Raw genomic sequence first — 55,797 nt, 5'->3', positions numbered from 1 at the left:
GCACGCCATGCACGGACAGGCCCTCACCATCGAACTCGACAGCCCCGACGACTGGCCCGGCTTTCGCGCAGCCTGCCGGGCGCTGCTGGCCCACGGCGCCGACCCCGCTGCGGTGCGCTGGCGGTGGCCCGACACGCGGGGTGCGCAGCCACTCGGCGCGGGGGTGGACCTGTTTTCCAGCGCGCCGCAGCAGGCCGTGCCCGCCTCGGCGCTTGCCGGGCTGGCCGGCCCCGGCGAGGCAGGGCTGTCCCTGTCGGACACCCAGATGTCCGCCCTGCGCCATGCCTGCATGCACCGCGCGGCAGGCCGCTTCGAGCTGTGCCACCGCTGGCTGGCGCGCATGCAGGCCCGGCCCGAACTGCGGCTGGATGCGCTGGATGCGGACTGGCGCGCCATCGAGGCCCTGGCCCGCCCCGTCTCGCGCGAGATCCACAAGATGCACGCCTTCGTGCGCTTTCGGACGACCCAGCGGCAGAACCTGCCCGAGCTGCACATCGCCTGGTTCGAGCCCGAGCACCACATCGTGCGCGCGGCGGCACCCTTCTTCTGCAAGCGCTTTGCCAACATGCACTGGGCCATCCTCACGCCGCAGTGCAGCGTGCACTGGGACGGCCATGCGCTGCGCCTGGCGCCCGGCGCGCGCCGCAGCGATGCCCCGCCAGCCGACGCGGGCGAGGCCCTGTGGCTGACCTACTACGCCAGCACCTTCAACCCCGCGCGCCTGAAGGAGCAGGCCATGCTGCGCGAGATGCCGCGCCGCTACTGGCACAACCTGCCCGAGACGGTGCTGATCTCCACCCTGGTCCAGCAGGCCCGCGCGCGCACGGGACAGATGCTGGAGCAGTAAGGACAGGCGCAAAAAAACAAAGGCCCCGAAGGGCCTTTGTCTGCTTTGCAGCGTCGCTCAGTGCATCAGCCCAGCCACTTGCGGGCGTTGCGCCACACGCGCATCCAGGGGCTGAATTCCGACTTGTCGCCGTTGGTCCAGCTCATCTGCACGTTGCGGAACACGCGCTCGGGGTGGGGCATCATGGCCGTGAAGCGGCCATCGGCCGTGGTCACTGCCGTCAGGCCGCCGGCCGATCCGTTGGGATTGAACGGGTACTGCTCAGTGGCCTTGCCGTGGTTGTCCACGTAGCGCATGGAGGCGATGGCCTTGTCCGCATTGCCGCGGAAGCGGAAGTTGGCAAAGCCTTCGCCGTGGGCCACGGCGATGGGCAGGCGGCTGCCGGCCATGCCCTGCAGGAACAGGCTGGGCGACTCCAGCACTTCCACCATGGACAGGCGCGCCTCGAAGCGGTTGCTCTGGTTCTGCGTGAAACGCGGCCAGTCCTGGGCGCCGGGAATGATATCGGCCAGTTCGGCAAACATCTGGCAGCCATTGCACACGCCCAGGCCGAAGGTGTCGCTGCGGCCGAAGAACTGCTGGAACTGCGCGGACAGGCTGTCGTTGAAGGTGATGGAGCGCGCCCAGCCGATGCCGGCGCCCAGCGTGTCGCCGTAGCTGAAGCCGCCGCAGGCCACCACGCCGGCGAAGTCCTGCAGCTGCGCGCGGCCGCTTTGCAGGTCGGTCATGTGCACGTCCACGGCGTCGAAGCCGGCCTCGGTGAAGGCGTAGGCCATTTCCACATGGGAGTTCACGCCCTGCTCGCGCAGCACAGCCACGCGGGGCCGCGCGCCCAGGTTCAAGAAGGGTGCGGCCGGGTTCTCGGCCGCGTCGAACGTCAGGTGCAGGTGCATGCCGGGGTCGGCAGGCTCGCCGGCTGCGGCGTGCTCGCTGTCGGCGCAGGCCGGGTTGTCGCGCTGCTGGGCAATCTTCCAGCTGACGGCATCCCAGACCTGGTGCAGGTCGCTGAGCGAGGCGCCGAAGACGGACTTGGCATCGCGCCAGACCTGCAGCTCGCCCTTGCCCGCATCGACCTTGGAGGAGGCAGGACGCGTCTTGCCGATGATGTGGCTGCAGGTGGACAGGCCATGCTCGCGCAGGGTCTGCAGCACGGCGGCGCGGTCGGCCGTGCGGATCTGCAGCACGGCGCCCAGTTCTTCGTTGAACAGCGCGCGCAGCGTCATGTCGTCGCGGCGGCCGCTGATCTGGGAGGCCCAGTTCTTGCCTTCGCCCGAGTCCATGCGGCTGTCGCTGATGCCGTCGCCTTCGGTGACCAGCATGTCCACGTTGATAGCCACGCCCACATGGCCGGCAAAGGCCATCTCGGCCACGGTGGCCAGCAGGCCGCCGTCGCCCTTGTCGTGGTAGGCCAGGATCTGGCCCTTGGCGCGCAGGTCGTTGACGGCATCGACCAGGGCAATCAGGTCCTTGGCGTCATCGAGGTCGGGCGTCTCGTTGCCGGTCTGGCCCAGCACCTGGCCCAGGATGGAGCCGCCCATGCGCATCTTGCCGCGGCCCAGGTCCACCAGCACCAGGGTGCTGTCGTCTTCCGAGGCGTCCAGCTGGGGCGTGAGCGTGCCGCGCACATCGTCGATGGAGGCAAAGCCCGTGATGATCAGGCTGACCGGCGAGGTCACCTTCTTGACCTGGCCGCCCTCGTTCCACTGGGTGCGCATGGACAGGCTGTCCTTGCCCACGGGAATCGAGATGTCCAGCTGCGGGCACAGCTCCATGCCCACGGCCTTGACGGTGGCGTAGAGCGCCGCGTCTTCGCCGGGCTCCCCGCAGGCCGCCATCCAGTTGGCCGACATCTTGACCCTGGACAGTTCGATGGGCGCGGCCAGCATGTTGGTGATGGCCTCGGCCACGGCCATACGGCCCGACGCCGGCGCGTTGATGGCCGCCAGCGGCGTGCGCTCGCCCATGGCCATGGCCTCGCCCTTGAAGCCCTGGAAATCGGCCAGCGTGACGGCCACGTCGGCCACGGGCACCTGCCAGGGGCCGACCATCTGGTCGCGGTGGGTCAGGCCGCCCACGGCGCGGTCGCCGATGGTGATCAGGAAGCGCTTGGAGGCCACGGTGGGGTGGGCCAGCACGTCGATCACGGCCTTTTCCAGGGGCACGCCGGTCAGGTCCATGGGGGGCAGCTCCCGCTGCACGGTGGCCACGTCGCGGTGCATCTTGGGCGGCTTGCCCAGCAGCACGTTCATGGGCATGTCCACGGGGAACTTCTGGTCGCCCGAGGCCACGGCCGTGTCCTCCAGCACCAGCTGGCGCTCCTCGGTGGCCGTGCCGATCACGGCAAACGGGCAGCGCTCGCGCTCGCAGAAGGCCGTGAATTCGGCCAGCGATTCGGGCGCGATGGCCAGTACATAGCGCTCCTGGCTTTCGTTGGACCAGATTTCCTTGGGCGCCAGGCCGGATTCCTCCAGGTTGACGGCGCGCAGATCGAAGCGCGCGCCACGGCCCGCATCGTTGGTCAGCTCGGGGAAGGCATTGGACAGGCCGCCGGCACCCACGTCGTGGATGGCCAGGATGGGGTTCTTGTCACCCTGGGCCCAGCAGTGGTTGATGACTTCCTGGGCGCGGCGCTCGATCTCGGGGTTGCCGCGCTGCACGGAGTCGAAGTCCAGCTCGGCCGCGTTCGTGCCGCTGGCCATGGAGCTGGCAGCGCCGCCGCCCATGCCGATGCGCATGCCGGGGCCGCCCAGCTGGATCAGCAGGGTGCCGGCGGGGAATTCGATCTTGCGCGTCAGCTCGGAGTCGATCACGCCCAGGCCGCCCGCGATCATGATGGGCTTGTGGTAGCCGCGCATCACGGCATCGGCACCCACGCCGACCTGCTGCTCGTACTCGCGGAAATAGCCGGTCAGGTTGGGACGGCCGAATTCGTTGTTGAAGGCCGCGCCACCGAGCGGGCCCTCGATCATGATCTGCAGCGGGCTGGCGATGTGCTCGGGCTTGCCCACTTCGCTGCCCCACAGCTTGGAGACCGTGAAGCCCGACAGGCCGGCCTTGGGCTTGGAGCCGCGGCCCGTGGCGCCCTCGTCGCGGATCTCGCCGCCCGCGCCGGTCGATGCGCCGGGGAAGGGAGAGATGGCCGTGGGGTGGTTGTGCGTCTCCACCTTCATGAGGACGTGGTTGACGGCCTGCTTCTTCTGGTAGCTGGGCGCCTTGATCTTGTCCAGGGCCGCCTCGAAGGTGGCGACGAAGCGCTCGACCTCATGGCCTTCCATGATGGAGGCGTTGTCCGAGTACGCGACCACCGTGTGCTGGGGCGAGACCTGGTGCGTGTTGCGGATCATGCCGAACAGGCTCTTGTCCTGGGCCACGCCGTCAATGGTGAACTGGGCGTTGAAGATCTTGTGGCGGCAGTGCTCGCTGTTGGCCTGCGCGAACATCATCAGCTCCACATCCGTGGGATTGCGCTGCAGGCCCTTGAAGGCGTCGACCAGGTAGTCGATCTCGTCGTCGGCCAGTGCCAGGCCCCATTGGCGGTTGGCAGTCTCCAGCGCCGCGCGGCCGCCGCCCAGCACATCGACGAACTCCATGGGAGCGGCTTCCAGGGCGGAGAACAGCTGCTCGGCCTCGGCGCGCGTGGCGAAGACCGATTCGGTCATGCGGTCGTGCAGCAGGGCCGCGATCTGCGCGGTCTGCTCGGCCGACAGCTCGGGCTTGCCACCGAGCAGGCCGCTCTTGAGGACCACGCAGTACTCGGTGATGCGCTCGACGCGGAAGACTTCAAGGCCGCAGTTGCGCGCGATATCGGTGGCCTTGGAGGCCCAGGGCGAGATCGTGCCCAGGCGCGGGGTGACCACCAGGGCGGTGCCATCGGCCGGGCCTTGCGGGCCTTCGTAGGGATCTCCATAGGTCAAGAGCGCCTGGAGGCGCTCTTGCAATGCGGGCGTGGGTGCGGCGTCCGTGGCCACCAGGTGCACGAAGCGCGCGGCAATGCCGGTGATTTTGGGATGGATGGCGACCAGGTCGGTCAGAAGCTGCTGGGCGCGGAACGAGCTGAGAGCGTTTCCACCCTCGAACTGTGTCAGATGCAAGGTCACGTGGCGGCCTGTTGGGTGAGGAGGCTTGTGAAAAGCGCCCTGCGGCCCCGCCCGGCTGGGGGCAGGCCGCAAGGCGCTGAATCGGTGAGGCCGCCATTTTACCGGGCTGCGCCGTCCCGGTGGCGACAGCCGCCCCTTACCCCTGCACGTCCAAAGGCGCAATGGGATAATTGCGGGCATGAGCATCACCATCAAGAGCGCCGAAGACATCGCAGCCATGCGCGTGGCATGCCGCCTGGCTTCGGAAGTGCTGGACTACATCACCCCCCACATCAAGCCCGGCATCACCACGGCCGAGATCGACCGGCTGGGCGCCGAATGCATGGCGCAGCAGGGCACGGTCTCCGCCACCATCGGCTACCAGCCGCCTGGCTACCCGCCCTATCCCGGGCACCTGTGCACCTCGGTCAACCATGTGGTCTGCCACGGCATCCCCAACGACAAGCCGCTCAAGAAGGGCGACATCGTCAATGTGGATGTCACGGTCATCACCAAGGACGGCTGGTACGGCGACAACAGCCGCATGTTCCTGATCGGCGAGTGTTCCATCGCGGCCAAGCGCCTGTCGGCGCTGACCTTCGACGCCATGTGGTTGGGCATCCAGCAGGTCAGGCCCGGCGCCACGCTGGGCGACATCGGCAACGCCATCCAGACCTTTGCCGAAGGCCACGGCCTGTCGGTGGTGCGCGAGTTCTGCGGCCACGGCATCGGCCAGAAGTTCCACGAAGAGCCGCAGATCCTGCACTATGGCCGCCCCGGCACGGGCACCGTTCTCGAAGAGGGCATGGTCTTCACCGTCGAGCCCATGCTCAACCTGGGCAGGCGCGAGATCAAGGAACTGGGCAAGGACGGCTGGACCATCGTGACCAAGGACCACAGCCTCTCGGCCCAGTGGGAACACACCCTGGTGGTGACCAAGACGGGCTACGAAGTCATGACCCTGTCGGCCGGCTCGCCCGCGCTCCCGCCCTTCGTGACCGCCACGAGCTGCTGAGGCTCGGCATGTTTCTTGCGTGATGCGCAGGCAAAATGGCACTGCGCCCGGGGCACCCGCTCCAGGCGCCTCCCCTGCCCTGGCCGCGCATGAAACAGATCACTGACCACACTCCTTCCAACTCTGCGCCCGCAGCCCCGGATTCGCTGGAGCAGTTGCGCGCGCAGTACGCCCTCGATCGCGGACGCTGGATAGGCTCGCTGCTGGCGCCCACCATGGGCCGGCGCGGCGTGCGCCTGGTGCTGCAGCACCTGAGCGATCTGGCCGACACGCTGCTGCGCGCGCTGTGGCACCGCGCCGGCATGCCTGCCGAGGCCTGCCTGGCCGCCGTGGGAGGCTATGGCCGCGCCCAGCTGTTTCCCTACTCCGACATCGACGTGCTGGTGCTGCTGCCGGCCACCGGCACGGCAGACCCGGAGCTGACCTCGCGCATAGAAAAGTTCATCGGCAGCTGCTGGGACGCGGGCCTGGAGATCGGCTCCAGCGTGCGCACGCTGGCCGAATGCCTGCAAGAGTCCGGGCGTGACCTCACCGTGCAGACCGCCTTGCTGGAGTCGCGCCGCATCTGCGGAAACGAGCCGCTGTTCGGCGAGTTCCAGCAGCGCTACCAGGCACAGATGAATGCGCGCGCCTTTCTGTCCGGCAAGCTGCTGGAAATGCGCCAGCGCCACAACAAGTACGAGAGCACGCCCTACTCGCTGGAGCCCAACTGCAAGGAATCGCCCGGCGGCCTGCGCGATCTGCACACCATGATCTGGCTGGCCCGCGCCGCAGGCCTGGGCCACAGCTGGCAGGCCCTGGCGGAAAAGGGGCTGATCACCGATTTCGAGCGCCAGCAGCTCGAAGACAACGAGGCCATGCTCAGCCTGATACGCGCACGCCTGCACGCCGTGGCGGGCCGGCACGAGGACCGCCTGGTCTTCGACCAGCAGACCGCCGTGGCCGAGGCCTTTGGCTACCGCTCCACCTCGGCCGAGGGCCGCAAGCTGGCCATGCGCGCCAGCGAGACGCTGATGCGCCACTACTACTGGGCAGCCAAGGCCGTGACCCAGCTGTGCCAGATCCTGCGCCTGAACATCGAGGAGCGCCTGAACCCACGCCCCACGCCGCGGATCCGGCTGAACTCGCGCTTCTACGAGAAGGCCGGCACCATCGAAGTGGCCAGCGACGATCTGTACGAGCGCGAGCCGCATGCCATCCTCGAAACCTTCCTGATGTACGAGACCCATGTGGGCCTCACCGACCTGTCGGCACGCACGCTGCGCGCGCTGTACGGCGCGCGGGACCTGATGGATGCGGCCTTCCGGCGCGACCCGGTCAACCGCGCCACGTTCATGAAGATCCTGCAGCAGCCCAGCGGCATCACGCATGCCATGCGGCTGATGAACCAGACCTCGGTGCTGGGGCGCTACCTGTGGCCCTTCCGGCGCATCGTGGGCCAGATGCAGCACGACCTGTTCCACGTCTACACGGTGGACCAGCACATTCTCATGGTGCTGCGCAATGTGCGGCGCTTTTTCATGGCCGAGCATGCGCATGAGTATCCGTTCTGCTCCCAGCTGGCCAGCGGCTGGGACAAGCCCTGGCTGCTGTACGTGGCCGCGCTGTTCCACGACATCGGCAAGGGCCGCGGCGGCGACCACTCCATCATCGGCGCCGTGGAGGCCAAGCGCTTTTGCCGCGCCCACGGCATTGCGCGCGCCGACGCCGAGCTGATCGAGTTCCTCGTGCGCGAGCACCTGACCATGAGCCAGGTCGCACAAAAGCAGGATCTGTCGGATCCCGAAGTGATCCAGGCCTTTGCCGAGCGCGTGGGCAACGAGCGCAACCTCACGGCCCTGTACCTGCTGACCGTGGCCGACATCCGTGGCACCAGCCCCAAGGTGTGGAGCGCCTGGAAGGGCAAGCTGCTGGAGGACACCTATCGCCTGACCCTGCGCGTGATGGGTGGCCGCGCGCCCGACGCGGCCGCCGAGATCGAGGCGCGCCGGCGCGAGGCGCTGGTGCAGCTGGCGCTGACGGCCCAGCCCTTCGAGTCCCACAAGAAGCTCTGGGACACGCTGGGCGTGGACTACTTCATGCGCCACGAGGCCGCCGACATCGCCTGGCACACACGCCACCTGTCGCGCCACGTGGGCACCACCCGCCCCGTGGTGCGTGCGCGCCGCTCACTGGCGGGCGAGGGACTGCAGGTGCTGGTCTACGCACCCGACCAGCCCGATCTGTTCGCGCGCATCTGCGGCTACTTCGACCGCGCAGCGTTTTCCATCCTGGATGCGCGCGTGCACACGGCCCACAACAGCTATGCGCTGGACACCTTCCAGGTGGTGGCGCCCGCCATGCAGGAGCAGTACCGCGAACTCATGCACATGGTCGAGAACGACCTGGTCGCCGCCCTGATGGAAGGCGGGCCGCTGCGCGAGCCCTCGCCCCGGCGCCTGTCGCGCCGCGTCAAGAGCTTCCCCTTCGCGCCGCGCGTCACACTGCGACCCGACGACAAGGCCCAGCACTGGCTGCTGTCCATCTCGGCCACGGACCGCGCCGGCCTGCTCTACACCGTGGCGCGCATCCTGGCCCAGCACCACCTGAGCGTGCAGTTGGCCAAGGTCAGCACGCTGGGCGAGCGAGTGGAGGACAGCTTCCTCATCGAGGGTGCGGAGCTGCAGAACAACCAGCGCCAGCTGCTCATAGAGACCGAGCTTTTGCAGGCCCTGGCAGTCTGAGCCGATTGCGCAAAAAAAGCCCGCCCTGTTGTGCAGGGCGGGCTCGTCGGGTTCATGCGCTGGCAGGCGGGGATGCAGCCATCAGTGCATGGCGGACGCAGGCGCCGACACCGTGGCCACTTGCTTGCCCTCGCGGTCATAGAGCTTGCCATCGACCACCCGGTCGCCATCGGCCAGGGCAGACAGCACGGCCTCGCTGAGCACGCGCTCCGATCCGGCGCCGAACACCGATGGCTCTTCGGGGTTGCCCTGCTTGAAGTGGTTGAAGACCAGGTTCAGCAGCAGCACGGTCACCGCAGTGGAGCTGATGCCCGAATGGAACATGGTGGCGAACCAGTCCGGGAAGTGGTGATAGAAGTCCGGCTTGACCATGGGCAGCACGCCCATGCCGATGGACGCCGCCACGATGATCAGGTTCATGTTGTTGTGATAGTCCACCTTGGCCAGCGTGCGGATGCCGCTGGCTGCCACCGTGCCAAAGAGCACCAGGCCCGCGCCTCCCAGCACCGAGGGCGGCACGCAGGCCACGATGCGCCCCATGATGGGCAGCAGTCCGAAGGCGATCAGGATCAGCCCGCTGAAGGCCACCACATAGCGGCTCTTGATACCCGTGACCGCGACCAGGCCCACGTTCTGGGCAAAGGCGCTCTGCGTGAACGAACCGAAGAACGGGGCCACCACGCTGGACAGCATGTCGGCACGCAGGCCGTCGGCCAGGCGGCGCGAATCCACGCGGGTGCCCACGATGTCGCCCACGGCCAGGATGTCGGCCGAGGTCTCCACCAAGGTCACCAGGATCACGATGGACATGGAAAGCGTCGCCGCCAGGCTGAAGGTCGGCCAGCCGAAGTGCAGCGGCATGGGCACGGCGAACCACGCACCGCTGCCCACCTCGGAAAAGTCGGACTTGCCAATCATGGCCGCCACCGCCGTGCCGATGACGATGGCCAGCAGGATGGACAGGCGCGAGATCATGGCGTTGCCCAGCTTGCTCAGCGCCAGCACGATGACCAGGGACAGCCCGGCCAGGCCGATGTTGCCCATGCTTCCGTAGTCGGCCGCCTGGGGATTGCCACCCATGGCCCAGTGGGCGGCCACCGGCATCAGCGACAGGCCGATGATGGTGATCACGCAGCCATTGACCAGCGGAGGAAAAAAGCGCGTGAGCTTGGAGAAGATGGGCGCAATGATCAGGCCGAACACCGAGGCAAAGAGCACGGCGCCCAGCACCCCCTGCATGCCGCCGCCCGTATGCAGGATGCTGACCATGGTGGCCACGCCCGAGAAGGACACGCCCTGCACCAGCGGCAGGCGCGAGCCGAAGAACGGAATGCCCAGCGTCTGCAGCAGCGTGGCCAGCCCGCCCATGAAAAGGCAGGCCGTGATCAGCAGGCCCGTGTCGGCCGCCGACATGCCCGCCGCATTGGCCATGACCAGGGGCACGGCCACGATGCCGCCGTACATGGTCAGCACATGCTGCAAACCATAGAGGGTGTTGGCCGTGAGGCCGAGTTGCTCGTCCTCCGGGCGGATGTCTGCGCCCAGGGCCGGCGCATTGCCAGAACTTTTTTCCATCGCTGTCTCCTTGTCCTCTTGTTCACAGAACGCCGGACAAGTACGCGGCAGCCGGCTGGCGGCAGGCACACCCCCGCGCACCCTTTGCCGCCGACCCGATAGGCCGCGCTCTCCTGCATCCTGCATCGCGAAGCCCGGTGGCTGCTTGGCAGCTCTTGGCGGGCGCACGCACACAATCCCCGCCTTCGCGGGAAGTGCCACTGTACGGCGCCAGCATGGAAAAATTGTCTACCGATTTGTATACAAAGACCTGACCGCAGATCCTGGAATTACAGCGGCAAGCAAGTCCGCTCAGTCATCCTCGGCAGCGCTGATGCCGGGGAACAGCACATCGGTGAAGCCGAACTGGCGGAAGTCGCGCATGCGCATGGGATAGAGCTTTCCCCAGAGGTGGTCGCACTCATGCTGGACCACCCGCGCATGAAAGCCATCCACCGTGCGATCGATCGCATCGCCAAAGACATCGAAGCCCGTGTAGCGGATACGGCTCCAGCGCGGCACCATGCCACGCATGCCGGGTACGGACAGGCAGCCTTCCCAGTCCATCTGTTCGTCTTCGCCGATGGGCGTGATGACCGGGTTGATGAGCACGGTGCGCGGCACCACCGGTGCATCGGGGTAGCGCGGATTGGGCAGGCCGGAGCCGAACACCACCATCTGCAGGTCCACGCCAATCTGCGGCGCGGCCAGCCCCGCGCCATTGGCGGCATGCATGGTGTCCAGCAGGTCGCTGAGCAGCAGGTGCAGTTCGTCGGTGTCGAATTCGGTCACGGGCTGGGCGACGCGCAGCAGGCGCGGATCACCCATTTTCAATATGGTGCGTACAGTCATGGCAGTGCACGGTGATGCAGGAAATGCGGGTCGCCAAGCATAGCGGGCGCACCGCGCACCTTGACCACACCCACCTGCTTCGCCCCCCTCGATCCCCCCCTCTCGGCCCCCTTGGCCGCCATGGCCACACCGCGCTGGCACAATCGCAGCATGCCCAGCACCGCCAGAGAGTCATCCGCCGCGTCCCCAGAGGACCGTGACACAGGCGCGCAGCAAACACCCGCGGCACAGGCCCGGCAGCCGGATGCCACTGCGCAGGCAGGCATGGCGCAGGCGCAGGCCTTCAATGATGATGATCCCCCTCCCCTGCACCGCATGCCGGCCGCGCCGTTGCGCTGGGCGCTGCAGCTGTTTGCCTGCCTGAGCCTGGCGACGGGCATTGCCGGCATCTTCATTCCAGGATTGCCCACCACGGTGTTCGTGCTCATGGCCGGATGGGCCGCGGCGCGCAGCTCGCAGCGCATGCACACCTGGCTGTGGCGCCATCGCCTGTTCGGGCCCATGCTGCGCAATTGGGCGCGGGGTGGCTGCGTGAGCCGGCGCGCCAAATGGAGCGCCAGCGCCATGATGAGCCTGTGCGCCGTCATCCTGCTGTGGACACGCCCGCCCGCCTGGGTACAGGCCGTGGCGCTGACGTCCATGGGCTGCGTGCTGGTGTGGCTGTGGTTCAGGCCAGAGCCCTGAGAATGAAGGCCTGCGGCAGGCCTGCTGAAAAAAATTCCCCGAGTTTTCTGTGACGTGTTTTTTACGTCATATAATCTAGGTCTTGTTCCTCAATAGCTCAGTTGGTAGAGCGCCGGACTGTTAATCCGTAGGTCCCTGGTTCGAGCCCAGGTTGAGGAGCCAAAGAATTTCAAGACCCTGCAATCGCACAGGATCTTTGTCGATAGACACGTATTCCTCAATAGCTCAGTTGGTAGAGCGCCGGACTGTTAATCCGTAGGTCCCTGGTTCGAGCCCAGGTTGAGGAGCCAAATTTCAGCGGCCTTGCAATCGCACAGGGCCCAGCACCAACATATTCCTCAATAGCTCAGTTGGTAGAGCGCCGGACTGTTAATCCGTAGGTCCCTGGTTCGAGCCCAGGTTGAGGAGCCAGATGAAAAGCCCGCATGCCAGCGCATGCGGGCTTTTTTGTTTGCTCAGGCTGCGCGCACCATGCCGACAGTCGGCGTGCTCGGCGCTGCGGCAGGGGCGGCCGACTCCACGGTGACAGGCTTGCCGTGCTTGGCATGTGCGCGACGCGCACCGTGCGCAGCGCGCGCTTGCTCCACGCCCTCTTCCCATGCACGCAGCTCTTCTTCCAGCCGCGCAGCCCGCTCCGCATACATGTCCGCAGAGGACTTGTAGTATTCGGCAGCAATGGTGTGCTCCAGCATCGCCATGCGTGCCTCCTGCAGGTAGGCCCGGGTGCGACGGATATAGCGCGGCTCGGCAAGGCTTGCGCCAAAGATTTTGCTGAAAAACATCGCTCATCCTCCTTCGATGTCTTCGCAGCGAAAGCCATGCATCCGCAAGAAGACAAGCCCAGGATAGCCAACCCGGCCTGGCGGCGCTGTCCCCCGGCGGGACAAGGCCGCGTAGGAGGTTCACTTACCCCGGCCAGGCGATGCTCTCGCATCCACGCAACCCTCTTCACCATGGTTTGTGCAAGACTGCGGCTGCAGAGAAGCACGAATCCATTATTTTTCAGCCCGCACCCGATCATGTCCCACCCCCTCCCATGGCTCATTCCCCACCAGGCCTTCCCTCCTGTGGAAACGGCATGGGGCCCCAACGACCCGATTCCGGGCCTGCTGGCCGCAGGCGGCACGCTGGATGCGGCGCACCTGCGCATCGCCTACAGCCAGGGCATTTTTCCCTGGTTCAGCGAAGGCCAGCCCACGCTATGGTGGTCGCCCGATCCACGCATGGTGCTGCAGACATCGCAGTTCCGGCTGCACCGCAGCCTGCGCAAGACATTGCAGCGCTTTCGCTCCACCGCCGGCTGCGAGATCCGCATCGACAGCGCTTTCGAGGCCGTGATGCAGCACTGCGCCCAAACGGTGCGCCGTGATCAGGATGGCACCTGGATCGTGCAGGAAATTCTCGACGCCTATACCGAACTGCACCGCCAGGGTGCAGCCCACAGCGTGGAAACCTGGATCGACGGGCGCCTGGTGGGCGGCCTGTACTGCGTGGCGCTGGGCCGCGCCGTATTCGGCGAGTCCATGTTCGCGCATGCCACAGACGCATCCAAGATCGCACTGTCGGCACTGGTGGCGCTGTGCCGGCACCAAGGCGCCGCGCAAATCGATTGCCAGCAGGCCACGCAGCACCTGGCTTCGCTGGGCGCGCGCGAGATGCCCCGCTCCCAGTTCCTGCGCACCGTGGCAGAGCAAAGCCAGCTGCCGCCCATGCACTGGCAATTCGAAAACGTATACTGGAACGAGTTGCTGCCGCCGTCCGGTGACGCCGGCAGCACATCACCGGCTGCCGCCAGCACACCATGACGCACCCGAACGATCTTCCGCTGCAGGCCCTGCAGTTCTACGCCACAGCCGCCTATCCCTGCAGCTACCTGGATGGCCGGCTGGCGCGTTCGCAAGTGGCCACGCCCAGCCACCTGATCCAGAACAGCGCCTATTCGGAGCTGGTCTCCCTGGGGTTTCGCCGCAGCGGAATGTTCACCTACCGGCCGTATTGCGATGGTTGCCGGGCCTGCGTGCCCATGCGCATCCTGGTCCACGATTTCCGCCCGGACCGCAGCCAGCGCCGTGCCGCCGTGCGCCACGCCGATCTCACGGCATCGATCCAGCGCCTGCATTACTCGAACGAGCATTACCAGCTGTACCTGCGCTACCAGCAAAGCCGTCACAGCGGCGGCGGCATGGACCACGACAGCGTGGACCAGTACACGCAGTTCCTGCTGCAAAGCCGCGTCAACTCACGGCTTGTGGAGTTCCGCGCACCGGCGGCCGACGGCGCAGTCGGCAGGCTGAAGATGGTCTCCATCCTCGATGTGCTGGAAGACGGGCTGTCCGCCGTCTACACCTTCTACGAGCCCGATGACCAGGCCAGCTACGGCACGTTCAACGTGCTGTGGCAGATCGATCAGGCACGCTCCATGAGCCTGCCCTATGTCTATCTGGGCTACTGGATCGCCGACAGCCAGAAGATGAATTACAAGGCGCGCTTTCTTCCCCATGAAGTGCGCGTGGACGAGCGCTGGCAGCGCGTGGATCAGCTCCCACGCTGATATGGCGCCACCGCGCCCTTTTCAGCGACATTTCTTATGCACATGGCCGCTGTTTGCAGGCGGCACATATGCCGCCAAGCCATGCCCGCCGCTAGAATGACCGAATCCCGAAATCCCCTTGCGCCTCATGAAAAAAGACGATAACGCGGCCTCGCCCAAGCCCAGCGTCCAGGTCCTGGAACGCATGTTCACGTTGATCGACGTGTTGGCCTCGCGTGAGGAAGCGGTATCGCTCAAGGAGATCAGCGAGCGCACCGGCCTGCACCCCTCCACCACGCACCGCATTCTCAACGACCTGGCCATCGGCCGCTTTGTCGACCGCCCCGAATCGGGCAGCTACCGGCTGGGCATGCGTTTCCTGGAGCTGGGCAACCTGGTCAAGGCCCGCCTGAGCGTGCGCGAAGCGGCCCTGATTCCCATGCGCCAGCTGCACAAGCAGATCCAGCAGCCGGTCAGCCTCAGCGTGCGCCAGGGCGATGAAATCGTCTATGTGGAACGCGCCTACAGCGAGCGCTCGGGCATGCAGGTGGTGCGCGCCATCGGCGGCCATGCGCCGCTGCACCTCACATCCAATGGCAAGCTGTTTCTGGCGGCCGATGATGCGCAGCAGGTGCGCGCCTACGCCACACGAACCGGCCTTCCCGGCAAGACGCACTTCAGCATCACGCGGCTTGCCGACATGGAAAACGAACTGGACAAGGTACGCCACCATGGCGTCGCCCGCGACAACGAGGAGCTGGAGCTGGGTGTGCGCTGCATGGCCGCCGGCATCTATGACGACCAGGGCAAGCTGGTGGCCGGCCTGTCCATCTCCGCTCCCGCCGACCGGCTGGACGAAAGCTGGTTGTCCAAGCTCCAGGCCACCGCGCAGGAGATCTCGGGCGCCCTGGGCTTCAATGCGGTCCGCCCTGCAGCCCCGCCCCCCAATCCCTACGCGCGCAGCAGCCACTGATCTGCAAGCAGCCATCCGCAAGCAGCAAGACCGGTCATCAAAAACAACAAAGGCGCCCAGGGCGCCTTTGTTGTTGAGGGGAAGAAACTCAGCCCTTGACCTTGTGGATCATGGAATCGCCGGCCACCTGCCCCATGGATTCCACCCAGTGGCGTACGCGCTCGGCATCGCCCAGGCGGCTGAACTTTCCGGCGGAGTCCAGGAAGACCATGATGATCTTGCGGCCAGCCACCTGCGCCTGCATGACCAGGCAACGACCCGCTTCGGAGATGTAGCCGGTCTTTTGCAGGCCGATATCCCAGGTCGGGCTCAGCACCAGGCGGTTGGTGTTGTTGTACTGCAGCGTGCGGCGGCCCACGGCCACTTCATAGCCGGGCGAAGTGGTGTACTCACGCACCAGCGGATCACTGTGCGCCACATTCACGAGCACAGCCAGATCACGGGCGCTGGACTGATTGCGGCTGGACAGCCCGGTGGGCTCCACGTAACGGGTATCGGTCATGCCCAGCAGGCGCGCCTTGGCATTCATCTGCTGGACGAAGGCATCCAGGCCACCTGGGAAGGTGCGACCCAGCGCATGGGCAGCACGGTTTTCGCTGGACATCAGGGCCAGGTGCAGCATTTCGGCACGGGTGAGCGTGGTGCCCACGGCCAGGCGCGAACTGCTGCCCTTTTCGGTATCCACATCATCCTGCGTGATGGTGATGGATTCATCCATGGGCAGATGGGCCTGGGAAATCAGCAGACCCGTCATCAGCTTGGTCAGCGAGGCGATGGGCAGCACGGCATGGTCGTTCTTGCTGAGCAGCACTTCGTGGGTGTCCTGGTCCATGACCAGGGCCACGCTGCTCTTGAGATCAAGAGGATCGGCCACTGCATGCAGCCCGGCCATCTGTCCGAACGACAGGCGTGGCTCGTAGGCAACGGCACGAATGGGGCTGGCAGCGCTGCGGGCGGCCACGCGGCTGGGCTGGCGCGCGCTCTTGGCAACGCGCTTGCCCTGGGGAGCCGCCGTGGCGCGCTCCTTCACGGCCTTCTTCTTGACAGGGGCCACGGCCACCTGTTTCTTGGCAACTTTCTTGGCCGGTGCGGCATGCGCGCCCGGGGCAGTGAGAGCACAACTCAGGGCCAGCAACGAGAGAACCTGAGCAAATCGACCGAGGCGGGCACGGCGTAGGGTGGGCATGAGAAATGCTCCAAGCAGCAAGAATTTGTGACTAGACCTTACATTAATCGAAAAAGTCGCACTGTGACAATAACTTGTGCGACTTTTCGATAATTTAAATGAAATTATAAGGCGAGTGCTTACCCCTGCGCAGCCACGACCTCTGCATTGCTGTGTAATTTGTTCAACGCGCTCAGATAGGCCTTGGCCGAGGCCACGACGATGTCCGGGTCCGCTCCCACGCCGTTGACCACGCGCCCGCTGCGCTGCAGGCGAACGGTCACTTCGCCCTGGCTTTCGGTGGAGCCGCTGATGGCGTTGACCGAGTACAGCAGCATCTCGGCACCGCTTTTCACCTCGGACTCGATGGCCTTGAACGAGGCATCGACCGGGCCATTGCCGTCGGACTGGGCCTTGATCTCTCGGCCGTCGCGGCTGAACACCACTGACGCGTGTGGGCGCTCACCTGTCTCGCTTTGCTGAGCCAGCGAGATGAACTGGAAGGGGTCGGCCTGCTGATGCGCGTCCTGCTCGGTCACCAGGGCCAGGATGTCCTCGTCGAAGATCTCGCTCTTGCGGTCGGCCAGCTCCTTGAAGGCGGCGAAGGCGGTATTGATCGCGGCTTCGCTGTCCAGCTCCACGCCCAGCTCGTGCAGGCGCTGCTTGAAGGCGTTGCGGCCGCTGAGCTTGCCCAGCACGATCTTGTTGGCGCTCCAGCCCACGTCCTCGGCGCGCATGATCTCGTAGGTGTCGCGCGCCTTGAGCACGCCGTCCTGGTGAATACCGGAGGCGTGGGCGAAGGCGTTGGCCCCCACCACGGCCTTGTTGGGCTGCACCACGAAGCCGGTGGTCTGGCTGACCATGCGGCTGGCGGCCACGATGTGCAGGGCGTCGATGTTGACGTCCAGGCCAAAGTAGTCCTTGCGCGTCTTGATGGCCATCACCACCTCTTCCAGCGAGCAGTTGCCGGCACGCTCACCCAGGCCATTGATGGTGCATTCGATCTGGCGGGCGCCGCCGAGCTTGACGCCGGCCAGCGAGTTGGCCACGGCCATGCCCAGGTCGTTGTGGCAGTGCACGCTCCAGACCGCCTTGTCGCTGTTGGGCACGCGCTCGCGCAGGTTCTTGATGAAGGCGCCGTAGAGCTCGGGAATAGCATAGCCCACGGTGTCGGGCACGTTGATCGTGGTTGCGCCCTCGGCGATCACGGTCTCGATGACGCGGCACAGGAAATCCGGGTCGCTGCGGTAGCCGTCCTCCGGGCTGAACTCAATGTCGGCAATCAGGTTGCGCGCAAAGCGCACGGATTGGCGCGCCTGCTCCAGCACCTGCTCGGGCGTCATGCGCAGCTTTTTCTCCATGTGCAGCGCGCTGGTCGCAATGAAGGTGTGGATGCGCGCGCGGTTGGCGTCCTTGAGGGCTTCGGCCGCACGGGCGATGTCACGATCATTGGCCCGCGCCAGCGAACAGATGGTGGAGTCCTTGATGGCGCGCGCAATGGCCTGCACCGACTCGAAGTCACCGTTGGAGCTCGCCGCAAAACCGGCCTCGATCACATCGACCTTCAGCCGTTCGAGCTGGCGCGCGATGCGCAGCTTCTCGTCGCGGGTCATGGAGGCACCGGGCGACTGCTCGCCGTCACGCAAGGTGGTGTCGAAAATGATCAATTGGTCGGTCATGGGGAGTCTCGTCTTTCTTGTGGATGCGAAGCCCCTGCCCACGGGCAGGCGATGAAAAAAGCCGGTGCGCTTGTGGCTGCACCGGCTCGGGAACGAAATTCAGGCGGCGACCGCCTCCTGCTCCACCGCATTCTCGGCGGAGGGAACACGCTGCAAGCCCGACATGATGGCCCGGAACGAGGCAGAGACGATATTCGCATCGACCCCGACGCCGTAGCACACGTGGGACTCGTCCACGCGCAGTTCCACATAGGCGATGGCCTTGGCGTTGGCACCTTCGCCAATGGCGTGCTCGGCATAGTCCAGAACGCGTACTGCGCGGCCGCTGTGCTCGCTCAGCGCCTGCACAAAGGCGTCGATCGGGCCCGTGCCCTCGGCCTCGACCGTGCGCTTGCCGCCCTCGACGGCCAGGTCGGCCGACAGGCTGACCACACCATCGTTCTCGCTCAGCCGGTAGTGCGGCGCCTGCACGGATTGCAGGCCGTATTCGCGCTGGAACAGATTCCACAGGTCGGCGGCAGCCAATTCCTTGCCGCTGGCATCCATCTCGCGCTGCACGACCTGGCTGAACTCGATCTGCAGGCGGCGCGGCAACTGGAGGCCATATTCGCTTTCAAGCAGATAGGCGATGCCGCCCTTGCCCGACTGGCTGTTGACGCGGATCACGGCCTCATAGCTGCGACCCAGGTCCTTGGGATCGATGGGCAGATAGGGCATGTCCCAGACGTCGCCTTCCTTGCGGTCGGCGAAGGCCTTCTTGATCGCATCCTGGTGCGAGCCAGAGAACGAGGTGTAGACCAGGTCGCCCACGTAGGGATGGCGCGGGTGCACGGGCAACTGGTTGCAATGCTCGACCGTGCTGCGGATGCCGTCGATATCGGAGAAATCCAGCCCGGGCGACACGCCCTGGATGTACATGTTCAGCGCCACGTTGACCACGTCGAGGTTGCCCGTGCGCTCGCCGTTGCCGAACAGGCAGCCTTCGAGGCGGTCGGCACCGGCCATCAGCGCGAGCTCGGCCGTGGCCGTGCCGGTGCCGCGATCGTTGTGGGGATGGACGGACAGCACGATGGAATCACGGCGCTGGATGTGGCGGTGCGTCCACTCCACCATGTCGGCAAACAGATTGGGCGTGGAATGCTCCACCGTGGTGGGCAGGTTGATGATGCACTTGCGCTCGGGCGTGGGCTGCCATACATCGGTGACGGCATCGATGACGCGCTTGGAAAACTCCAGTTCGGTGTCCGAATACATCTCGGGCGAATACTGGAAGGTCCATTGCGTCTGGGGGTAGCCGGCAGCGATCTCGTTGAACATGCGGGCATTGGTGGTGGCCAGCTCGACGATCTCGTCTTCACTCATGTTCAACACCACGCGGCGCATCACGGGCGCGGTGGCGTTGTACAGATGGACGATGGCACGGGGCACGCCTTCGAGCGCTTCGAAGGTACGGCGGATGAGGTGCTCGCGCGCCTGGGTCAGCACCTGGATGGTCACGTCATCGGGAATGCGGTTTTCCTCGATGAGCTTGCGCATGAAGTCGAACTCCACCTGCGAAGCGGAGGGAAAACCGACCTCGATCTCCTTGAAGCCGATCTTCACCAGTTGCTCGAACATGCGCATCTTGCGATCGATGTCCATGGGCTCGATCAACGCTTGGTTGCCATCGCGCAGATCCACGCTGCACCAGATCGGAGCCTTGGTAATCGTCGCGTCGGGCCAGCTGCGATTTTGCAGACGCACGGGAGCGAAAGCGAACGGACGGTACTTGGTCGAAGGATTTTGCAACATGGCTGAAGTGCTTTCTATCGTCTAGGTAAAAACAAGACCCACCTGCTCCAGCGACCCCACAAATGCAAAACGGCCCGTCGCTGGTGCAAACGGGCCGTGAAAGTAGGTATGTACGCGCGCGCTACTGTCTCTGCCCGTTGGACATCGGTAGTAGAGCTAGCGACAGGTATTGCATTCGGACGACTTTAGCACAGGTTCACAAAGGCTGTGAAGATGCTGCGCCGCATCACTTGTGCAGGCCGCGCTCCTCGGGCTCGTCGGTCGAGGTACTGATGACACTGGTGCGCTGACCCTTGGCCTTGCGCCAGGCGTAGACGCCATAGCCCGAGAAACCGTAGAGCAGGAACACGCCGAACAGCACGATGGGCGGATGGATATTGATGATGGCGATGCCCAGGGCGATCAGCACGATGGCCGCAAAGGGCACGCTCTTCTTGAAATGCACGTCCTTGAAGCTGTAGAAAGGCACGTTGGTGACCATGGTCAGGCCCGCGTACAGCGTCAGGAAGAACATGATCCAGGTGATCTGCGTCCAGCTCAGCCAGGCATCCTGGCCGCGCAGCAGGCCCGCCTCGTCCAGCAGCCAGATGAAGCCCGTGACCAGCGCCGCCGCCGCAGGCGAAGGCAGGCCCTGGAACCAGCGCTTGTCCACCGTCCCGGTATTCACGTTGAAACGCGCCAGCCGCAGGGCGGCGCAGGCGCAATAGACAAAGGCGGCAATCCAGCCCCAGCGACCAATGCCCTTGAGCGCCCACTCATAGGCGATCAAGGCGGGAGCGGCCCCGAAGGACACCATGTCCGACAGCGAGTCCATCTGTTCGCCAAAGGCGCTTTGCGTATTGGTCATGCGTGCCACGCGGCCGTCAAGGCTGTCGAGCACCATGGCGCAGAACACGCCTGCAGCAGCCAGTTCGAAGCGGCCGTTCATGGCCATCACGATGGCGTAGAAGCCACCGAACAGCGCAGCCAGCGTGAACAGGTTGGGCAGGATGTAGATACCCTTGCGGCGCTTGCGCACCACCACGCCTTCGATTTCGTTGGACTCATTGTGGTTTTGCATCAATCCGGCCTCCAGCACAGCGCACGCAAGCGTGAGCAGCTATTAAAACGATAGTATTCTAAGGGAGCGGACAGTGCCGCCCCGAAAGGGTCAGTGTACCTGCGCGCTGCCCCCCTTCTGTGCACGAAAAAGGCCACCCGTCGGGGTGGCCTTGTCCTGCACCTTGCGTAGGCCGCATGCGCGACCCATGCAAGATGGAATGCAGCAATCTCAGTTGCGGCTCTGGTCAACCAGCTTGTTCTTGGAGATCCAGGGCATCATGGCGCGCAGCTGGCCGCCCACCTTTTCGATGGCGTGTTCGGCGTTCATGCGGCGGCGGGCCGTCATGCTCGGGTAGTTGGTGCGGCCTTCCTGGATGAACATCTTGGCGTATTCGCCGGTCTGGATGCGCTTGAGGGCAGCACGCATGGCTTCGCGCGACTTGTCGTTGATGACTTCTGTACCCGTCACGTACTCGCCGTATTCGGCGTTGTTCGAGATCGAGTAGTTCATGTTGGCGATGCCGCCTTCGTACATCAGGTCCACGATGAGCTTGAGCTCATGCAGGCACTCGAAGTAGGCCATTTCGGGAGCGTAGCCGGCTTCGGTCAGGGTCTCGAAGCCCATCTTCACCAGTTCCACCGCGCCGCCGCACAGAACGGCCTGCTCGCCGAACAGGTCGGTCTCGGTTTCTTCCTTGAAGTTGGTTTCGATGATGCCGCCCTTGCCGCCACCGTTGGCCATGGCATAGGACAGGGCCAGGTCACGGGCCTTGCCGGACTTGTCCTGGTATACGGCGATCAGCGAAGGCACGCCGCCGCCCTTGAGGTATTCGGAGCGCACGGTGTGGCCAGGGCCCTTGGGGGCGACCATGATCACGTCCAGATCGGCGCGCGGCACAACCTGGTTGTAGTGGATGTTGAAGCCGTGGGCAAAGGCCAGCGTGGCGCCTTGCTTGATGTTGGGGGCCACGTTGTTGTTGTAGACCTCGGGGATGTTCTCATCCGGCAGCAGGATCATGACCAGATCGGCGGCCTTCACGGCGTCGTCGACTTCAGCGACGGTCAGGCCAGCCTTGGCGACCTTGTCCCAGGAAGCGCCGCCCTTGCGCAGGCCGACCACGACCTTCACGCCGCTTTCGTTCAGGTTTTGAGCGTGTGCGTGGCCCTGGCTGCCGTAGCCGATGATGGCAACGGTCTTGCCCTTGATCAGGCTCAGGTCACAGTCCTTGTCGTAGAAAACTTTCATGTTGGCTCCAGGCTTCGTGTGTGTGTAGGGGTTGAAAGGGGAAGGGGACAGGTTTCAGGTGCGTTGCAGCGCATCAAACGCGCAGAATGCGTTCGCCGCGGCCGATGCCGCAGGAGCCGGTACGCACGGTTTCCAGAATGGCCGTGCGGTCCAGCGCCTGCAGGAAGGCGTCGTTCTTGGATTGGTCGCCGGTCAGCTCGACCGTGTAGCTCTTTTCGGTCACGTCGATGATGCGGCCGCGGAAGATGTCGGCCATGCGCTTCATCTCCTCGCGTTCCTTGCCCACGGCGCGGACCTTGACCATCATGAGCTCGCGCTCGGTATAGGAGCCTTCCGTCAGGTCCACGACCTTGACGACCTCGATCAGGCGGTTCAGGTGCTTGGTGATCTGCTCGATCACGTCTTCGGAGCCATTCGTCTGAATGGTCATGCGCGACAGCGATGCGTCTTCCGTGGGAGCCACGGTCAGCGATTCGATGTTGTAGCCGCGGGCCGAGAACAGGCCCACCACGCGCGACAAGGCTCCCGGCTCGTTTTCGAGCAGCACGGCAATGATGTGTTTCATGAAAGAAAGATTCCTCTTTTTGCTGCCCTCCCCCGGCGCCGGTAAACGTCGGGCTTGGCAGGCAATAGATTCGTCAAGGGGTTGCCGCCTTGAGGGCGGCCACTGAAGAAGATGCGGCAGGAGCAGGCCCTGGCGAACCCGGCCAAGGGTTCGCTCAGAGGTCGTCAGCTCCCAGCAGCATCTCGGTGATCCCACGGCCGGCCTGCACCATGGGGAACACATTCTCGGTGGGATCGGTGCGGAAGTCCATGAACACCGTCCGATCCTTGAGCTTGCGGGCCTCGCGCAGGGCGGGCTCCACGTCCTCGGGGCGCTCGATCAGCATGCCCACGTGGCCATAGGCCTCGGCCAGCTTCACGAAGTTGGGCAGCGAGTCCATGTAGCTGCTGCTATAGCGGCCCGAGTACTCGATCTCCTGCCACTGGCGCACCATGCCCAGGTAGCGGTTGTTCAGCGACACCACCTTGACCGGCGTGTTGTACTGCAGGCAGGTGGCCAGCTCCTGGATGTTCATCTGGATGGAGCCTTCGCCCGTGATACAGAACACCTCGGATTCAGGCTTGGCCAGCTTGATGCCCATGGCGTAGGGCAGGCCCACGCCCATGGTGCCCAGGCCGCCGGAGTTGATCCAGCGGCGCGGCTCGTCGAAGCGGTAGTACTGCGCAGCCCACATCTGGTGCTGGCCCACGTCGGACGTGATGTAGGCATCTGCGTCGCGGGTCATGTTCCACAGCGTCTCCACCACGTACTGGGGCTTGATGACCGAGCCGTCGCCACGGCTGTACTGCAGGCAGTCGCGGCTGCGCCAGCCTTCGATGGTCTCCCACCACTGGCCCAGGGCCGCAGCGTCGGGACGGGCGCTGGCCTCGCGGATCATGGAGATCAGCTCGGTCAGCACTTCCTTGACGTCGCCGACGATGGGCACGTCCACCTTCACGCGCTTGGAGATGGAGGAGGGATCGATGTCGATATGGATGATCTTGCGCTCCACCGACATGAAATGCTTGGGGTTGCCGATCACCCGGTCGTCAAAGCGCGCACCCACGGCCAGCAGCACATCGCAGTTCTGCATGGCGTTGTTGGCTTCGATGGTGCCGTGCATGCCCAGCATGCCGAGGAACTTGCGGTCGCTGGCCGGATAGGCACCCAGGCCCAGCAGCGTATGCGTGACCGGGTAGCCCAGCATGTCGACCAGGGTGCGCAGCTCGTTGCAGGCATTGCCCAGCAGCACGCCGCCACCCGTGTAGATATAGGGACGCTTGGCAGCCAGCAGCAACTGCAGCGCCTTGCGGATCTGGCCGGCATGGCCCTTGCGCACCGGGTTGTAGGAGCGCATCTCCACCTTTTCGGGGTAACCGGTGTAGAGAGCCTTCTTGAAGGACACATCCTTGGGGATGTCCACCACCACGGGGCCGGGACGGCCGGTGCGCGCGATGTGGAAGGCCTTCTTCATCGTGTCCGCCAGCTCGCGCACATCCTTCACCAGGAAGTTGTGCTTGACGATGGGGCGGGTGATGCCGACGGTGTCGCATTCCTGGAACGCATCGGTGCCGATGTAGGCCGTCGAGGTCTGGCCGCTGATCACGACCAGGGGAATGGAATCGGTATAGGCGGTGGCAATGCCGGTCACGGCGTTGGTCAGGCCGGGACCCGATGTCACCAGGGCCACGCCGACTTCACCCGTTGCACGGGCAAAACCGTCTGCCGCATGCACGGCCGCCTGCTCGTGGCGCACCAGCACATGCTGAATGGAATCTTGTTTGTAGAGGGCGTCGTAGATGTACAGAACCGCACCGCCCGGATAGCCCCAAAGCTGCTTGACACCTTCGGCCTGCAGGGACTTGACGAGGATCTCGGAGCCCATCAGCTCCTGGGATGCATGGGACTGCGACGCCGCTGCTGCCGCGCTGGAGTACTCGGCTTTGGAAATTTCCATGATCAACCTTTGTGAATTTCTCTAACGAAAAACCTTGGGTGCCCCTTGCCTGAAGCCCTTGTGAGGCCGGTGCGGGACTTAGGACCAACAGACATGGGCGAGTGAGTAAACGCCGGACCGTGACCCGTTTGCCTTTTTGAATTGCAGCAGACATTATCGCACTGCAACAAGCCTGCGCACAATCCTGCGAAAAAAATTGACAGTGCGGTGCGATAATCAGGCCCCGCACCCGTTCAGCCCCTCATCAACGAGCCCCTCATCCGGGCCTGCGTTCCTTTTGGCAACCGAGCAAGAACTATCCGACTTCCTCAAAAGCGTAGAAAAGCGAGCCTTCAAGCGCAGCTTTTTTCACGTCCGGGATGAGGAGGCGGCGCTGGACATCGTGCAGGACAGCATGCTCAAACTGGCGCAGCACTATGGCGACAAGCCTATCAACGAGCTGCCCATGCTGTTCCAGCGCATCCTGTCCAACAGCACGCTGGACTGGTTTCGCAGGCAAAAAACGCAGAACGCCCTCTTCACCCGCATGAGCGATCTGGAGGCCTCGGCCGGCGACGATGCGGACTTCGACTGGCTCGAAACCTATGCCGACTCCGGCCAGAACGGCGAAACCGCCCGCAGCGCCGAAGATCTGACCGAGCGGGCCCAGATTTTGCAAAGCATTGAAAAAGAGATACAGGAGCTTCCAGCACGTCAACGCGAAGCTTTCCTGATGCGTTATTGGGAAGAGATGGACGTCGCGGAGACCGCTGCCGCGATGGGGTGTTCCGAAGGAAGTGTAAAAACACATTGTTTCCGCGCCATCCAGACATTGAGCAAGGCACTGAAGGCCAAAGGAATCGAGCTATGAAGACTGCGCCCACTCTCACTCTCCACAGCGAAATGGCGGCCGACCGCATCGCACGCCGGATCACCGCGCGCCTGGGTGACGGCGAGGCGTTGCTGCCATACGACATCACTGAGCGGCTGCGCGCTGGGCGCGAGCGCGCCCTGTCCGTTCGCCGGCGCGAACTGCGCGCTGCGCCCGTGCAGGCTGCCAGCGCAACCCAGGCTCAGGGTGCCACCATGACGCTGGGCTCTGGCGACGAAGGCGGCACCTGGTGGCGCGCGCTGATCTCGGCCGTGCCGGTGCTGGCCCTCATCATTGGCCTGGTGGTCGTCAACGTGCAGACCGATCAGATTGGCCTGACCGAGGTTGCCGAGGTCGATACGGCCCTGCTGACCGATGACCTGCCCCCTGCCGCCTATGCCGACCCCGGTTTCATCCAGTACCTGAAGACTTCGGCCACCAACACGGAACGCTGATACCCGCCTTGCCTGCCTGCATGCCCACTGATTCACGCGCTGCGTTCCACCGATCACCCGCCGCCATCCTGGCGGCGGTGCTGTTGATGGCGCTGGCCTGGACCGGCTGGCGCGTCGTGCAACAGGTGCGGCTGGCGCCCAGCACGGTGTCGCCGGCCACCATTGCGGCCTCCAAGACCCTGCATGGCGACGCAGCCACGCGCCAGCGCGCCACGGCCCTGGCCTCCGGCCCACGCTGGGCCGAGCTGACGCCTGCGCAAAGCAGGGTGCTCGAGCCCCTTTCCGAGCGCTGGTCCATGATGGACGCGCTGCAAAAGCGCCGCTGGATGGCATTGGCCGAAGGCTGGGACAAGCTCAGCGAAAAGGAGCAGGAAAAGCTGCGCGACCGCATGCAGACCTGGTCCAGCCTCAGCGCCCAGCAGCGCAGCCAGGCCCGCCTGAATTTCGCCCTGACCAACCGCCTTGCCACGGACAAGCGAGCCCAGTGGGAGGCCTACCAGGCGCTCAGCGACGAAGAAAAACGCCTTCTGGCTGCACGCGCCGCGCCCAAGGTCAAGGGCGCCGCCAACGCCATACAGCCCGTGGCGCCCAAGCGTCTGGCGCGGATTCCTGCGGCCTCGGTGGCACCGGCCACCATTCCGAATCCCCCCAAGATTCCACCAGCCACCATCTACAATCCGCCGCCTCCGGTTCCACCGGTCGCGCCGCCTTCGGCCGTGGAAACCCATCCCGTGCGCCCGCCTGCGCTGGTGGAGACAGCCCCGGTGGAAGTGCCTTCGGCCACACCCATGCCCTTGCCGCCCATGGAACTGCATGACGGCGCCGAGGCCACCCCACAGCCCTCGCACGGCGAAGCAGCCCCTTCGCATTGATGCAGCGCCCCGACACGCCCGCATGACGAACGCCACCTCCCCCGCCTCCACGGCAGCCGGCTCCGCCGCCGATCCACGGATGGCCCCGCGCCTGGCCCGGCGCATGGCCTGCTGGCTATATGAGGGCATGCTGCTGTTCGGCGTGGTCTTCATCGCCGGATATCTGTTTGGCACCTTGTCTCAGACGCGCAACGCCATGGACAACCGCCATGCGCTGCAGGCCTTCATGTTCGTGGTGCTGGGCATCTATTTCGTCTGGTTCTGGTCCAAGGGGCAGACATTGGCCATGAAGACCTGGCACATCCGCCTGGTGGATGCTGCAGGCCAGCCCGTCAGCCAGCTGCGCGCACTGCGGCGCTATGTGCTGAGCTGGATCTGGCTGCTGCCACCGCTGGCGGCCTACTCCACCGGCGTGCCGGCCTTGACCACCTTGGTGCTGCTGGTGCTGTGGGTGGCACTCTGGGCCCTGCTCAGTCGCCTTCATCCGCGCCGCCAGTTCTGGCATGACGCCTGGGCCGGCACACAGCTGATCCACCAGGCCCCGCCGCCCAGGAAAAAACGCTGAGCGGCAAAGGCAGCATCGCATCTCCTACACTCCCCAGCATGCCCGCCGCTTCACCCAAGTCCAACGACAGCACGCCTGTCAATCCCCAGAAAAGCCGCACGGGCCTGAACCGTGTCTGGCACGCTGCGGGTTATTCGCTGTCCGGCCTTCGTGCCGGATGGAATGAGAAAGCCTTCCGCCAGGAAGCGCTGGCCGCCATCGTGCTGATCCCTGCCGCCTTCTGGCTGGGACGCAGCTGGATCGAGGTCTCGCTGCTGGCGGGCACGGTCTTGCTGGTGCTGATCGTGGAATTGCTCAACAGCGGCATCGAGGCCGTGGTCGATCGCATAGGCCCCGAATGGCACGCCCTGTCCAAGCAAGCCAAGGACATGGGCAGCGCCGCCGTGCTGCTGGCGCTGCTGCTGTGCACGGGTGTCTGGCTGGCGGCTCTCTATCAACGGTTCATTGCATGACAAATCCCACGTTTTCCATTTGTGTGTATTGCGGCTCGCGCCCCGGCGACCAGCCCGGATTCATCGAGGCCGCCCGCGCCACCGGCCGCTGGATTGGCGAGCACGGCGGCCAGTTGGTCTACGGCGGCGGGCGCAGCGGCCTGATGGGCGAGGTGGCCGAGGCCACGCGGCAGGCCGGTGGCCGCGTCGTGGGAGTGATCCCGCAGGCGCTGGTGGACAAGGAGCTGGCCAACCATGCCTGCGACGAACTGCACATCGTCCAGACCATGCACGAGCGCAAGGCCATGATGGCCGAGCGCAGCGATGCCTTCGTCGCCCTGCCCGGCGGCATAGGCACCTTCGAGGAATTGTTCGAGGTCTGGACCTGGCGCCAGCTGCGCTACCACGACAAGCCCATCGGCCTGCTCAATGTGGACGGCTACTACGACAGCATGCTGCAGTTCCTGCAGACCTGCGTGGGCCATGGCTTCATGGGCGAGTGGCAGATGGGACTGATCGAAAGCGGCAGCGACATCCCCACGCTGCTGCAATCCCTGGTGCAGAACGCCGGCACGGGCCTGGAGACTGCGCCCTTGCGCGCCGTGATCTGAACAGCAGCGGAAACGGAAACGGCCACCCTTGAGAGGATGGCCGCCAGCGTCGAGATATCAGGAATGCAGGGCGCCGAATGCGCCCTGCCCTGCTCTCGGACTCAAATGGCTCCGTCGTCGAGCTCGCCGGTACGGATGCGCACCACGCGCTCCACGGCCGTGACGAAGATCTTGCCGTCACCGATCTTGCCCGTGCGCGCCACGTTGACGATGGCATCCACGCAGCGGTCCACGTCCTCGGTGCGGACCACGACCTCGATCTTCACCTTGGGCAGGAAGTCCACCACGTACTCAGCACCGCGGTAAAGCTCGGTATGGCCCTTCTGGCGACCAAAGCCCTTGACCTCGGTGACGGTCAGGCCGTTGACGCCGCAGTCGGCCAGTGCCTCGCGGACCTCTTCCAGCTTGAACGGCTTGATGATGGCGGTGATCATTTTCATGGGGTGAACTCCTCAGTGCATGCAATACGGGGCAAGACGGCCGGCCAGGAAACCCCGCCGCCTCAGGTGCTTCAAGCGCGAAAGCGGTTGGTGATCGGGTAGCGCCAGTCCTTGCCGAAGCTGCGGCGCGTCAGCCGCGGCCCCACGGGCGCCTGGCGGCGTTTGTATTCGTTGATCTGGATGAGGCGCGTCACTCGCTCCACATCGGCGCCGGCATATCCGTCGGCCACGATGGAGGCGATGCTTTCGTTATTTTCCATGTATCGGCGCACGATGGCGTCGAGCACCTCATAAGCGGGCAGGCTGTCCTGGTCTTTCTGGTCCGGGCGCAGTTCGGCGCTGGGCGGGCGCGTGATGATGCGATCCGGGATGGGGTCCAGCCCCGTGCCGAACGGATCGTTGGCATTGCGCCAGCGCGCCAGCGCAAAAACCTCGGTCTTGAGCACGTCCTTGATCACGGCAAAGCCGCCGGCCATGTCGCCATAGAGCGTGCAGTAGCCGGTGGACATCTCGCTCTTGTTGCCGGTGGTCAGCACCACGGAGCCGAACTTGTTGGACAGGCCCATCAGCAAGGTGCCGCGGATGCGGGCCTGCAGGTTCTCTTCGGTCGTGTCCTCGGCGCGGCCCGCGAAGGCCGGAGCCAGGGCGGCCTTGAAGGCCTCGAACTGGGGCGCGATGGAGATTTCGTCATAGCGCACGCCCACACGCTCGGCCATGTCGCGCGCATCGATCCAGCTGATGTCCGCCGTATAGGGCGAAGGCATCATCACCGTGTGCACCTTGTCCGCGCCCAGCGCATCGACCGCAATCGCCAGCACCAGCGCAGAGTCGATCCCGCCCGACAGGCCCAGCAGCGCGCCGGGGAAACGGTTCTTGCCCACGTAGTCGCGCACGGCCAGCACCAGGGCGGACCACAGCGCCGGCAGGTGCTCCACCGGTGGCTGCACATCGGCGGCCAGCGTCAATTCCTGCGCGCCGGCACGCACTTCCACCAACGGCAGCGCCTCGGCAAAGGCCGCCGCGCGTGCGGCAATGCTGCCGTCGGCGTGTACGGCAAAGGAGCTGCCATCGAAGACAATTTCATCCTGGCCACCGACCAGATGTGCGTAGACCAGGGGCAGGCCGGTCTCACGCGCACGTGCAGCCAGCGTGGCTTCACGTTCGGCCTGCTTGCCCTCATGAAAGGGTGAAGCATTGATCACGGCCAGCAATTGCGCACCCGCCGCGGCAGCCGCGCTTGCCGGCCCGGGATGCCAGGCGTCCTCGCAGATCAGCAAGCCCACGCGAACTGCCTGGACCTCGACCACGCAAGGCGACTGGCCGGCCACAAAGTAGCGCTGCTCGTCGAACACGCCGTAGTTGGGCAGGCATTGCTTGGCGTAGCTGCATTCCACGCGCCCGTCGCGCAGCACGCTGGCTGCATTGCGCAACGCGCCACCAGCGCCGGGGTCGCGCCAGGGATGGCCCAGCACCAGCGCCAGGCCCGGCCATTGCGCGGTCTCCAGCGCCAGCTGCTGCACGGCCTGATCGCAGGCGTCCAGAAAGGCGGGACGCAGATAGAGGTCTTCGGCCGCATAGCCGCACAGGGCAAGCTCGGGAGTCAGCAGCAAGCGCGCTCCCGTGGCATAAGCTTCACGGGCTGCGGCAATGATTTTCTGGACATTGCCGGGCAGATCGCCCACGACAAAGTTGAGCTGGGCAGTGCAGATGGAGAGCGTCATGGAATGCAATGGAGCCAACAGGGCCGACAAGGCCACCCCACAGCGCAAGGCGGCAGCGCGCGTCACACGGGCCTGCAAGGAATGGCATGGCTGAAACCGCAATTATCACCCGCGTGCTGGACAGCGTGCAGCAGCTCGATGCCCAGGCCTGGAATGCGCTGCTGGCATCGCAGGCTGCGCCCACCCCCTTCATGCGCCACGAGTACCTGAGCGCGCTGGAATCCAGCGGCAGCGCCGTGCCGCAAACCGGCTGGGCCGCCCGCGTGGTCACGCTCTGGCAGGGCGGCGAGCTGGTCGCCGCCTGCCCGGTCTACGCCAAGGCGCATTCCTATGGCGAGTACGTGTTCGACTTTGCCTGGGCGCGCGCCTACGCCCAGCATGGGCTGGATTACTACCCCAAGGGCGTGCTCGCCGTGCCTTTCACGCCTGTGCCGGGCAGCCGGCTGCTGGCACGCACGCCGCTGCTGCGTGCGGCCCTGGTGCGCGCCGTGCGCGAATGGGCCCAGGCGCAGCAGCTGTCTTCCCTGCATTTGCTGTTCAGCGATGCCGAGGATCTGGCAGCCTGCGACGCCGACGGCTGGATGCAGCGCAGCACCGTGCAGTTCCACTGGAGCAACCAGAACGCCGGGGGCGCGGGCCACCGGGACTTCGACCACTTTCTGTCCACGCTGAACCAGGAAAAGCGCAAGAAGATTCGCCAGGAACGGCGCAAGGTGCACGAGGCCGGCGTGCGCTTTCGAGCAGTGCACGGCCCCGACATGAGCGCCCAGGACTGGGCCTTCTTCTATCGCTGCCACGAACGCACCTATCTGGAACACGGCAACGCCCCGTACCTCCAGCCGGCCTTCTTCGAGGCCATGGCGCACCAGATGCCCGAGAACTGGCTGATGTTCGTCGCCGAGCGCGACGGCCAACCCATGGCCTGCAGCCTGATCGCACTCGATGCGGCAGCCGCACGGCTTTCGGCCGGCAGCTGCGACCGCGACACGCCGCAGATCCCGCAGGGCACGGCCTACGGCCGCTACTGGGGCGCGCTGGAGCGCGTGGACTGCCTGCATTTCGAGGCCTGCTACTACCAGCCTATCGCCTGGTGCATAGAACGCGGGATTGCGCACTTCGAGGGAGGCGCCCAGGGCGAACACAAGATGGCGCGGGCGCTGCTGCCCGTGGTGACGCCCAGCGCCCACTGGATTGCCCACCCGTCCTTCGCCGACGCCATCTCGCGCTTTCTGGACCGCGAAGGCGAAGGCATGGCCGGCTACCTGCAGGAGCTGCAGGCGCACAGCCCGCTGCGCCAGGACTGAGGCTCAGAAGGTTTCCCAGTCGTCATCGCCCTGACCGGGCTGGCGCGGAGCCGGCTTGCCTGTTGCTGCGGGCCCAGGGCGTGGCTGGATGGGAGGCGTGGCATCGCGCTCAAGCCGGCGGGCCAGTGTCTCGCCACCCGCTGCAGCACCGCCGCCCCCCAAGGCCGCAGGCCGTGCGGGGCTGGCCGGCGGGTTCGGCCGGACAGGCTGCGCTGCGGCGCGTGGCGCAGCGCCGGCCTGCGCCACCACCCTGTTGGGCACATGCGCATGGCTGTCCATGGCACCGCGCGGCAGCTGGAACACGGCCACGGCCTCGACCAGGTCCTGCGCCTGCTTGCGCAGCGAGGCAGCGGCGGCCGCGCTTTCCTCGACCAGGGCAGCGTTTTGCTGCGTGGTCTGGTCCATTTGCGTGACGGCTTCGCTGACCTGGGCGACGCCGGAGCTCTGCTCGGTACTGGCCGCGCTGATCTCGCCCATGATGTCGGTGACCTGGCCGATGGCAGCCACCACTTCGGTCATGGTCGTGCCTGCGCGGTCCACCAGTTGCGAGCCCTGCTCCACACGCTCCACGCTGGCCGTGATCAGCGCCTTGATTTCCTTGGCCGCCTCGGCGCTGCGCTGCGCCAGCGAGCGCACCTCGCCCGCGACCACGGCAAAGCCCCGGCCCTGCTCACCGGCACGCGCAGCCTCCACCGCGGCATTGAGCGCGAGGATGTTGGTCTGAAAGGCAATGCCGTCGATCACGCCGATGATGTCGCCGATGCGCCGGCTGCTGTCATTGATGCCCTTCATGGTTTCCACGGCCTCGGCCACCACGTCGCCGCCGCGGCGCGCAACGCTCGATGCATTGAGCGCCAGCTGATTGGCCTGGCGTGCGTTGTCGGCGTTCTGGCGCACGGTGGAGCCCAGCTCTTCCATGGATGCCGCCGTCTGCTCCAGCGCGCTGGCCTGCTCCTCCGTGCGGCTGGACAGGTCGGCATTGCCGGAGGCAATCTGCGCACTGGCCGAGGCCACGCCTTCGGCGTTCTGGCGCACGCTGCGCACGGTCTGCACCAGGCTCGATTGCATGCGCTGCAGCGCGCCCAGCAGCAGGCCGGTTTCGTCATGGCGGTCGATGCGGATGGTCCCGCCCAGATCGCCATTGGCCACGCGGTCTGCGGCATCGACCGCATGGGCCAGCGGCGTGCGGATGGAGCGCGTCAGCCACAGCCCGGCCAGCACGGCCAGCAGCACGGCGGCCAGCGCCGCCACGCTGAGGACGACGACCGAGCGCCCATAGACAGCCTCGGCATTGCGGCTTTCCTGCACGGCCGCATCGCTGTTGAGCTTGACCAGCAGATCCAGCGTGTTCGACGAATCGTTGTAGAGCTTCAGCGACTCGCCGCCCAGCACGGCCTGGGCCTTTTCCTTTTCGCCCTGGCGTGACAGCGCCAGCACCTGCTGGCTCAGTTGCTGGTAGCGCTCGCGTTCCTGGAGCAGTTGGGCGTAGAGCCTTCGCTCTTCGTCGGAAGACAGCAGCGGCTCGTAGGCCTTCTTGCGCTCGGCCAGGCGGCGCTGCAGTTGCTCCAGCTGCTTTTCCGAATCGGTCTTGTAGGCGACATCATCATTGTTGACGTGGCGCACCTCCAGCAAGCGGGTACGCACGACATCGGTGCCTATCTGGTTGATCACTTCCACGCTGGGCATGGCATTGCCGGTGATGACTTCCATGCTGGTGCGCATGGAGCGCAGTTGCACCAGGGCCGCGGCCACCACGGCCAGCAACAGCAGCACCAGCAGGCCGAAGGTGCCCAGCATGCGCGTTGAAATCTTGAGGTTTTTCACATTCATCTCTCTTGTAGAGGTCCCGTCATCTTGTTGCGTCTTGCTCTGTCTCGCGCCATGGGCAGGCTATCAGCCAGGCCCGGCGCGAACCTTGCAGAAACAGGCCAGCCGCACCGGCCGATGGCAGCTGGCAGGCAAGGCTTGGAGAGGGGGAGGACGGGACCCCGCGGGAGCGCGGTCTGCTGGATGGCCGATGGCCGCCAGGCCAGGCGGCCATGAGAACAAGGTAATCATGGGATATCCCTTCGTTCCGAGCGAACGAGGCCAGGAGCGGCCGTTCCTCAATCTGTAAGAATAGGACTACATCTATTTACATTCTGCCAGTATCCAAGCATTGTTCAGGACAAGTTCAGGTACTTGCAGTAGGCAGAAACCTTCACTGGAGGATTTGCGCCACAGCCTCCTGCCACCCGGCGTGCGCAAGCTCAACGCAGCACGCAAAAAGAAAGCGGCCCCATGCAGGGCATGGGGCCGCCAGAGGATGGGGCACAGCTGCGGGCAAGGCCTCAGAACGCGGCCCACTCCTCGTCGTCGGCGGTCGCGGTCCTGCTGACCTGGGCTGGCGTGGCATGTTTCGCTGGCCGGGCTGCGATGGGCGCCAGGACCGGCGGTGATGCCAAAGGGGCGGTCGCCGTTGCGCGCGGCGCCGCCACGGCCGCCTTGACGGCCTCAGCCGCCTCGGGGACCGCTGTCGAGTCTCCCGGCGCCGTGCGAAACACCGATACCGATGCCACCATGGCCCGCGCCTGCTGCTGCAGCGACTGGGCAGCGGCCGCACTTTGCTCGACCAGGGCGGCGTTCTGCTGGGTGGCCTGGTCCATTTGCGTGATGGCATCGCCCACCTGGGCCACGCCCGCGCTCTGCTCGCTGCTGGCGGCGCTGATCTCGCCCATGATGTCGGTCACGCGCCGGATGGCGGCGACGATTTCGGACATGGTCTCGCCGGCCTTGTCCACCAGCTGCGTGCCCTGCTCCACACGCTGCTCGCTGGCCTGGATCAAGGCCTTGATCTCCTTGGCCGCCTCGGCACTGCGCTGGGCCAGCGTGCGCACCTCGCCGGCCACCACGGCAAAGCCCCGGCCCTGCTCGCCAGCGCGGGCCGCCTCCACGGCGGCGTTCAGCGCCAGGATATTGGTCTGGAAGGCAATGCCGTCGATCACGCCGATGATGTCGGCGATCTGGCGGCTGCTGTCGTTGATGCCCTTCATGGTGTCCACCACCTGGGCCACAACCTCGCCGCCACGCGCGGCAATGCCCGAGGCCGAGGCAGCCATCTGGTTGGCCTGGCGCGCGTTGTCCGCGTTCTGGCGCACGGTCGCGCCCAACTGCTCCATGGAGGCTGCGGTTTCTTCCAGAGCACTGGCCTGGCTTTCGGTGCGCGCCGACAGGTCCGCATTGCCCTGGGCGATCTCGCCAGCGGCCAGCGCCACGCCGTGCGCATTGCCGCGCACATCGCCCACCAGCTCGGCGAGCTTGCGGCGCATGTCCTCCTGTGCGTTGATGAGCTGGCCCATTTCATCCCGGCGCCGGCTGGTGACCGGCTTTTCCAGATGGCCGGCCGCCACATTGCGCGCCACGGCCACGGCCTGGGCCACCGGGCCGGTGACAGCACGCGTGATGGCCCAGCCCACCAGGGCCGCAATCGCCACCACCGCAGCCAGCGTGCCCAGCACCCAGATGCGGGCCAGGTCAAAGCCTGCCTGCGCCTGCTGCCGCGCCTGCTCGCCCGCCTCGCGCTGCAGGGTCAGCAGGCGGCCGGCGCTTTCGGCCAGCTTGCCGAACTGCGCCTCGGACTCGCCGGCGAACATCAACCCCATCTCGTCGGCCATGAAGGCCTGCTCCTCGGTGGTGGAATAGTTGCCGGCGCGCGCACGCTCCAGCAATCGCGCATGCATGGCCAGGAACTGTTGCTTGAAGCCGAGGTAGTCGTCGAAGGCCGCGCGCAAGGCCTGCTGGTCGATCAGCGAACGCAGGGCCGTCTCATGCTCGCCAATGGTCTGCAGCCGGTCCTGCACCTGCTTGGCAAAGCCATCGACCTCGGCCAGGCTGCGCGCGGAGGCAATGCCGGCCTCGTGGCGGCGCAGGCGGTTGTATTCGGATCGCATGGCGCCCGCATGGAACATGCTGGGCAGGGCCACATCCGACAAATGCAATGCGTTGCGGTGCATCTGCGCCAGTTGCAACCAGGCTACCGCCCCCAGAACCGCCGAGAACAGGACCATGACGAGGAATCCCATGCCCAGCTTCGTGCCCATGCGCCAATCTGCCACCTTCATTTGCTCGCTCCCGGGCCGATGTCCCCATCAGCGCCTGATTGATCTGTCCAAACCCTGATCCATGACAAAACAAAAAACGCACCCGGCGCCTAGGCACCGGGTGCGTTTCAAATTGTATCAACTGCGAAGCGGGCATTTACCTCAGCGCAGTTGAGACTCCCTCGACGGGAGTGAAAGGGATCAGCCCTTGTAGTTGGCGATGCCGTCCACGACTTCCTTCTTGGCCTCGTCCACGCCCTTCCAGCCCAGAACCTTGACCCACTTGCCCTTTTCCAGGTCCTTGTAGTGCTCGAAGAAATGCTGGATCTGCTTGAGGGTGATCTCGTGGATGTCTTCCAGCGTGTTGATCTTGTCGTAGGCGGGCAGCAGCTTTTGCGTGGGCACGGCCAGGACCTTGCCATCCACGCCGGACTCGTCTTCCATGAGCAGGATGCCGATGGGGCGGCAGGCCACGACCACGCCCGGGGGCAGCGGGAAGGGCGTCATCACCAGCACGTCCACCGGATCGCCGTCGCCGGACAGCGTCTGGGGCACATAGCCGTAGTTGGCCGGGTAGTGCATGGCCGTGCCCATGAAGCGGTCCACGAAGACGGCGCCGCTTTCCTTGTCCACTTCGTACTTGATGGGATCGGAGTTGGCCGAGATCTCGATCACGACGTTGAAGGATTCAGGAGCGTTCTTGCCCGGTGTGACTTTGTCGAAAGACATGATGGATAAGCAGAGTTGAAACGAAAGAGCCCCCGCAGGGGATAGCAGCGTGATTTTAGGCGCAGGCACACGCCCCCACGGATGGCTCCGCAGGAACGCCCGCCATGCTAAGGGCGCAAGCCTGCGCCAAGCTTGCAGCGCCCGGTCTCAGGCGTGTGCCCCGCCCGCGCGCCGGCGCACGGGGCCGCTGCGCTGCTCCACCGCATGCTGCACTTCGCGGCGCAGGCCCAGTGCAAAGCCCAGCTCGGCCAGCACGAACAGGGGTCCGATGACCAGGCCCAGGATGTCGTCCAGGAAGGCTGGCTTGCGGCCCTCGTAGTAATGACCCACGAACTGGATCACCCAGCCCACGGCAAAGATGCCCAGCCCCCATCCCAGCCAAGCCCCCAACGGCAGCATGGCGATGGGCTGTGCCAAGGCCAGCATCAGGGCAAGCACCACAGCCATGGCAATGCCGTAGCGCAGGTCCAGCAAACAGTAGTAGATGCCTGCCGCCAGCGCCGCCAGCAAGGCCAGGCTCAGCGGCAGGGCAGGCATGCCGTCGCCCAATGGCATCGCCCATTGCAGACGTGCCAGCAGGATCACCACGGCCCACATGATCAGCGGCACGCCAAAGAAGTGCGTGAGGATGTTGCGTGGATCACGGTGATAGTCCGCGTACTGGGACAGTTGGTCGATGAGGGTTTTCATAGGCTGCACCGGCAGTGGATGTTGCGCAACCATGGTGGTGTCATCAAGGATTGGCGTCTGTCATGGATCCGACACAAGCCTCATCGCACACCTCGGGCTTACCCGCACCGGCAGCTCCGGCAGCCACGGCAACTGCCGCCGCCACGCGCGGCGTACGGCGCCGCGCAGTGGCCGGTCCGCCGGGCATGGCCGATCTCTGGGCCACCGTCGAGGCAGGCCGCTGGTTCCACGCCCTGCCGCCAGAGCTGGCCGCGCAGCTCAAGGCACTGGCCCAGCCCCGCACGCTGGCCGCAGGCGACTGGCTGTTTCGCCGGGGCGACCCGCCCTGCGGCCTGTACGCGGTGGCGCGTGGCGCCCTCAGCATCTCGGGCACGGCCGCCTGCGGCGAGCAGGCCCGCACGGCGCTGCTGGCCCTGGTGGAGCCGCCGATGTGGCTGGGAGAGATTGCCCTGTTCGATGGCGCACAACGCACGCACGATGCCCAGGCCGCCACGGCCTGCATCGTGCTTCACGTGCCCCAGGCACCGCTGATGGAGTGGCTGGCCGCCCACCCCGGACACTGGCAAGCGCTGGCGTTGCTGCTGACGGACAAGCTGCGCGTGTGCCTGGTGGCGCTGGAAGAGCACACGCTGCTGCCGGCCCCCCAGCGCCTGGCGCGGCGCCTGGTGCGCATGGCCGAAGGCTTTGACCAGTGGCAGCCCGACGGCCAGGGCCGCCAGCGCTGGCGGCGCGAGCTGGATGTGTCCCAGGAGCAGCTGGCGCGCATGCTGGGCCTGTCACGCCAGACCACCAACCAGATCCTGCAAGAGCTGCAACTGGCCGGCTGCCTGCAGTTGCGGCGCGGCAAGATGGAGGTGCTGGACCGCCAAGGCCTGCGCGACGCGGGCTGGCCTGCGCAGTAGGCAGGCGCGCTGCAACGCCCGGGACTGGACAAGCGTCCCGGGCGCCCCACAATCGGGCTCCATGCAATACCACCACATCGGCAATGCGTCCGTGCCTACGGAATCGGGACGCACGATCCCCGTGCTGGACCCGTCGGACGGGCAGGCTTTCGACGAGCTCCAACGCGGCTCGCCCCAGGACATCGACCTGGCCGTGCGCTCTGCGCGCGAATGCCAGGACAGCGTCTGGAGCAAGCTCTCGGCCGCCGAACGCGGGCGCCTGCTGATGCGCCTGTCGGGCAGCGTGCTGCAGCATGCCGATGAACTCACGGCCATCGAGCAGCGCGACTGCGGCAAGCCCACGCGCCAGGCCCGTGCCGATGCGCTGGCGCTGGCGCGCTACTTCGAGTTCTATGCCGGCGCCTGCGACAAGCTGCACGGTGAGACCCTGCCCTACCAGCAGGGCTACAGCGCCCTGACCTGGCGCGAGCCCCACGGCGTGACCGGTCATATCGTCCCCTGGAACTATCCCATGCAGATCCTGGGCCGCAGCGTGGGCGCGGCGCTGGCCGCGGGCAATACCTGCGTGGTCAAGCCCTCGGAAGACGCCTGCCTGTCCGTGCTGCGCGTGGCGCGGCTGGCCACCGAGGTCGGCTTTCCGGCAGGCGCCTTCAACGTGGTCACCGGCCTGGGGCACGAGGTGGGCGAGGCCCTGGCGCGCCATCCAGGAGTGGACCACCTGAGCTTCACGGGCAGCCCCGGCGTGGGCACGCTGATCCAGCAGGCTGCGGCCGAACGGCACTGCCCCGTCACGCTGGAGCTGGGCGGCAAGAGTCCGCAGATCGTGTTCGCGGATGCGGACCTGGACGCCGCCGTGCCGGCCATCGTCAACGCCATCGTGCAGAACGCCGGCCAGACCTGCTCGGCAGGCTCGCGCGTGCTGATCGACTCGCTGATCTACGAGCCGCTGCTCGAACGCCTGGGCCAGGCCTTCGAGGCGCTGCGCGTGGGTCCGGCCGCCATGGACCTGGACCTGGGTCCGCTGATCCGCGCCAGCCAGCAGCAGCGTGTCTGGGATTTCCTGTCCGACGCCCAGGTGGCAGGCATTGCCGTGGTGGCGCAGGGCCAGATCGTGGAGCATGCGCCCGACAGCGGCTTCTACCAGGCGCCCACCCTGCTGCGCGACGTGCCACCCGAGCACCGGCTGGCGCAGGAAGAGATCTTCGGCCCCGTGCTCTGCGCCATGCCCTTCCATGACGAGGACCATGCCGTGCAACTGGCCAACGGCACGGCCTACGGCCTGGTGGCCGGCCTGTGGACCCGTGACGGCGCGCGCCAGCTGCGCCTGGCGCGGCGCCTGCGCTGCGGCCAGGTCTTCGTCAACAACTACGGGGCGGGTGGCGGCGTGGAGCTGCCCTTCGGCGGCGTCAAGTCCAGCGGCCATGGCCGCGAAAAGGGCTTCGAGGCGCTCTATGGCTTCACCACGCTGAAGACCGTCGCCATACGGCATGGCTGATCCTGGCGCATGACGGAAAATCGCAAGGTGCCCGGCGCCAGCCGGCCGCACGCGACAGAAAGAAGAATTCCCCATGCCCTTGTCTCCCGTTCCCGACCGCACGCCCCAGCATGAACGCGACGTGCGCTACCGCAGCTACGCCCGCGCCGATGGCCTCTGGGACATCGAAGGCGAGCTGCGCGACAGCAAGACCCATGACATCGAACTGAGCGGCGGCCGCCACATGCCGGCCGGCACGGCCATACACCACATGTGGATACGCACCACGGTCGATGCCCGCCTGGCGGTGCAGGCCATCGAGGTCGTCATGGACTCCCATCCGCTGGGCCACTGCCCCGAGGCCACGCGGGCCCTGCAGAAAATGGTCGGCTGCAGCATGGCGCGCGGATGGCGCAAGGCCATCAACGAGAACCTGGGCGGCGTGACCAGCTGCACGCATCTGCGCGAGCTGCTGTTCAACATGGCCACGGCCGCCTTCCAGTCCGTGCCCGGCGTCTTTGGCGATGCCGACCCCAGCCAGCCGCCACGCCACCTGGGCCAGTGCCTGGGCTGGGACTTCAATGGCCCCGGCGTGGCGCGCTACTACCCGCAGTTCGTGGGCTGGCAGCCCGGCACAGGCGGCGTTACCCCGACCCCGGCGACCACAGCCACCACCGAAACCCAGGGGGCCTGACCCCCGACCGAGGAGCAAAGCCCGATGCGTGTCCAGGACAAATCCATCATCGTCACAGGCGCCGGCAGCGGCATAGGAGCCGGCATCGCCATGCGGCTGGCCGCCGAAGGCGCGCATATCGTCGTCAACGACATCGACCGCGAGGCCGGCACGCGCGTGGCACAGGCCATCAACGCCGTGGGCGGCCGCGCGCTCTATGTGCAGGCGGACATGACGCAGGGCGAACAGGTCAAGGCCCTGGTGGCCGCCACGCTGCAGGCCCACGGCCGGCTCGATGTCTTCGTCAACAACGCAGGCTGGACGCACCGCAACCGTCCCATGCTCGAAGTCAGCGAGGCCGAGTTCGACCGGGTCTATGCCATCAACGTCAAGAGCATTTATCTCTCGGCCATCCACGGCGTGCCGGCCATGCGCGCCAATCCGCCGATGGCCGATGGCCGCCCCGGCGGCGGCAGCTTCATCAACATCGCCTCCACGGCAGGCCTGCGCCCGCGCCCGGGGCTGACCTGGTACAACGGCTCCAAGGGTGCCGTCATCGTGACCAGCAAGTCCATGGCCGCGGAACTGGGCCCGGAGAACATCCGCGTCAACTGCATCAACCCCGTCTTCAACCCCGACACCGGCCTGGCCGCCGAGTTTGCCGGCGGCCCCGTGGACGAGGAGCGCCGCGCGCGCTTTCGGGCGACGATTCCGCTGGGCCGCTTTTCCACGGCGCTGGACGTGGCCAATGCCGCGCTGTATCTGGCCAGCGACGAGGCGGCCTTCATCAGCGGCACCTGCATCGAGGTGGACGGAGCGCGCTGCGTCTAGACGCAGATCAAGATCTGCAGGCTTGCGCAGAGCCTGGACATAGGCATTCGGGCAAAATCGCGGGCATGGCAGAACGAGTGATCCCCCTGGTCGACGAGCGCGCCCCGACTCGCCCGGCCACCGTGCCAAGACTGCTGCAGGCGCCCACCGGCGATCTGCGTGACAGGCTTGGCCGGCCGCTGCGCGACCTGCGCATCAGCATCACCGACCGCTGCAACTTCCGCTGCAGCTACTGCATGCCCAAGGAAGTCTTCGACAAGAACTACCGCTACCTGCCGCACGGCTCGCTGCTGAGCTTCGAGGAGATCACGCGCACGGCCCGCCTGTTCGTGCAGCATGGCGTGCGCAAGATCCGCCTGACCGGCGGCGAGCCGCTGCTGCGCAAGAACGTGGAAACGCTGGTGGAGCAGCTGTCTGCCCTGCGCACGCCCGACGGCCATCCGCTGGACCTGACGCTGACCACCAACGGCTCGCTGCTGGCGCGCAAGGCCCGGGCGCTCAAGGCGGCCGGCCTGAACCGCGTCACCGTCAGCCTGGACGGGCTGGACGACGCGGTGTTCCGCAGCATGAACGACGTGGACTTTCCGGTCTCCGACGTGCTGGCCGGCATCGAGGCGGCCCAGGCGGCAGGCCTGGGCAACATCAAGGTCAACATGGTGGTCAAGCGCGGCACCAACGAGGACCAGATCCTGCCTATGGCGCGCCACTTCCAGGGTACCGGCGTGACCTTGCGCTTCATCGAATACATGGACGTGGGCGCGACCAACGGCTGGCGCATGAACGAGGTCCTGCCCTCCGACGAAGTCATCGCCCGGCTGCGCGCCGAGCTGCCCCTGGTGCCGCTGCAGGCCAGCAGCCTGGGCGAGACCGCCGTGCGCTGGGGATATGCCGATGCGCAGGGCCTGCACGATCCCTCGCTGGGCGAGGTCGGCGTGATCAGCAGCGTCACCCACGCCTTTTGCGGCGACTGCAACCGTGCGCGCCTGTCCACCGAGGGCCGGCTGTACCTGTGCCTGTTCGCCTCCGAAGGCTGGGACCTGCGCAGCCTGCTGCGCAGCGGCGCCAGCGACGAGGAAGTGGCAGCCGCGCTGGCCCCCATCTGGCAGCAGCGCACCGACCGCTATTCCGAACTGCGCGCCAGCCTGCCGTCCAGCACGGACACGCAGCGCAGGCGCATAGAGATGAGCTACATCGGCGGCTGAGCCCGCGCGTCGCGCGCGGCTCCCTTTCCCCTTCCCCTCGGTTTCTCCATCACAAGCCACACATGCCCGTTTCCTCCCTGCCCGACACCCTGCCCTTGAGCGACATCACGGGCTGCGTGCTGGCAGGCGGGCGCGGCATGCGCATGGGCGGCATCGACAAGGGCCTGCAGCCCTTTCTGGGCCAGCCGCTGGCAGCCCATGCGCTGGACCGCCTTGCGCCCCAGGTCGGGCATCTGATGCTCAACGCCAATCGCCATGCTGAGGCCTATGCGCAACTGGGCGCCCCCTATGGCGCCCCGGTCTGGCCCGATGCCGAACCCGACTACCCCGGCCCGCTGGCCGGCTTTCTGAGCGGCCTCACCCATTGCCAGACACCCTGGCTGGTCTGCGTGCCCTGCGACACGCCGCTGTTCCCCCAGGACCTTGTACAGCGGCTCGCGCAGGCTGCGCTGGCGCAGCAGCCTGCGGCCGACATCGTCGTCGCCCATGGCTGGGAACGCTCGCTTGATACAGATCAATCCAGGCTGCGGGCCCAGCCCGTGTTCTGCCTGATGCGGTCATCGCTGCGTGATAGCCTGCAGTCCTTCATACGTTCGGGCGGCCGCAAGATCGATGCCTGGACGGGCCAGCACCGCTGCGCCACCGCCCTCTTCGATCGCGCGGACGACAGCCCGCTGGCCTTTGCCAACGCCAACACGCAGCAGGAGCTGCAGGCCCTGGCGCAGGCCGCGGCCTGTGTGCCCGTGACGCCGCCGTGACCGGCCTTGCCCCACCGGATTCCGTTCTGATGACCGCCACCTTCCAGCCCGCCTCCGCCCCCATCGCCTCCGCCCAGGACCTGAGCGTTGATCAGGCACTGTCCCAGCTGGCCAGCCTGCTGCAGCCCCTGGGCCCGGTGGCGGATGTGGAAACACTGGCGCTGGCCGACGCGCTGGACCGCATGCTGGCCGAAGACATCGTCTCCCCCATCGACGTGCCCGCACATGACAACGCCGCCATGGATGGCTATGCCTTCGACGGCAGCCAGCTGCAGGCCGGCGCCCAGCTGGTGCTGCGCGTGGTCGGCCAAGCCCTGGCCGGCAAGCCCTGGCATGGCACGGTGCGGGCGGGCGAGTGCATCAAGATCATGACGGGCGCCGTGCTGCCGCCCGGTCTGGACACGGTGATCGCGCACGAACGCACCGAGCCCGCCGATGCGGCCTCGCCCGACCATGTACGCATCCCCGCCGGCAGCGTGCGCACCGGAGACAACCGCCGCAGGCGCGGCGAGGATCTGAGCCAGGGCTGCGTGGCGCTGGCGGCGGGCCAGCGCCTGCATCCGGCAGCCCTGGGCCTGATCGCCAGCCTGGGCCAGTCTCAGGTGCATGTTCGCAGGCGGCTGCGCGTGGCCTATTTCTCCACGGGCGATGAAATCCTGCACCCCGGCACGGCGCTGCGCGAAGGGGCGGTCTACGACAGCAACCGCTTCAGCCTCATCGGCCTGCTGCAGCGCATGGGCGTCAAGGTGTTGGACCTGGGCGTGGTGGCCGACCAGCCCGAAGCCTTGCAGGAGCGCCTGCGCGAAGCCGCCTCCCTGGCCGACGTGGTGCTGACCAGCGGCGGCATCAGCGCGGGCGAGGCCGACCATACGCGCGCCATGCTGCAACGCATGGGCAGCGTTCATTTCTGGCGCCTGGCCATGCGGCCGGGCCGGCCGCTGGCCGTGGGCCTGTTGCAGCCCGATGCGGGCACGCCATTTGCCGCCAGCCGGCCACCGGCACGCACCACGGTACTGATCGGCCTGCCCGGCAATCCCGTGGCTGCCATGGTGAGCTTTCTGGTCTTTGTACGACCGGCGCTGCTGCAGCTCATGGGCACCGCCGCCGTGGACGGTGAACCGACCGCCCTGCCCCAGGCTGTGGCTGCGCAGGCCCTGTCCAAGCGGCCCGGCCGCACCGAGTACCAGCGCGGGATTCTGTCCAAGGGCGCCGATGGCCGCTGCATGGTGCGCACCACGGGGCCGCAGGGCTCGGGCGTACTCAGTTCCATGGCCGAGGCCGACTGCCTCATCGTGCTCGAACATGAGCGCGCTGCCGTGCAAGCCGGCGAAACCGTGTCCATCCTGCCGCTGCAGGCCTTTCCCTGACAGGAGATTGCCCCATGCCCTTCCAGTCCAAGCACCTGACCGACGCCCCCGATCGCAGCACCGTCGATACGCTGCCCGGCGCTACCTTGCTGGAGTTCGGCACCGCCTGGTGCGGCCACTGCCAGCGCGCGCAACCGCTGATTGCCCAGGCGCTGGATGCCGCCCCGCAGGTGGCCCACATCAAGGTGGAAGACGGCCCCGGCAGGGCCCTGGGACGCAGCTACCGCGTCAAGCTCTGGCCCACCCTGGTCTTTCTGCGTGACGGGCAGGAGGTGCAAAGGCTGGTGCGGCCCCAGCAGGCCCGCGAGATCGAGGACGCGCTGGCCCGCATCACCGCCCAACCCTGACACTTGCGGCGCAGCCGCTGCCTGTGTATCGCCGACAATGGCCCGCATGCCGTCCCAAAAGAAGCCTGCCGATTCCGCGCCCAAGAAGCCCCGCCGCAACAGCGGCCGCCCGCTGGCTGACGATGCCGTCGGCCGGGACATCATCCTGCAGACCACGGTCAACCTGCTCAAGACCCGCACGCCGGAGCAACTGAGCATTCTGGAAATCGCGGCGGCGGCCGGCGTCACGCGGGCGCTGGTGCGCTACTACTTCAGCAGCCTCAAGGGACTGCTGCAGGAAGTGACGGAGTCCCTGATGCGCGAGTTGCAAAACCGCATGGAAGTGGCGCTCAGGACGCAGGGCACGGTGGAAGAGCGCGTCTACCAGCGCCTGCTGCTGCGGCTGGATTTCATGCGCGAGCACCCGCAGTTCGAGCGGCTGGCGCTGTCCGAGATCTACCACTATGAAAGCGAAGAAGAGCCTCCGCCCTCGGGCACGCCGCTGCAGCGCATCACGCGGCGCGGGCTGGAGCTGACCTCGACCATGCTGATGGACGGAGCGCAGGCCAGCCACCCGGCACAGGTGGACCCGCGCTTCATCCACCTGGCCATCCTCAGCATTTCGGCCTTCCTGCCCACGGCACGGCCGCTGCTGGCCGAACTGTTCGGGGAAGGGCCGCAGGCAGACCAGCAGGTCGAGCACTATCTGCGCTTCATGTCCCACCTGCTGGCCGAGCGCATCAGGCAGGATGCGCCGGCGCAAGACCACCCACCACACCCGGGCCACCACCCGGATTGACTTGCGCCGGCGCCCGCTGCTCCCTCCTTTCGTCCGGTGCGCCGCCCTCAGTCGGACTGTATGCCCAGCTCCTTGACCAGCCGCCCGAAGCGCTCGAAGTCGCTGGCATTGGTCTTGCCCAGGCGCTGCGGCGGGCCGCCCACAGGGACGGTTCCCAGCGTGGCCATGCGTGCCACCACGTCGGGCATCTTGAGGACCTCGTTCAGGTGCGTATTCAGCAGCCTGACCACGTCGGCAGGCATGTTCCTGGGGCCGAACAGGCCATACCAGGCCGTCAGCTCCACGTCCTTGTAGCCCAGCTCGGCCAGCGTGGGCACGTCAGGCGCCAGCGGCGAGCGCTGGGCGTCGGCCACGGCCAGCGCCACGAGCTTGCCGCCGGGCAGGTAGGGCGCGATGGAGCCCAGCGTGCTGTAGGTGAAGGGCACATGGCCGCCCACCACGTCCGTGACCGCAGGCGCCACGCCCTTGTAGGGGATGGACTCGAAGCGGGCGCCCGTGGCGCGCCGGACCATCTCGCCCAGAAAGTGCATGGGCGAGCCATTGCCCGGGGTGGCGTAGCCCAGCGAACGGCCCTGGCTCGCGGAAACGGCCTCCTTGAGCGTGCGCACGCCCGCGCCGGGTCCGGCGACAAGGAACAGCGATGTGGAGCCGACCTCGATCACGGGCGTGAATCCGTTGAGCACGTCATATCCGTGGCCTGCGCCCAGCTTGAGCACCAGCTGGGCCATGGCAAAGGTATTGGGCGCCAGCAGCAGCGTATAGCCATCGGCCGGCGCCTTGGCCACATAGCTGCTGCCGATGGTGCCGCTGGCGCCTGCGCGGTTGTCCACAAGCACCGACTGTCCGATGCGGGCCGACAGCTTCTCGCCCAGCAGGCGCGCCAGCGCATCGGTGTCACCGCCTGCGGGATAGGCCACGACGATGGTGACGGGCTTGTGGGGATAGGCCTGCGCCTGGGCAGGACCGGCCAGCAGGGCCATGGCCAGGGCCATGCCTAGGGCAAGCGTTTTGCGTTTCGCTTTCATGGGGTGGGCTTTCATCGTGGGTTTTGTCATTTTCAGCAAAGGCCGGGGCCGGGCTCACGCCTGGCGTATCGCCACGCGGTGCATGCGCCGCGCTGCGGGGTGGTAGTCGTTGACCGCGTAATGCTGCGTGGCCAGGTTGTCCCAGATGGCCACCGAGCCCTTGCGCCAGCGAAAGCGCACCTGCCATTCAGGCACCTTGGCCAGGCCGCTGAGCATGGCGATCAGGGCCGCGCTCTCGTCGCTGGTCACGCCTTCTATGTGCGTGGTGTAGAGCGAGTTCACAAAGGCCACGGGCAGGCAGGTCACCGGGTGCACCAGGACCACGGGCTGCTCCAGCGGCGGATGCTTGAGGCGCGTGGCCCGATAGGCCTCGCCCGAGGGATCGCGGCGCATCAGGCTTTGCCTCAGGGCCGGCGCCTCCCAGTTGTGGGTGGCGCGCAGCGTGCGCAGATAGGCCTGCAGCTCGGGCGCCAGCGAGGCGAAGGCCGTGGTCATGCTGGCCCACATGGTGTCGCCGCCCGTGGGCGGCACGTCCACGGCGTAGAGGCAGGCACCGGCGGGCGGCTTGGTCTGCCAGGTCAGGTCGGCATGCCAGATGTCGGTGCCGGTGCGCGTGCCCTGGCTGATCAGCAGCTCGACATGGGGATCGTCCGGGTGCGAGGGAAAGGTGGAGGACACGGGCTCGACCTTGCCGAACACCTGGGCCACGCGCACCTGCTGCGCAGGGTCCAGCGTCTGGTCGCGGAAGAAGATGACCTGGCGCTCGGCCAGCAGCTTGCGCAGCGCGTCCGCATGGTCATGCACCTGCGCCGGGTCCGAGAGATCGATGCCGTATATCTCCGATCCTATGCACGGGGTGATGTGTTCGACTTGCATGAAATTCCTTTTCTCAAAAAAAGCCGGGGTTGGGGTGGTGATCAGGTGGACGCGATGTCCTGCGGCAGCGGCATGGAGCGGAACCGGCGGCCCGTGGCATGGAACATGGCCGTGGCCACGGCAGGCGCCGTGGGGCCCAGGGCCACTTCGCCGCAGCCCTGGGGCGGCCGGTCGCTTTCGACCAGGACCACCTCCACGCGGGGCATTTCGGACAGTTGCAGCAGCGGGTAGTCGTGGAAGTTGCTTTGCTGTACCGCGCCCTTGTCGAAGTCCAGCCGGCTCTTGAAGGTGTTGGTCAGCGCAAAGCCGATGCCGCCTTCCACATTGGCCTTGACCAGGCCCGGATTGACCACGCGGCCTGCATCAATGGCGCAGATGGCACGCTCCAGCCGCACGCGGCCTTGCACAACACGCAATTCCATGACCAGTGCGACGAAGGTCTGGAAGCTCTCGCCCCGCCCCGTGTAGACGTTGAAGGTCATGGCGCGGTGCAGGCCTGCCGGCGCGGGCTGCTCCCAGCGCGCGGCCCGCGCCGCCGCATCCAGCACGCCCAGCGCCAGCGGCTGGCCGGCCAGCAGGCGGCGCCGGTACTGGTAGTCGTCCACGCCTGCGGTGTGGGCGAGTTCGCTGATGAAGCTCTCCAGGAAGAACACGCTGGACGTGGTGCCCACGCTGCGCAGGTAGCTCAGCGGTATGGGCTGCTGCACGTCCACGGCATCCACCAGCAGGTTGGGCACGCCGTAGATCAGGTCGTAGATGGACTCGACCATGGTCTCGTCCCAGCCGCCGGCATCGGCCATCTTCTTGGGGTTGATGGCCCCGTACAGCGACTGGCCCGAGATGCGCGCATGCAGCGCGGCCGGCATGCCGTCGGCGCCGAGCACGGCGCTCAAGCGCCCCGATGCGCCGGGCCGGTAGTAGGAATGCCGTATGTCGTCCTCGCGCGAGCGGATGACCTTGACGGGCCGGCCCACGGCCTTGGACGCCGCCGCCGCATGCAGGGCGAAGTCGGGCATGTACTTGCGCCCGAAGCTGCCGCCCAGGAAGGTGGTGTGCACGATCACCTTGTCTGCAGGCACGCCGCAGGCCTTGCCGAGTTCGCCACGCAGGAAGTCCTGGCCCTGGTAGGCCCCCCAGGTCTCGACCTCGCCGTCGCGCACATGCACGGTGGCGGCCAGCGGCTCCATGGTGGCGTGCGTGATGTAGGGCGAGTGGTAGTCGGCCGTGATGGTCTTGCCGACCGCCAGCACTTCACGCGGCTTGCCCAGGCTGCGGGCCACGACGGCCTTGTCGTTCGACAAGCCTGCGACGAACTGCGCATGGATGCGCTCGCTGTCCACACCGGCCGCCGCGCCGGCGTCGAATTCGATGTCCAGCGCATCGGCAGCCTGCTTGGCAATCCAGTACGAGTCGGCCACCACGACCACGGTGCTGGGCTCGGGGTCGGGCCACTGCGTGGTGCGCACGACGGCATGCACGCCGGGGCGCGCGCGCACCTCTGCCTCGTTGCGGATGCGCACGATGCGCCCCGTCACGCTGGGCGCCATGCGCACGGCGCCGATCAGCATGCCGGGCACCTCGACATCGATGCCGAACACCGCGCTGCCGTCGACCTTGGAAGGCGTATCCACACGGCGCAGGTTGCGGCCGATCAGGCCCTGCTCGGAAGCCGACTTCATGCGCGGCCGCGCGGCCAGGGGCAGCCTGGAGGCATCGGCCACGATCTCGCCATAGCCCACGCTGCGGCCCGTCGCGGGGTGCAGCACGCGGCCGGCACGCGTCATGCACTGGGAGGCACGCACACCCAGGCGGCTTGCGCCGGCGCGCAGCAACACATCGCGCGCCTGGGCGCCGGCCAGGCGCATGCGTTCATAGAAATAGTTCATGGACATGGAGGCACCCACGAACTGCTGGAACGGCATCTCGCCCGCATCGTTGCGATAGGCGTCGCGCCCCGTGACGAAGCGCACGGTCACGCTGGCCCAGTCGGCATCCAGTTCATCGGCCAGCACCTGGGGCAGGCCTGTGTAGATGCCCTGGCCGACCTCGCACTGCGAAACGCCGATCACCACCTGGCCCGAAGGCTCGATCCAGACCCAGTCGCCGATGGCTGCTGCCGCCGCCGCACCGGCTGCCGGCGGCGCGGCCTGCGCCAGCGGAATCAGCAGGCTGCCTGCAGCAGGCGCCACCAGCAGCGCAGCGGCACTCTGGAGCAGGTGCCTGCGCCGCAGCGAGGTGGCCGAATCGGCCACGCGGCCCCGTTCATTGCTTGGACGCTGCGGCATGGATGGCCTCCCGGATGCGGTGGTAGGTGGCGCAGCGGCACAGATTGGTCATGGCCTCGTCGATCTGCGCATCGGTGGGCTGCGGATGGGCCTTGAGCAGCGCGGCAGCGGCCATGACCATGCCGGACTGGCAGTAGCCGCACTGCGGCACGTCCTTGTCCATCCAGGCCTTCTGGATGGGGTGGGAACGGTTGCTGGACAGTCCTTCGATGGTCGTGACCGCCTTGCCGCCCACCGTCGAGACGGGCAGCACGCAGGAACGCACGGGCTCGCCATCGACATGGACCGTGCAGGCCCCGCACATGCTGATGCCGCAGCCGAACTTGGTGCCCGGCAGCTTGAAGTGGTCGCGCAGCACCCACAGCAACGGGGTCTGCCCGTCGCCGTCAAAGGCCACGCTTCGGGAATTGAGGGTGAATTTCATCGTGGGGTCTCCAATGCGCCCGCATCGACCGGGCTGCATGTCTCATGCCTCTCAGAACGAGTGGTGTATGCCTGCCGCAATCACGGTCTGCGTGCGCCCGCTGGCAACGCCCACGGAATTCATCGCCGCCACGCCATCGGAGGCGCGCTGGTGCGTGACCGAGGCATGCAGCTGCGTGCGCTTGGAGAAGGCGTAGCGCGCGCCCAGGTGGACCTGGTTCCACTTCGTCTGCTCGAAACGGCTGAAGGAGTAGCCGGTGTTGATGGTCACCGCCTGGCTGGTCTGCCAGGCCAGGCCCAGGTCGAGCGCGCTCATGTGGCTGGAGGCTGCGCCATACTTGAGCGTGGAGCGCGTGAGCAGCGCGTTGAGCCGGACCGGAAGCGCATCGAGCTGGTAGCCGCCGCCGATGCCCAGCACCTGGAAGGTATCGAGCACCAGCGGCCGGCCCGCCACCAGGTCCTGGCCCAGCGCGTTCGCCAGGCCCGTGCGCCCGGCGATATCGAAGGCACGGCCACGCGCATCGGTGTAGGCCACGGCCAGATTGAGCTTGGCACTGGAATAGATGCCCATGACGCTGTAGGTACGGTTGGCCTGCGAGCGGCCCGGCACCTCGCCAAATCCATACTGCGCGCCGAACTGCATACCGCCCATGCGCGGCGTCAGGTAGACCACGGAGTTGTCCACGGGGAACTGGCTGGACAGGCCGTCCAGGTTGCCCGGGTGGTACAGATAGAAGTTGTAGAGCTGGTAGCCATTGCCCCATTGGCTCAGCGTGCCGGCCGTGAAATCGACCTGGCGCCCCAGCCGCAGCGTGCCCAGCGAAGCACTGTCCAGGCCCACCCAGGAAGCCCGGTTGAAGTAGCTGGTGGGCGAGATCGGCGAGCCGATGTCCGTGAGGAATCCGTTTTCCAGCTGGAACGAGGCCTTCAGGCCGCCCCCCAGGTCCTCGGAGCCGCGCAGGCCCCAGAGGTCAGGCTGGGAGATGGCCGAATCCATGCGCGTGAGCCGGCTCCCTCGCACATCGCTGATCCAGGGCATGGTCAGGTCCATGCTGCCGTACAGCGTCACCGAACTCTGGGCAAGCGCCGCTCCCGCGCCGCCCAGCATCGCCAATGCGGCAATTGCTTTGTATTTCATCGCAAGGCTCTTTCATCGTGAGATGGTTTAAAAATTCCACAAGTGGCAATTTCAAACACCACGCCACGGAAGATGCCTGGCAGGGCGCGCATTAATTTCCACTTATGGAAATATTAGCTGCACCCATCGAGTCCTGTGTCTGGGGTTTTCATCTACCGCGTTTGAGGTAGCCCGCGGGAAGAGGAGCAAGGGACAGGCATTGCACCTGTCCCGCACAAGGCGTTCAGCGTCCCAGCGCCTGATCCACGCCCATGTTGGCCAGCGCGTCGGCGCGCTCGTTGCCGGGATCGCCCGCATGGCCCTTGACCCAGCGCCAGTCGATGCGGTGCCCGCCACCCTGCACCAGGGCGTCCAGCCGCTGCCACAGCTCCACGTTCTTGACGGGCTCCTTGGAGGCCGTCTTCCAGCCCTTGGCCTTCCAGCCGTGGATCCACTCGGTGATGCCCTTGAGCACGTACTGGCTGTCGATGTAGAGCACCACGTCGCAGGGCCGCCTGAGCGCAGACAGCGCCTCGATCACGGCCATCATCTCCATGCGATTGTTGGTGGTGTTCAGCTCGCCGCCGAACAGCTCCTTCCTGGCGCTGCCAGCCTCCAGCACCACGCCCCAGCCGCCAGGACCCGGATTGCCCTTGCAGGCACCGTCCGTATAGATAACAACTTGATTCAAAAAAAATCCTTGATATGAATGGACCGGCCGCCAGGCCGGTTGGAATGCAGATCACCGTCCGGCGCGGCCTGTGCCGGCATGCGACGGGCGACCGGCACCGTGGCGCCCGACACGACCGCGCGGCCGCGCCAGGCAGGCTCCAGCATGCGCGCACCCGGCACACGCTTGACGGCCACCACGCAGTACACACCGCCCAGCATGGGCCAGCCCAGCCGTCCCACGCGGTCCATGAACTGCCAACGGCGCAGCCAGCGATCCGTCTGCACGGCGGGACGATAACAGCCGAATTGCACGGCCTCGATCTCGAAGGCCAGCAATCGCAGCCAGTCGCGCAGCCGCCAGTAACCCACGCCCCAGCCCACATCGGGCAGGTACACGCCACGCTCGGCACGCCGCTGCACGCCCAGCAAACTGGCAGGGTTGAGTCCGCACACCACGATGCGGCCTTCAGGCATCAGCACCCTGGCCGCCTCGCGCAGCACGGCATGCGGGTCCGGCGAGGTCTCCAGCGTATGGGGCATCACGACCAGGTCAAGGCTGGCCTCGGGAAATGGCAGCGCGGCGGGATCGGCCAGCAGCGCCACGGGAACCTCCAGCGGGGCAGCGCCGTCCGCTGGCGCTGCATCCTGCGTGGAATCCAGCGCCAGCCAGCGGTGCGGCATGCGGTTGGCACGCAGCCCCTGGAGCATGGGCATGCCCAGCTGCAGGCTGTGATAGCCGAAAATATCGGCCACCGCCTCGTCGCAGCGCTGCTGCTCCCATTCCAGCAGGTAGTGGCCGAGGGCAGATTGCGTCCAGTGATGCATCCCTATAATTTTGCTGCTCATGAACCTGTTGCCCATTCCTGCTTTTTCCGACAACTACATCTGGCTGCTGCATGACGCCGGGCAGGCCCTGGTCGTCGATCCCGGCGATGCAGCGCCCGTGCTCGCCACGTTGCACCGGCTGGGCCTGCAGCTGCAGGGCATTTTAGTCACCCACCACCATGCCGATCATGTCGGTGGCGTGGCCCAGCTGCACCAGACCACGGGCGCCCAGGTCTGGGGTCCTGCCTACGAGCAGTTGCCCGAACCCGTTCAGCGCGTGCAGGGAGGCGATGCCGTGCAGGCACTGGGCGGCCCCTGGCAGGTCATCGATGTACCAGGCCATACCAGCGGCCACATTGCCTTCTACAGCACGGCGGCACAGGCACAGCCCGTGCTGTTTTGCGGCGACACGCTGTTTTCCGGGGGATGCGGCCGCCTGTTCGAGGGCACTGCGCAGCAGATGCAGCAATCGCTGGACGATCTGGCCTCGCTGCCGGGCAATACACTGGTGTGCTGCGCACATGAGTACACAATGTCCAACCTGCGCTTTGCCCAGGCCGTGGAACCAAACAACGAAACCCTGGCTCACTACCAGCGGCATTGTCAGGCGTTGCGCGAGGCCGGTCGGCCCACGCTGCCATCCCTGATGGAGACCGAGCGCTCCATCAATCCCTTTCTGAGAACGCGCGAATCCGCGGTGGCCGCGGCCGCCGCAGGCTTCGACGCACAGGTGAGACAGCAGGACCCTGCCAGCGTGCTGGCCGGCCTGCGCCAATGGAAAAACGTCTTCTGATGAAACTGCTACACACCCTGCTGCTGGGCAGCCTGCTGGTTCTTGCCGGCTGCGCCACCACCAGCGGCCCGGACTTGGCCGGCACGACGGATACCTCCCCCAGCCCCGCACCCCACTCCCCCATGTATCCCAAAGGGCCGCTGAGCCCGCTGGGCACAGGCAGTGCCAGCAACGGCGACGTGGCCTCGCTGGAGACCACGGGCGATCTGTGGGTACGCATCCGCCAGGGCTTTGCCATGCCCGACCTGGACCAGGATCTGGTCAAGGACCGCGAGCAGTGGTACGCCAGCCGTCCCGACTACATACAGCGCATGACCGAGCGCTCCAGCAAATACCTGTTCCACATCGTCGAGGAACTGGAGCGGCGCAACATGCCCACCGAGCTGGCGCTGCTGCCCTATATCGAGAGTGCCTTCAACCCGCAGGCCGTCTCCACCGCCAAGGCGGCCGGCATGTGGCAGTTCATGCCGGCCACCGGCACCTATTTCGACCTCAAGCAGAACGCCTTCCGCGACGACCGCCGCGACGTGCTGGCCTCCACGCGCGCCGCGCTGGACTACCTGCAAAAGCTCTATGACATGTTCGGCGACTGGCATCTGGCCCTGGCCGCGTACAACTGGGGCGAAGGCAGCGTGGGCCGCGCCATCAAGCGTAACGAGAAGCTGGGGCTGCCCACGGGCTACACCGACCTGCAGATGCCGGCCGAGACCCGCATGTACGTGCCCAAGCTGCAGGCCGTCAAGAACATCGTGGCCAACCCCGATGCGTTCAACACCGAGCTGCCGGTGATCGAAAACCACCCCTACTTCCAGACCGTCACCATCACCCGCGACATCGACGTGGAACTGGTGGCCAAGCTGGCCGACGTATCGACCGAGGACTTCAAGGCGCTGAATCCCAGCTTTCGCAAGCCGGTGATCTTTGCGGCCGGCACGCCGGAGATCCTGCTGCCCTGGGACAACGCCAAGGTGTTTCGCCGCAACATGCAGGCCTTCGACGAAGGCCAGTACGCGAGCTGGACCGTCTGGACCGTGCCCTCCACCATCAGCGTGGCCGAGGCGGCCCAGCGCGTGGGCCTGGGCGAGTCCGACCTGCGCGCCCTCAACAACATTCCGCCGCGCATGCTGATCAAGGCCGGCTCCGCGCTCATGGTGCCGCGCGGCGCCAACGTGCGTGCCGACGTGGCCGGCCACGTGGCCGACAACGGCCAGATCAGCTTTGCCCCCGAGATCATCACGCGCCGCACCACCATCAAGGCACGCAAGCGCGACACGCTGATCAGCGTGGCCAACCGCTACGGCGTCAGCGTGTCCAACCTGGCGGACTGGAATGACCTGAAGTCCTCGGCCACGCTGCATGCAGGCCAGTCGCTGGTGGCCTATCTGCCGGTACGCGCCAGCAGCGGCGGCAACGCCCGCGCAGCCAAGTCCACGGGAACCGCACGCAAGGTGGCCGTTCAGCCGCAAAGCCGCAACGCCAAGACGGCCGTCACCACGGCACAGCGCGGCGGCAAGCCATCCAAGGTGAAAAAGCGCTGAGGAATCCCTCTGGCACCCGCGTCACGGAGCCCGCTTTCGCGGGCTTTTTTGCGTGCGGCCGCCGGGCTCAGGTGTGAAAGCGCTGGCGGGACTGGCGCACGAATTCGTTGGTGTACGAGCGCTCCAGGTCAATGCCGCCGCGCGCCAGCGCAGGGTCGAGCCGGACCAGCGCACGCAGGGCCGTGGCGGGCCCGTCATCGGGCATCATCCCATCGGGCGAAATCGTGGTGCGCATGTGCTCGAAGGCCGACAGATAGGCGCGCCGGGAGCCCAGCAGATAGGGCGCAGGCACGGCCCGCAGCACGTCCATGGGCGCGGCAGTCTGCAGCCACTTGAGCGAGCGCACCATGGCGTTGCTGAGCGCCTGCGCCTTGGCCGGGTTCCTGCGCAAGAAGGCCTGTGTCGCATACAGCGTGCCCGAGGGCATGGAGCCGCCGTACAACTGCGCGCTGCTGCGCAGATCACGCAGGTCCCGCACGATGCGCAC

The 55,797-nt window shown here is 66.4% G+C and carries 50 protein-coding genes and 3 tRNA genes (1 of these 53 only partly in view); 28 read left to right on the top strand and 25 right to left on the bottom strand.

From position 1 onward, the window contains the following. Positions 1 to 7: 7 nt before the first annotated feature. The gene (locus tag ACF8LI_RS07805; protein WP_392414468.1) at positions 8 to 847 is read left to right on the top strand and encodes a TIGR03915 family putative DNA repair protein; all 840 of its coding nucleotides are present in this window, start codon (positions 8 to 10) and stop codon (positions 845 to 847) included. 65 nt (positions 848 to 912) lie between these two features. Here ACF8LI_RS07805 and purL read toward each other — a convergent pair whose 3' ends face one another. Next, entirely contained in the window at positions 913 to 4,944 is a 4,032-nt protein-coding gene (gene purL / locus ACF8LI_RS07800) for a phosphoribosylformylglycinamidine synthase (protein WP_392414467.1), read from the bottom strand. A gap of 178 nt (positions 4,945 to 5,122) precedes the next feature. Between purL and map the strand changes: the two genes are divergently transcribed. Both map and ACF8LI_RS07790 read left to right on the top strand, forming a co-directional pair. Continuing rightward, on the top strand, positions 5,123 to 5,938 hold the full coding sequence (map, locus tag ACF8LI_RS07795) for a type I methionyl aminopeptidase (RefSeq protein WP_016450769.1): 816 nt from the start codon (positions 5,123 to 5,125) through the stop codon (positions 5,936 to 5,938). An 89-nt stretch (positions 5,939 to 6,027) separates the two neighbouring features. Continuing rightward, the gene (locus ACF8LI_RS07790; RefSeq protein WP_046986780.1) at positions 6,028 to 8,661 is read left to right on the top strand and encodes a [protein-PII] uridylyltransferase; all 2,634 of its coding nucleotides are present in this window, start codon (positions 6,028 to 6,030) and stop codon (positions 8,659 to 8,661) included. Between the two features lie 81 nt (positions 8,662 to 8,742). Here the strand turns inward: ACF8LI_RS07790 and ACF8LI_RS07785 are convergent, their stop codons facing one another. After that, on the bottom strand, positions 8,743 to 10,236 hold the full coding sequence (locus tag ACF8LI_RS07785; RefSeq protein ID WP_016450767.1) for a nucleobase:cation symporter-2 family protein: 1,494 nt from the start codon (positions 10,234 to 10,236) through the stop codon (positions 8,743 to 8,745). A gap of 291 nt (positions 10,237 to 10,527) precedes the next feature. Continuing rightward, the gene (gene def / locus ACF8LI_RS07780; protein ID WP_016450766.1) at positions 10,528 to 11,067 is read right to left on the bottom strand and encodes a peptide deformylase; all 540 of its coding nucleotides are present in this window, start codon (positions 11,065 to 11,067) and stop codon (positions 10,528 to 10,530) included. A 264-nt stretch (positions 11,068 to 11,331) separates the two neighbouring features. Here def and ACF8LI_RS07775 point away from each other — a divergent pair, with 264 nt between their 5' ends. From ACF8LI_RS07775 to ACF8LI_RS07760, 4 genes are all read left to right on the top strand, one after another. Continuing rightward, complete coding sequence (locus ACF8LI_RS07775) at positions 11,332 to 11,751, top strand: YbaN family protein (RefSeq protein ID WP_016450765.1); 420 nt, start codon at positions 11,332 to 11,334, stop codon at positions 11,749 to 11,751. Positions 11,752 to 11,837: 86 nt separating this feature from the next. Beyond that, a tRNA-Asn gene (locus tag ACF8LI_RS07770) sits at positions 11,838 to 11,913 on the top strand. Between the two features lie 52 nt (positions 11,914 to 11,965). Beyond that, positions 11,966 to 12,041, top strand: a tRNA-Asn gene (locus tag ACF8LI_RS07765). A 45-nt stretch (positions 12,042 to 12,086) separates the two neighbouring features. Continuing rightward, positions 12,087 to 12,162: transfer RNA gene (locus ACF8LI_RS07760), tRNA-Asn, on the top strand. Positions 12,163 to 12,206: 44 nt separating this feature from the next. Here ACF8LI_RS07760 and ACF8LI_RS07755 read toward each other — a convergent pair. Continuing rightward, positions 12,207 to 12,533, bottom strand: a complete 327-nt coding sequence (locus ACF8LI_RS07755; RefSeq protein ID WP_016447407.1) for a hypothetical protein — start codon at positions 12,531 to 12,533, stop codon at positions 12,207 to 12,209. Between the two features lie 237 nt (positions 12,534 to 12,770). Between ACF8LI_RS07755 and aat the strand changes: the two genes are divergently transcribed. The 3 genes from aat (at position 12,771) to ACF8LI_RS07740 (ending at position 15,254) form a co-directional block, all read left to right on the top strand. Beyond that, positions 12,771 to 13,556, top strand: coding sequence for a leucyl/phenylalanyl-tRNA--protein transferase (aat, locus tag ACF8LI_RS07750; RefSeq protein ID WP_016451369.1), 786 nt, complete (start codon positions 12,771 to 12,773; stop codon positions 13,554 to 13,556). After that, positions 13,553 to 14,302 (top strand): arginyltransferase, encoded by a 750-nt coding sequence (locus tag ACF8LI_RS07745; RefSeq protein WP_016451368.1) that lies wholly within the window; start codon positions 13,553 to 13,555, stop codon positions 14,300 to 14,302. The genes aat and ACF8LI_RS07745 overlap by 4 nt, the downstream gene beginning before the upstream one ends. A gap of 127 nt (positions 14,303 to 14,429) precedes the next feature. Next, positions 14,430 to 15,254, top strand: coding sequence for an IclR family transcriptional regulator (locus tag ACF8LI_RS07740; RefSeq protein ID WP_016447410.1), 825 nt, complete (start codon positions 14,430 to 14,432; stop codon positions 15,252 to 15,254). Positions 15,255 to 15,342: 88 nt separating this feature from the next. Here the strand turns inward: ACF8LI_RS07740 and ACF8LI_RS07735 are convergent, their stop codons facing one another. The 7 genes from ACF8LI_RS07735 to ACF8LI_RS07705 form a co-directional block, all read right to left on the bottom strand. After that, positions 15,343 to 16,440, bottom strand: coding sequence for a serine hydrolase (locus tag ACF8LI_RS07735; RefSeq protein ID WP_016447411.1), 1,098 nt, complete (start codon positions 16,438 to 16,440; stop codon positions 15,343 to 15,345). 119 nt (positions 16,441 to 16,559) lie between these two features. Next, a complete protein-coding gene (locus ACF8LI_RS07730; protein ID WP_071956473.1) occupies positions 16,560 to 18,098 on the bottom strand; it encodes a 2-isopropylmalate synthase in 1,539 nt (512 codons plus the stop codon). A 99-nt stretch (positions 18,099 to 18,197) separates the two neighbouring features. After that, on the bottom strand, positions 18,198 to 19,889 hold the full coding sequence (leuA, locus tag ACF8LI_RS07725; RefSeq protein WP_034396046.1) for a 2-isopropylmalate synthase: 1,692 nt from the start codon (positions 19,887 to 19,889) through the stop codon (positions 18,198 to 18,200). A gap of 226 nt (positions 19,890 to 20,115) precedes the next feature. Beyond that, complete coding sequence (gene pssA / locus ACF8LI_RS07720; RefSeq protein WP_012206663.1) at positions 20,116 to 20,949, bottom strand: CDP-diacylglycerol--serine O-phosphatidyltransferase; 834 nt, start codon at positions 20,947 to 20,949, stop codon at positions 20,116 to 20,118. 210 nt (positions 20,950 to 21,159) lie between these two features. Then, a complete protein-coding gene (gene ilvC / locus ACF8LI_RS07715; RefSeq protein WP_034365514.1) occupies positions 21,160 to 22,176 on the bottom strand; it encodes a ketol-acid reductoisomerase in 1,017 nt (338 codons plus the stop codon). 73 nt (positions 22,177 to 22,249) lie between these two features. Further along, complete coding sequence (ilvN, locus tag ACF8LI_RS07710) at positions 22,250 to 22,741, bottom strand: acetolactate synthase small subunit (RefSeq protein WP_012206665.1); 492 nt, start codon at positions 22,739 to 22,741, stop codon at positions 22,250 to 22,252. Positions 22,742 to 22,895: 154 nt separating this feature from the next. Continuing rightward, positions 22,896 to 24,677 carry an acetolactate synthase 3 catalytic subunit gene (locus ACF8LI_RS07705; protein WP_392414466.1) on the bottom strand — a complete coding sequence of 594 codons (1,782 nt, stop codon included), beginning with the start codon at positions 24,675 to 24,677 and terminating at the stop codon, positions 22,896 to 22,898. Between the two features lie 277 nt (positions 24,678 to 24,954). Here ACF8LI_RS07705 and ACF8LI_RS07700 point away from each other — a divergent pair, with 277 nt between their 5' ends. The 6 genes from ACF8LI_RS07700 to ACF8LI_RS07675 are packed head-to-tail and all read left to right on the top strand — an operon-like array spanning position 24,955 to position 28,461. Then, positions 24,955 to 25,527 carry an RNA polymerase sigma factor gene (locus ACF8LI_RS07700; protein WP_013801505.1) on the top strand — a complete coding sequence of 191 codons (573 nt, stop codon included), beginning with the start codon at positions 24,955 to 24,957 and terminating at the stop codon, positions 25,525 to 25,527. Next, positions 25,524 to 25,982 carry a DUF3619 family protein gene (locus ACF8LI_RS07695; RefSeq protein WP_047218373.1) on the top strand — a complete coding sequence of 153 codons (459 nt, stop codon included), beginning with the start codon at positions 25,524 to 25,526 and terminating at the stop codon, positions 25,980 to 25,982. Before ACF8LI_RS07700 ends, ACF8LI_RS07695 begins: the two co-directional genes overlap by 4 nt. Positions 25,983 to 26,002: 20 nt before the next feature. Further along, positions 26,003 to 26,854 carry a DUF3106 domain-containing protein gene (locus ACF8LI_RS07690; RefSeq protein WP_016451365.1) on the top strand — a complete coding sequence of 284 codons (852 nt, stop codon included), beginning with the start codon at positions 26,003 to 26,005 and terminating at the stop codon, positions 26,852 to 26,854. Between the two features lie 22 nt (positions 26,855 to 26,876). Further along, positions 26,877 to 27,419, top strand: a complete 543-nt coding sequence (locus tag ACF8LI_RS07685) for an RDD family protein (protein WP_016447419.1) — start codon at positions 26,877 to 26,879, stop codon at positions 27,417 to 27,419. Between the two features lie 38 nt (positions 27,420 to 27,457). Then, complete coding sequence (locus tag ACF8LI_RS07680) at positions 27,458 to 27,871, top strand: diacylglycerol kinase (protein WP_016447420.1); 414 nt, start codon at positions 27,458 to 27,460, stop codon at positions 27,869 to 27,871. Then, positions 27,868 to 28,461: a TIGR00730 family Rossman fold protein gene (locus ACF8LI_RS07675; protein ID WP_012206672.1), complete on the top strand. Its 594-nt coding sequence runs from the start codon at positions 27,868 to 27,870 to the stop codon at positions 28,459 to 28,461. Before ACF8LI_RS07680 ends, ACF8LI_RS07675 begins: the two co-directional genes overlap by 4 nt. A 101-nt stretch (positions 28,462 to 28,562) precedes the next feature. On the opposite strand, the gene ACF8LI_RS07670 is transcribed toward ACF8LI_RS07675, so the two are convergent. Both ACF8LI_RS07670 and ACF8LI_RS07665 read right to left on the bottom strand, forming a co-directional pair. Next, positions 28,563 to 28,901 (bottom strand): P-II family nitrogen regulator, encoded by a 339-nt coding sequence (locus ACF8LI_RS07670; protein WP_012206673.1) that lies wholly within the window; start codon positions 28,899 to 28,901, stop codon positions 28,563 to 28,565. A 71-nt stretch (positions 28,902 to 28,972) separates the two neighbouring features. Further along, positions 28,973 to 30,622, bottom strand: a complete 1,650-nt coding sequence (locus ACF8LI_RS07665) for an NAD+ synthase (protein ID WP_016451363.1) — start codon at positions 30,620 to 30,622, stop codon at positions 28,973 to 28,975. Between the two features lie 86 nt (positions 30,623 to 30,708). Between ACF8LI_RS07665 and ACF8LI_RS07660 the strand changes: the two genes are divergently transcribed. Next, on the top strand, positions 30,709 to 31,926 hold the full coding sequence (locus ACF8LI_RS07660) for a GNAT family N-acetyltransferase (protein ID WP_016447423.1): 1,218 nt from the start codon (positions 30,709 to 30,711) through the stop codon (positions 31,924 to 31,926). 3 nt (positions 31,927 to 31,929) lie between these two features. Here ACF8LI_RS07660 and ACF8LI_RS07655 read toward each other — a convergent pair whose 3' ends face one another. From ACF8LI_RS07655 to ACF8LI_RS07640, 4 genes are all read right to left on the bottom strand, one after another. Next, positions 31,930 to 33,756: a methyl-accepting chemotaxis protein gene (locus tag ACF8LI_RS07655; RefSeq protein WP_392414465.1), complete on the bottom strand. Its 1,827-nt coding sequence runs from the start codon at positions 33,754 to 33,756 to the stop codon at positions 31,930 to 31,932. Positions 33,757 to 34,256: 500 nt separating this feature from the next. After that, positions 34,257 to 36,026 carry a methyl-accepting chemotaxis protein gene (locus ACF8LI_RS07650; RefSeq protein ID WP_392414464.1) on the bottom strand — a complete coding sequence of 590 codons (1,770 nt, stop codon included), beginning with the start codon at positions 36,024 to 36,026 and terminating at the stop codon, positions 34,257 to 34,259. A gap of 180 nt (positions 36,027 to 36,206) precedes the next feature. Beyond that, positions 36,207 to 36,734 (bottom strand): inorganic diphosphatase, encoded by a 528-nt coding sequence (gene ppa, locus ACF8LI_RS07645; protein ID WP_013801496.1) that lies wholly within the window; start codon positions 36,732 to 36,734, stop codon positions 36,207 to 36,209. 147 nt (positions 36,735 to 36,881) lie between these two features. Further along, positions 36,882 to 37,424: a DUF962 domain-containing protein gene (locus tag ACF8LI_RS07640; protein ID WP_043790090.1), complete on the bottom strand. Its 543-nt coding sequence runs from the start codon at positions 37,422 to 37,424 to the stop codon at positions 36,882 to 36,884. 62 nt (positions 37,425 to 37,486) lie between these two features. On the opposite strand from ACF8LI_RS07640, the gene ACF8LI_RS07635 reads away from it, so the two are divergent. The 9 genes from ACF8LI_RS07635 to ACF8LI_RS07595 all read left to right on the top strand — a co-directional run bounded on the left by ACF8LI_RS07635 (position 37,487) and on the right by ACF8LI_RS07595 (position 45,756). Beyond that, entirely contained in the window at positions 37,487 to 38,326 is an 840-nt protein-coding gene (locus tag ACF8LI_RS07635; RefSeq protein ID WP_016447427.1) for a Crp/Fnr family transcriptional regulator, read from the top strand. A gap of 61 nt (positions 38,327 to 38,387) precedes the next feature. After that, a complete protein-coding gene (locus ACF8LI_RS07630) occupies positions 38,388 to 39,821 on the top strand; it encodes an aldehyde dehydrogenase family protein (protein ID WP_016447428.1) in 1,434 nt (477 codons plus the stop codon). A gap of 73 nt (positions 39,822 to 39,894) precedes the next feature. Then, positions 39,895 to 40,494, top strand: coding sequence for a DUF2889 domain-containing protein (locus ACF8LI_RS07625; protein ID WP_392414463.1), 600 nt, complete (start codon positions 39,895 to 39,897; stop codon positions 40,492 to 40,494). Positions 40,495 to 40,518: 24 nt separating this feature from the next. Beyond that, positions 40,519 to 41,304 (top strand): SDR family oxidoreductase, encoded by a 786-nt coding sequence (locus ACF8LI_RS07620; RefSeq protein WP_016447430.1) that lies wholly within the window; start codon positions 40,519 to 40,521, stop codon positions 41,302 to 41,304. A gap of 65 nt (positions 41,305 to 41,369) precedes the next feature. Beyond that, the gene (moaA, locus tag ACF8LI_RS07615) at positions 41,370 to 42,506 is read left to right on the top strand and encodes a GTP 3',8-cyclase MoaA (RefSeq protein WP_016447431.1); all 1,137 of its coding nucleotides are present in this window, start codon (positions 41,370 to 41,372) and stop codon (positions 42,504 to 42,506) included. A 62-nt stretch (positions 42,507 to 42,568) separates the two neighbouring features. Then, positions 42,569 to 43,264, top strand: a complete 696-nt coding sequence (gene mobA, locus ACF8LI_RS07610) for a molybdenum cofactor guanylyltransferase MobA (RefSeq protein ID WP_016451355.1) — start codon at positions 42,569 to 42,571, stop codon at positions 43,262 to 43,264. 29 nt (positions 43,265 to 43,293) lie between these two features. Then, entirely contained in the window at positions 43,294 to 44,631 is a 1,338-nt protein-coding gene (glp, locus tag ACF8LI_RS07605) for a gephyrin-like molybdotransferase Glp (protein ID WP_160855575.1), read from the top strand. Positions 44,632 to 44,645: 14 nt separating this feature from the next. Then, positions 44,646 to 44,978 carry a thioredoxin family protein gene (locus ACF8LI_RS07600; protein ID WP_034365530.1) on the top strand — a complete coding sequence of 111 codons (333 nt, stop codon included), beginning with the start codon at positions 44,646 to 44,648 and terminating at the stop codon, positions 44,976 to 44,978. Positions 44,979 to 45,024: 46 nt separating this feature from the next. Beyond that, positions 45,025 to 45,756 carry a TetR/AcrR family transcriptional regulator gene (locus ACF8LI_RS07595; RefSeq protein WP_223275354.1) on the top strand — a complete coding sequence of 244 codons (732 nt, stop codon included), beginning with the start codon at positions 45,025 to 45,027 and terminating at the stop codon, positions 45,754 to 45,756. Positions 45,757 to 45,803: 47 nt separating this feature from the next. On the opposite strand, the gene ACF8LI_RS07590 is transcribed toward ACF8LI_RS07595, so the two are convergent. The 7 genes from ACF8LI_RS07590 to ACF8LI_RS07560 form a co-directional block, all read right to left on the bottom strand. Next, positions 45,804 to 46,781, bottom strand: a complete 978-nt coding sequence (locus ACF8LI_RS07590) for a tripartite tricarboxylate transporter substrate binding protein (RefSeq protein WP_026062757.1) — start codon at positions 46,779 to 46,781, stop codon at positions 45,804 to 45,806. A gap of 54 nt (positions 46,782 to 46,835) precedes the next feature. Next, positions 46,836 to 47,657, bottom strand: coding sequence for a TauD/TfdA family dioxygenase (locus ACF8LI_RS07585; RefSeq protein WP_016451352.1), 822 nt, complete (start codon positions 47,655 to 47,657; stop codon positions 46,836 to 46,838). 41 nt (positions 47,658 to 47,698) lie between these two features. Beyond that, positions 47,699 to 49,942, bottom strand: coding sequence for a molybdopterin cofactor-binding domain-containing protein (locus ACF8LI_RS07580; protein WP_392414461.1), 2,244 nt, complete (start codon positions 49,940 to 49,942; stop codon positions 47,699 to 47,701). Next, positions 49,920 to 50,366: a (2Fe-2S)-binding protein gene (locus ACF8LI_RS07575; RefSeq protein ID WP_017404538.1), complete on the bottom strand. Its 447-nt coding sequence runs from the start codon at positions 50,364 to 50,366 to the stop codon at positions 49,920 to 49,922. Before ACF8LI_RS07575 ends, ACF8LI_RS07580 begins: the two co-directional genes overlap by 23 nt. A 51-nt stretch (positions 50,367 to 50,417) precedes the next feature. Beyond that, positions 50,418 to 51,503, bottom strand: a complete 1,086-nt coding sequence (locus ACF8LI_RS07570; protein ID WP_392414460.1) for a porin — start codon at positions 51,501 to 51,503, stop codon at positions 50,418 to 50,420. A 223-nt stretch (positions 51,504 to 51,726) separates the two neighbouring features. Next, positions 51,727 to 52,173, bottom strand: a complete 447-nt coding sequence (rnhA, locus tag ACF8LI_RS07565; RefSeq protein ID WP_016447441.1) for a ribonuclease HI — start codon at positions 52,171 to 52,173, stop codon at positions 51,727 to 51,729. After that, positions 52,170 to 52,979, bottom strand: coding sequence for a class I SAM-dependent methyltransferase (locus ACF8LI_RS07560; protein ID WP_016447442.1), 810 nt, complete (start codon positions 52,977 to 52,979; stop codon positions 52,170 to 52,172). Before ACF8LI_RS07560 ends, rnhA begins: the two co-directional genes overlap by 4 nt. Positions 52,980 to 52,998: 19 nt before the next feature. On the opposite strand from ACF8LI_RS07560, the gene gloB reads away from it, so the two are divergent. Continuing rightward, positions 52,999 to 53,772 carry a hydroxyacylglutathione hydrolase gene (gene gloB / locus ACF8LI_RS07555; protein ID WP_047326767.1) on the top strand — a complete coding sequence of 258 codons (774 nt, stop codon included), beginning with the start codon at positions 52,999 to 53,001 and terminating at the stop codon, positions 53,770 to 53,772. Further along, positions 53,772 to 55,310, top strand: a complete 1,539-nt coding sequence (locus ACF8LI_RS07550) for a transglycosylase SLT domain-containing protein (RefSeq protein WP_070080956.1) — start codon at positions 53,772 to 53,774, stop codon at positions 55,308 to 55,310. Before gloB ends, ACF8LI_RS07550 begins: the two co-directional genes overlap by 1 nt. Positions 55,311 to 55,377: 67 nt before the next feature. On the opposite strand, the gene ACF8LI_RS07545 is transcribed toward ACF8LI_RS07550, so the two are convergent. Continuing rightward, positions 55,378 to 55,797, bottom strand: the end of a protein-coding gene (locus tag ACF8LI_RS07545) for an ABC transporter substrate-binding protein (RefSeq protein WP_016447445.1). It continues 666 nt past the right edge of the window; 420 of the gene's 1,086 nt are visible here — the last part of the coding sequence; its start codon lies beyond the right edge, outside the window; the stop codon is at positions 55,378 to 55,380.

It is taken from the genome of Delftia sp. WSY_12, from assembly GCF_043104645.1.
Taxonomy (GTDB): Bacteria; Pseudomonadota; Gammaproteobacteria; order Burkholderiales; family Burkholderiaceae_C; genus Comamonas; species Comamonas tsuruhatensis.
Note: the sequence above shows the minus strand (reverse complement) of the source record. Positions and strands in the feature narration are given on the sequence as shown.

Coding starts and splice junctions, on each gene's coding strand:
- ACF8LI_RS07655 (WP_392414465.1), bottom strand. CDS start 33,756: ATGAATGTGAAAAACCTCAAGATTTCAACGCGCATGCTGGGCACCTTC.
- aat (WP_016451369.1), top strand. CDS start 12,771: ATGTCCCACCCCCTCCCATGGCTCATTCCCCACCAGGCCTTCCCTCCT.
- ACF8LI_RS07745 (WP_016451368.1), top strand. CDS start 13,553: ATGACGCACCCGAACGATCTTCCGCTGCAGGCCCTGCAGTTCTACGCC.
- ACF8LI_RS07575 (WP_017404538.1), bottom strand. CDS start 50,366: ATGAAATTCACCCTCAATTCCCGAAGCGTGGCCTTTGACGGCGACGGG.
- ACF8LI_RS07805 (WP_392414468.1), top strand. CDS start 8: ATGCACGGACAGGCCCTCACCATCGAACTCGACAGCCCCGACGACTGG.
- ACF8LI_RS07755 (WP_016447407.1), bottom strand. CDS start 12,533: ATGTTTTTCAGCAAAATCTTTGGCGCAAGCCTTGCCGAGCCGCGCTAT.
- ilvN (WP_012206665.1), bottom strand. CDS start 22,741: ATGAAACACATCATTGCCGTGCTGCTCGAAAACGAGCCGGGAGCCTTG.
- ACF8LI_RS07560 (WP_016447442.1), bottom strand. CDS start 52,979: ATGCATCACTGGACGCAATCTGCCCTCGGCCACTACCTGCTGGAATGG.
- ACF8LI_RS07675 (WP_012206672.1), top strand. CDS start 27,868: ATGACAAATCCCACGTTTTCCATTTGTGTGTATTGCGGCTCGCGCCCC.
- ACF8LI_RS07635 (WP_016447427.1), top strand. CDS start 37,487: ATGGATCCGACACAAGCCTCATCGCACACCTCGGGCTTACCCGCACCG.
- ACF8LI_RS07640 (WP_043790090.1), bottom strand. CDS start 37,424: ATGAAAACCCTCATCGACCAACTGTCCCAGTACGCGGACTATCACCGT.
- ACF8LI_RS07690 (WP_016451365.1), top strand. CDS start 26,003: ATGCCCACTGATTCACGCGCTGCGTTCCACCGATCACCCGCCGCCATC.
- ACF8LI_RS07600 (WP_034365530.1), top strand. CDS start 44,646: ATGCCCTTCCAGTCCAAGCACCTGACCGACGCCCCCGATCGCAGCACC.
- ACF8LI_RS07550 (WP_070080956.1), top strand. CDS start 53,772: ATGAAACTGCTACACACCCTGCTGCTGGGCAGCCTGCTGGTTCTTGCC.
- ACF8LI_RS07670 (WP_012206673.1), bottom strand. CDS start 28,901: ATGAAAATGATCACCGCCATCATCAAGCCGTTCAAGCTGGAAGAGGTC.
- ACF8LI_RS07705 (WP_392414466.1), bottom strand. CDS start 24,677: ATGGAAATTTCCAAAGCCGAGTACTCCAGCGCGGCAGCAGCGGCGTCG.
- ACF8LI_RS07625 (WP_392414463.1), top strand. CDS start 39,895: ATGCCCTTGTCTCCCGTTCCCGACCGCACGCCCCAGCATGAACGCGAC.
- glp (WP_160855575.1), top strand. CDS start 43,294: ATGACCGCCACCTTCCAGCCCGCCTCCGCCCCCATCGCCTCCGCCCAG.
- leuA (WP_034396046.1), bottom strand. CDS start 19,889: ATGTTGCAAAATCCTTCGACCAAGTACCGTCCGTTCGCTTTCGCTCCC.
- ACF8LI_RS07665 (WP_016451363.1), bottom strand. CDS start 30,622: ATGACGCTCTCCATCTGCACTGCCCAGCTCAACTTTGTCGTGGGCGAT.
- ACF8LI_RS07695 (WP_047218373.1), top strand. CDS start 25,524: ATGAAGACTGCGCCCACTCTCACTCTCCACAGCGAAATGGCGGCCGAC.
- ACF8LI_RS07680 (WP_016447420.1), top strand. CDS start 27,458: ATGCCCGCCGCTTCACCCAAGTCCAACGACAGCACGCCTGTCAATCCC.
- ACF8LI_RS07790 (WP_046986780.1), top strand. CDS start 6,028: ATGAAACAGATCACTGACCACACTCCTTCCAACTCTGCGCCCGCAGCC.
- ACF8LI_RS07785 (WP_016450767.1), bottom strand. CDS start 10,236: ATGGAAAAAAGTTCTGGCAATGCGCCGGCCCTGGGCGCAGACATCCGC.
- mobA (WP_016451355.1), top strand. CDS start 42,569: ATGCCCGTTTCCTCCCTGCCCGACACCCTGCCCTTGAGCGACATCACG.
- gloB (WP_047326767.1), top strand. CDS start 52,999: ATGAACCTGTTGCCCATTCCTGCTTTTTCCGACAACTACATCTGGCTG.
- ppa (WP_013801496.1), bottom strand. CDS start 36,734: ATGTCTTTCGACAAAGTCACACCGGGCAAGAACGCTCCTGAATCCTTC.
- ACF8LI_RS07775 (WP_016450765.1), top strand. CDS start 11,332: ATGGCGCAGGCGCAGGCCTTCAATGATGATGATCCCCCTCCCCTGCAC.
- ACF8LI_RS07570 (WP_392414460.1), bottom strand. CDS start 51,503: ATGAAATACAAAGCAATTGCCGCATTGGCGATGCTGGGCGGCGCGGGA.
- ACF8LI_RS07740 (WP_016447410.1), top strand. CDS start 14,430: ATGAAAAAAGACGATAACGCGGCCTCGCCCAAGCCCAGCGTCCAGGTC.
- ilvC (WP_034365514.1), bottom strand. CDS start 22,176: ATGAAAGTTTTCTACGACAAGGACTGTGACCTGAGCCTGATCAAGGGC.
- ACF8LI_RS07595 (WP_223275354.1), top strand. CDS start 45,025: ATGCCGTCCCAAAAGAAGCCTGCCGATTCCGCGCCCAAGAAGCCCCGC.
- ACF8LI_RS07650 (WP_392414464.1), bottom strand. CDS start 36,026: ATGAAGGTGGCAGATTGGCGCATGGGCACGAAGCTGGGCATGGGATTC.
- moaA (WP_016447431.1), top strand. CDS start 41,370: ATGGCAGAACGAGTGATCCCCCTGGTCGACGAGCGCGCCCCGACTCGC.
- pssA (WP_012206663.1), bottom strand. CDS start 20,949: ATGCAAAACCACAATGAGTCCAACGAAATCGAAGGCGTGGTGGTGCGC.
- ACF8LI_RS07735 (WP_016447411.1), bottom strand. CDS start 16,440: ATGCCCACCCTACGCCGTGCCCGCCTCGGTCGATTTGCTCAGGTTCTC.
- ACF8LI_RS07585 (WP_016451352.1), bottom strand. CDS start 47,657: ATGCAAGTCGAACACATCACCCCGTGCATAGGATCGGAGATATACGGC.
- ACF8LI_RS07630 (WP_016447428.1), top strand. CDS start 38,388: ATGCAATACCACCACATCGGCAATGCGTCCGTGCCTACGGAATCGGGA.
- ACF8LI_RS07660 (WP_016447423.1), top strand. CDS start 30,709: ATGGCTGAAACCGCAATTATCACCCGCGTGCTGGACAGCGTGCAGCAG.
- map (WP_016450769.1), top strand. CDS start 5,123: ATGAGCATCACCATCAAGAGCGCCGAAGACATCGCAGCCATGCGCGTG.
- ACF8LI_RS07590 (WP_026062757.1), bottom strand. CDS start 46,781: ATGAAAGCGAAACGCAAAACGCTTGCCCTAGGCATGGCCCTGGCCATG.
- ACF8LI_RS07730 (WP_071956473.1), bottom strand. CDS start 18,098: ATGACCGACCAATTGATCATTTTCGACACCACCTTGCGTGACGGCGAG.
- ACF8LI_RS07685 (WP_016447419.1), top strand. CDS start 26,877: ATGACGAACGCCACCTCCCCCGCCTCCACGGCAGCCGGCTCCGCCGCC.
- def (WP_016450766.1), bottom strand. CDS start 11,067: ATGACTGTACGCACCATATTGAAAATGGGTGATCCGCGCCTGCTGCGC.
- ACF8LI_RS07580 (WP_392414461.1), bottom strand. CDS start 49,942: ATGCCGCAGCGTCCAAGCAATGAACGGGGCCGCGTGGCCGATTCGGCC.
- ACF8LI_RS07620 (WP_016447430.1), top strand. CDS start 40,519: ATGCGTGTCCAGGACAAATCCATCATCGTCACAGGCGCCGGCAGCGGC.